Here is a 56,983-nt window from a genome sequence, read left to right on the forward strand (position 1 = left end):
AACGCTTCTGCCACAAAGCCCAGCAGACTTTATGTGGCGAACTTTAGATTCACGTGACTAGGACGCGGACTCATTAAAGGCGCAGCCATAGCCTGATTGACGCGAGTTGAACGAAGGCAAGGTAGTTGGCGGCGAGCCTGTCGTAGCGCGTCGCCACCCGGCGACATTGTTTGATCCTGTTGAAGAACCGCTCGACCCGGTTACGAGCCCGGTAGAGGTAGGGACTGAAGCAGATAGGATCGCTGCGATTGCTTTTCGGCGGGATGTTGGCCCACGCTCCCTTCTTCATGGCAAGCGCTCTGATCCAGTCGGCGTCATAGCCACGGTCGGCAAGCAGCATTGACCCGGACTTCAGACGAGACAGCAGTTTTCCCGCAAGTCGAACGTCGTGGGCTTCGCCGGGACTCAACGCCAGCCGTACCGGCAGACCATTGCTATCGACCACCGCATGAATTTTGCTCGTCAAGCCGCCGCGTGACCGCCCCATCGATTGGCGCTGGTTTCGCATGATGCAGGCTCCATGCTGATGCACGCGGACAATCGAGGTGTCGATCATTTGGACAGCGGCATCATGAGCAGCGGCAAGTGCGTCTATGATACGGCTCCAGACCCCAGCCCTACGCCAGCGAACGAAGCGGTTATAGCAAGTGGTGTACGGGCCGAACGCCTCAGGCAGATCGCGCCAGGGTGCTCCCGATCTCAAGACCCAAAAGATGCCGTTTAGGACACGACGATCGCTTACCCGAGGAACGCCACGCGGCTTGTTGGGCAACATCGGCTTGAGGGCGGCCCATTCAAAATCGGCAAGTTCATAGCGCATGATTCGAAGCTCCAGTTTGACAGCTTGAATCACAGGCATCCGACCAAACACAATGCGCCTAATTTGCCTCCCATCACTGCTGCTTTTGGAGCGGAGCGGACATCACCCAAGGGACTATCCGGCTGGATCAGTCAAAATGATCCTGAGCCTGCACCGGAAGATATGGCGCCGCCTATTTTTCGCCGATGATCATGGAGTTGCCACCTGGAAGGTGGCGAACCATCGTCTTTGTGAACCCGGCCGAACGCATCCAACCGGTGCAATCCGTTGCCGTATATCCAAACCCACCCGCCGTCCAAAGGAGCATGTTGAGAGAGGAGAGCAAGCCAGTTGTGCTCGTGCGCCGGTCGTCATCGATCAGCATATCATAGACTATGACTGCCCCACCTGTCCGGATCGATCGATACGCCTTGTCCAGCAACATCTTCTTGGCTTCAAGGTCCCAATTGTGGAGGACGCGACCCAAGACGATGACATCGGCCTGAGGCAACGGATCCTTGAAGAAATCGCCTCCCGCGAAACTCACCCTATCAGCGACGTTGCGTTCGACCGCGTACTCCTCGAATGCCGAGCACAGCATTGGGAGATCGAATCCGATCGCGCGGACGTGAGGATGTGCCAAAGCAACCTGGACCGGTAGGCAACCTTGAGCAGTGCCTACGTCGCAAAGTGTCTGATAATTCTCCCAGGGGAACTGGTGAGCGATACCTTGAGCGGCGAGCAAGCTGCCGGACGTCATCGCGGTGACGAAGGTCCGGAATCTCGCTGCGTCGTTGTACAAAGACCCAAAGTGATCCTGGCCATGCGTTTCGGCCGCCGGGTTGCCGGTCTGCAGCGACTGCGTCAGCGACCCCCATAAGACGTATTCGCGGCGGTTGTACTGATCGAAGCTGGCGCCGAGATAAGTCGGCTTTGCTCGGTCTAGATAAAAATCGCTCTCCTCGGTGTTGCGATATTGCCCTTCGTCATCTCGCGTCAGAAGACCAGTCGCGACGAGTGCATCGAAGAAGTCGCGAGCTGAGCGACCGTGGACCCGAATGCGGCTCGCGAGATCCCTCGCATCGAGCGGGCCGGCTGCGAGCTCGGAAAAAACTCCGAGTTCGACCGCGCTCAATAGAACTTTCGCCTGTCGATAGGCGCTGCCGATCTCGAAAAGCCGATCGGTACGCGGATGTTCGCGGGTCATGGGACATTTCTCCTGTCTCGGTGCTTTGCGCGTCCCTATCGCGGCGGCGCCTGGGTGTAACGGGCGAGCGCGGCGCGCTCGTCCATGACGATCTTTTGCAGTTCTGCCGGAGAGGTGACTCGTACCCGCATGCCGATCGCATTGAAGCGTCCCGCCAAGTCCGCGCCCGCGCCGATCGCGTGCAGGTCGGCGCCGATGCGTTCACGCAGCTCCGCCGACATCCCGCGGGGCGCGAAAAAGCCAAGGAACGCTTCGTACTCAAGCTCCGGGAAACCCGACTCGCGCGCCGTGGGAACGTCCGGCAAGAAGGGTGATCGTTGACTATTCGTGATCGCGATAATCTTGATCTTGCCGGTTTGCGCCGTCGGCAACTGGGTCGCGAGGGCAGCAGCATAGAATTGGAGTCGATCTTGCGAGAGGTCCTGCATCGCCATGCTCACCTCTCGGTATGGCACACGCGGGAGATCGATGCCGGCGCGCTTCAAAAACTCCGGCACCAGATAGTCAAGACTGCCGGGAGTTCCGCTCCAATTGAACTGCCCCCGCTTGAGGCGTGCCTGCGCCACAAATTCGGACAGCGAGCTTGTCGCCAGGGAAGCAGGCACTCCTATCGCTACGTAGACTTCAGCGGCAGCCGCAACCGGCAGCAGATCATCGGGATTGTACGGAAGGCTGCCCGCGTGGGCGAGCAGGTTGCTCGTGAGCGGTCCCCCGTTCGTATAGAGCAGAGTATGACCATCGTTCGAGTTGAGCACCGCGGTCGCGGCGATGATGCCGTCGGCGCCTGGACGATTTTCGACGATGACGGGCTTCCCCCACCGCTCCGCGAGCTTTTCGGCGAACGGACGCGCCGTGACGTCGCCACCGCTGCCAGGCGGAAATGGCGTGATGATCTTCACGACTTGGGTTGGCCACGACTGGGCGTTGCCCGGAAGCGCGGTAAACGACAGAGCGATTGTTGTCAGCAGTCCCACAGCCAAATGCGTGGTGCGCATACGGAACCTCCTCGTCCCGATCGCCGGCACGGCGGTTTGTCGGGCTCGATGGACACTACAGAGCGATACCCTTAAGGTCCTTGTTTCAGGGTCTGAAGAGTTCTGAACAGGCATGGCGGTCAATCCGAAACCGGATCGAGACACTGTTCGATTTGGAAAGTTCGTGCTGGATCTTGTCGAGCGGCGGCTGACCTTTTCGGGACAGCCCGTCAAGCTCCCAAGCCGGGCGCTCGATATCCTCTGCGAATTGGCTTCGGTCCCAGGCGAGGTTGTGAGCAAGGATCGCCTGATGGAAAAAATCTGGGCGGGCCGCGTGGTGGAGGAGAACGCGATCCAGGTGCACGTGTCCGCCTTGCGCAAGGCACTCGAACTCAGAAGTGACGGTCAGAGCTACGTCGTTACCGTTCCGGGACGAGGCTATCGCCTAGTGGGAGTCAAGAATGGTCCAGACATGCTGGCGTATTCGGGTTCTGCAGACATCCCGGCGCGCGGGACCACGGTCGCCGTGCTGCGGTTCGCCAATCTCAGTGGGGATTCCAGCCAGGATTACTTCGCCGATGGTATCGTAGAGGACATCATCACGGGACTATCCCGTATCACCGGTCTATCGGTGGTCGGCAGCACGTCGAGCTTGCTGTTCGAAGCCGGCACCGGCGACCTGGCAAGTATCGGGCGGAAGCTGGGGTGCCGCTATCTCGTGCAGGGGAGCGTGCGCAAGGCCGACAATCGCATAAGGATCACGGCGAGGCTGGTTGAGTCCGACACGGGTGCTGCATTGTGGGCCGAGCGGTACGATCGCCGGTTTGACGATATTTTCGAAGTTCAAGACGCCATTGCGATGAGCCTGATCGGAGCACTCGAACCGAATCTGCGCAAGGTCGAAATCAGCCGCGTCCGACGGGAGCGTCCCAACAGTCTCGATGCATATGATCTTGTCTTGCGGGCGACCTCATCGATGCGCACGACCATGCCGACGGGCGCTGGGGAAGCCATTCCGCTTTTGCAGAAGGCATTGGAGCTGGAGCCCGATTATTCGGCTGCTCAGGCACAGCTGGCGCGATGTTTTCAGATCAGATTCAGCCGCGGTGGACTGAGCGAGGCCGATCGCGTCACCGCCGTCCGCTATGCTCGCGCTGCGACGAGAAGTGATGACGCGACCGCGCTCGGTGCTGCCGGTCTGGTGATCTGGTTCGCTGACCCTGACTTCAGTGACGCGTTCGACGTGTTTCGCCGGGCCCTGTCGATCAGTCCTTCAAATGTCGTTGCCTTGGGGAACAGTGCATTCGCGCATGCGTTCATGGGCGACCGCCAAAGTGCGCTTGAACTGGCGCAACACGCCCTCGACGTAAGTCCTTTCGATACACTGATTGCTCATATGGCGATCGCGGTGACTGAGCTTTATGCCGATCGGTTTGATGAAGCTCTGAAGGCAGCGGCTCGCGCAGTCGAAGCCAATCCTTCATTCAGTGTGCCGCATGTCCTTCAAACGATCGCCCTGGTCCGGCTCGGTCGAATCGAAGAGGCTAGATCGGCCGCCGAACGTGTCTTGAACCTAGACCCGACGTTCACGATGCCAGTATGGTCAGTCACCGTACGGAAAAACCCTGCTGTTTTCGATCCAATGGCACAGGCGTGGAGCGAGCTCGCTACTTGCAGTTAATGTCTGCGCATGCCAAGTGCGACATATTGCGCCACCTCATGATCTCGGCCGCTTTCGGAGCGAAGCAGACAGGTCGAAATTAATGAGTACGCGCCCTAGCGACGGAATCCGGCCGCCGCGAACATGACGATTTCATCAATGAAGTCATCGCTGCTTGGCTCTAAGCTCTTGATGCCGCTGATGTCATCAACACGGTGCGCATCGGACAGTATGTAGAGATAGATCCCAATAAGCTGCGAAAACCTCAAGAATAGTTTCTCTCGCGACTTGTCGGAAAGGAGGCGGTGCAGACAAGCTACGTAAGCTCGGACGGGACGATCATACACCTTGCGCCTCAACGCAAATGACTCCTCATCTTGCTCTGCGTGAAGCCGCGCTTGGATCCGCAAGAACGCTCGCCCCTGAACCGAATCTCGCAATTTGAATGGTGGGATGATGTAGGATCTAATGATGTCCTCGACAGTGAACCGGTGCTGAGAGGTGATACGCTCAAGCAACTCCATTCGCTGCGCAGCAAGCCAGTAGCCCCGCCGAAGATAGACCTCCTTGAACATTTCGTGTTTGCTGCCAAAATAGTAATTGACCATGGCTTGCGTAACGTGAGCATCCAAAGCGATCTCTCGCAGGCTGGATCCGGCGTAGCCCTGTTCTGCGAAGTGGCGCTCCGCGGCGTCGAGGATCGCCTCGCGGCTTTCCGTGCGTCCCTCTGGTCGACCCGGCCCTGACTTACGCTTCTTCGCCGTGTGTTGTTTCGTTTCTGGCATCCCGCCCCTCAGTTGATTGCCTGCTCGCCTATATTCCAGGTGGAAGCTCGTCCATTTCCGTCCTGCTGCTCCCGACTCGTCGATCAACAATTATACAGCAGTTTAATTATTGCTCATCTGGACAATAGACCGTGCTCGCTCAATCGGAGCGTTGGCCGGCCCAAAAAAAAGAGGCCGCTGCTGGATATGGACCAACAGCGGCCTGCCAAGTCTGGGGAGGAAAGGCAGACAAGCCGGTCTGCCAGCGGATCAGTTTTCGGCTGGACGAGACCTGCGAGAAGCAGGGGCCCAGTTAGAGATATGAACGACCGTTGATTATGCCTGCGCTTCCATGATCTGCTTCGCGTAGGTAACCAGACCTTCCGCCCGTGCCCTGTTCGTCTCAGCATTATTTTGTATTTGGTCGACGACGTCCTTCAGACTTCTCACTCCGTTGGTGGTTTGATTCGTTGATTCTGCAATCTGTGAGACAACCTTCTCCTGCAACTCAACTGCGGAGGCGATTGCGTGCATCCTTCCGTTGATGGCGCTAATGCTCTGTCTGATCTCATCTACGGACATGGCCGCCCGTTCACCCGCCGACTGAATGCCTGTCAGTTCTCGAGAGATTTCTTCAGTGGCATTCGCAGCGTCTCGCGCGAGCATTTTTACCTCGCTGGCAACTACAGCGAAACCCTTGCCCGCATCTCCCGCTCGAGCTGCCTCGATCGTTGCGTTAAGTGCGAGTAGGTTGGTTTGGCTAGAAATGCTCCGAATGAGCTTCACGATGCTTGCGATCTTGAGCGACAAGCTGCGCAATTCCTCGCAACTTTGATGGGCCTCCTGAACGCTGACCGTGACCTTTTGGAGATCTTGCGAGGTTCCATGCGCCTCTTGTGAAATCTGCGCGATCGAAACACTGACTGATTGAGATGCCTTCGCGACGTTGTCTGCGCCCTCTTCCACCGCTTGACATGAACCTACGACGGAACGACGGGCCCCGCGCGCTCTTGCGATCCCCGCAGCTACCTCGCCTGCCTGATCTGCGATGCGCTGGATCAGGCTTTCACTGTCTTGCATTTTCAGCCCCCGCGTCAACGCGACGCCTGTACGATGCGACCGAAGTGACCAGCGGCGTTGGCATAGTGACGGCCCTCACCGATCCAATCCGCGCCAGCGCTGTATACGCGCTTTGAGTACGCCCCACACGAGCGACGATATTCCGAGCGTCTTGACCGCTTGCTCACTGACGACCTCGCCTTTCAGGGCCGCCTCGAGATGGGAGACAAAGATGGATGCAAGGCGTTGGATGACGTCTTGGACAAGTCCGCCACGGCTGAACTGGGCCAGACGACCGCTAAGCCGCCAGGAGAGATTCACTTGAATCAAACTGCCCGAGACCTCACCTGGAAGGACCCGCCATTCCAATTCACCTTCGGCTGTCGATCCGGAGCCCGTATCTCGGCCGCCGCCACTCAAGCGCCCAACCCGCTGTTCCGGATCAAGCATCACTTGGCCGTCGCCGTTAAATGCAACCTTCATTGGACCCAGGGCGACGTTCATTCGGCCCTTGATGTGATCCCCCTCGAGTTCAGTAATCTCAGCACCGGGCAAGCACGAGGAGACTTCTCGAATATCGGCAAGACGGCCCCAGACAACCTCGGGCGGAAAGCCGACCGTTAGGCGCTGCTCGATCGACGACCACCCCCTGCGGCCCCCCGTTGTTGTTGACGGAGTTATGGCTGAGGAGCGAGGCGCTTGGCTCGCAACTTGGCCAGGCGCTTCGGAACGAGGCGTTGAACTCGTTGCCCGGCTGGGCACACCTGCGGCCGTTGCAATGGCGGCTACCTCGGTCTTGGCGGCAGGCGATTTGGACGCTTGCGCGAGCTTCCCTTTGCTCACCTCTTGGATTGCTTCCACAATTCCGACATATCCTGTGCAGCGACAAAGATTGCCGGATAGCTCCTCGCGAATTCGCACTGCGCTTGTTTCGCCAAGTCGGAGAATGATGTCTCTCGCGGTGATCAGCATGCCCGGGGTGCAGAAACCGCATTGCAAGCCGTGATGACGAGAAAATGCATCACGCAGTTGATCCATCAGGGCATCATCATCGAACCCTTCGATGGTCGTAACAGAGCTACCGTCGCAGTCACCGGCATAACTGATACAAGATCGCTGGGGCTTTCCGTCAACGAAGACCGTGCAGGCACCACACACGCCTTGCTCGCACCCGACGTGGGTGCCTGTCAAATTCATCTCTTCGCGCAATAACTCGCTTAGTTGAGTACGCGCCTCTGCTGTCGTCCTCACGCGACGCCCGTTGACGGTCAGACTGATATCAATCGTCGACATCTCAGGCGGCTTCCTTAAGTGCGATCTGTTGCAGGCTGCGTTGCACGGCGACGACAAGCTGCTGTCGGTGACCAGGCCCGATATGTGTAAGCGTCTCTTCTATCTCTTCGCGCGCCTGGCTGGCGGCCTGTTCCGGCCCGCGGCTCGCTAATACCTCAGCACTGCGCGCAAGAAGAAGAGGCCGCCCGTCCGTTGAGCCGGCGAGTATCCGAAACAGCCCAAGCTGTGCATCCTGGATCGTCACACCGATCGCCTTTGCGAATTCTCCGGTCTTGCGACAGATCTTGTAGTAGCCCCAACGGACTGTTGGCGAGAGGCGCGGAAGCTCAATTGCAGAGAGGATTTCGGTCGCAATGACTTCGGAGGTGAATGCTCCGATCAAGAATTGCTGAGCGGGGACGCGACGCTCGCCGGCCGGCCCCCGAATGATGATGGCGGCGCCCATAGCAGCCATGGTCGACACCCAATCGGCGGCCGGATCAGCATGCGCGAGGCTTCCGCCAATGGTGCCGCGATTTCGAACGGCCCGATAAGCGATCCCGCGCGCGACAAAAGGCAGTAAGCCTCCGCTGAAATCCTCAATGGCGCCATCTTCGATTTCGGCATGTGTGAGAGTCGCGCCAATCGAAAAGTACTTCGAATCGGCTTGTACATCCCGCAATTCAGGCACATGGCGGATGTCGACTAACCTGCCGGGTCGCGCTAGGCGCAGATTCAGCATCGGTCCGAGGGATTGACCACCGGCAACAACCTTCGCATTGGCGTCAACCTCCGACAGCAGAGCGACTGCGTCTTCCAGGCGTTCTGGCCGCATATAATCGAATTGAGCGGGCTTCATGCTGCGCTCTCCGAATGTGATCCTGCCGCCGCGATCGCCGCCAGGATGCGTTCCGGAGACGCGGGAATTTGGCGGACTCTGGCATTTAGAGGCATAAGGGCATCGTTGATGGCGTTTACCAGTGCCGCAGACGGCGCAATCGCTCCACCTTCACCAACTCCTTTGAGTCCATGCGCTGAGTACGGTGACGGCGTCTCCATGTGCATGATCCGGAAGCGCGGTAGCTCGGTCGGTCCAGGAAGAAGGTAGTCGATGAGAGTCGATGCAAGCGGCTGCCCATTGTCATCGTATGGGCTCTCCTCAAACAGAGCTGTCCCAACGCCCTGCGCGGCTCCCCCGAAGGTCTGCCCATCGACAATCATTGGGTTGACCATTTTGCCGCAGTCTTCACAAATTGCGTAATCGAGGATCTCGACAAGACCTGTTTCGGCATCCACAGCCACATAGGCTGCGTGGCTTGCATAGGAAAACACGCCGGTATCAACCTGTGGCTTATACGCACCCGTCGCTTCCAAGCCGCCTCTATCAACACTGTCGGGAAGCTGGTCGGGTCTCATGTACCAGGCGCGACCGACGTCCTTGTACGAAACGCTGGCTTCGCCGGAAAAAATGCGGCCGTCACGGAAGGTGATATCTTCCGCGCGGACCTGGAGCAGATGCGCCGCAATCTTCTTTATTCGTTCAGCGACGATATCGGCGGCAACCGACACCGCGCCGCCGCTCATGACGATTCCGCGCGACGCATAAGCACCTGTCGAGAATGGTGTATTGGCAGTGTCTCCAAGAGTGACGCGAATGTCCTTCAAGGGAACGCGTGTTTGCTCGTGAGCGATTTGGGCAAGGGTGGTTTCCAACCCTTGGCCAATCGTGTGGATGCCGGCCCTCACTTCTAGCGCTCCGTCAGGCGTCAGCTTGACATGCGCCTGATCGAACCCTGGGACAAGTGGAAGTCCCCATTGGGCGAACACTTTTGTTCCGTGCGCAGATTGTTCGGTGTAGGTCGCAAAGCCGACGCCCAGATATCGTCCTTTTGAGTCATGACGCGGCTCGCTGCGGATCCGATCGAAATCGATCATCCGTTTAACTTCGAGAAGTGACGCGGGGTAATCGCCGCTGTCGTATAATTTCTTGGTAACGTTCGTGTACGGCATGGCGGAGGCAGTCACGAGGTTCTCAAGCCGTACTTCCCAGGGTTCTCGTCCCACAGCTTTGGCAATCGCGTCGATTGTCAGTTCGATCGCAAAGCACACGCCAGGGCGAGCCACACCCCTATAAGGCGCGAACGGTGGCTTGTTGGTCGCTACTGAGAATGTGCTGCATCGGTACGCCTGGAGATCGTAGGGACCCGGCAGATTTCCGCCGGCTTGCGATGCTTCGAGACAGGCCGAGAATGGCCATACGGAGTATGCGCCGCAATCAATGCCGATATCTGCTTCCAGACCAAGAAACTTGCCCCGTTCATCGGCATAGGCCTTGATCTTGTACTCGTGCTGGCGAGCATTTGCGCCGGCAGTGAGATGCTCTCGGCGGTCTTCAATCCAGCGAAAGGCTCCCTTTTGCGTATAGGCGAGCCAAGCGACGGCAACCTCTTCCGGCATCAGCATGCATTTGTAACCAAAGCCTCCACCGACATCCGGCGCAGCAACCCGAACAATTGCCTGCGGAATTCCGAGGCATTCCGCCAGCCCGATCCGGATCATATGGGGGACTTGGGTCGACGTCTGCACAACCAACTGCCCGGCGCGATGATCCCACCACGCAACCAATCCTTTCCCTTCCATCGGATGCATGACTTGTCGGGACGTCGAAAGCTCCAACTCAACGGATATCGGAGCTTTGGCGATGACCTCATCCATGCCCTGGTCGAAGGACGTGCGAAGAAACAGGTTGTCCGCCCAAGCCCCGTGGAGCGGCGTTACGCCTGATGCTCGACCGGCCGCGCAGTTCACGATTGGCTCTAGCTCCTCGTACTGGATGTCGACGAGGTCGCAAATATCTTCCGCAGCCGCACGATTGTCTGCCACGCACATTGCGACGATTTCGCCGACAAAGCGCACACGGTCCGTGGCGAGCGCCGGATAGTCGGAGACTTTGTAGCCGGGGATCGATGATCGCGTCGTAATCGGCAGAACGCCATGCAGGTCCTGGCTGAAGAACACGAAATCTTCGCATCCGGCTGGTTTTGTGCGCTCACGGATCATTGCATGCGCGACCGGGCTACGCACGAATGCGACCTCGCGCATACCGGGAATCCGAATATCTCCGACAAATTGGCCGCGACCGCGGAGATGGCGCGCGTCCTCCTTTCGGAGAACGCTCGCACCAATACCTTCGCCGTGCTTTTCTGTGGCCATGGTCATCAATCCCCTGGTCGCGGCCTGCCAGCTTACAGCGAGGCCTTGTACGTCTCTGGCATGGCAATGAAGCCTATCACGGCGGCGACCGCCGCGCAGACGACAGGATACCAGAGTCCGGAATAAAGATTGCCGAAGTAGATATTGAGGGCGGCAACGCCGAATGGAAGGAAGCCGCCGATCCAGCCGGCCCCTAGGTGGAACGGTAACGACATTGACGTGTAACGGTGTCTGGCCGGAAACAGTTCAGCCATGAACGCCGCAATAGGCGCGAAGACGATCGCCAGATAGAGGTCGAGAAGAAAGACCAGGAATGTAAGAGCGGGCAGGTTCGCCTGACTAACATCCGCTCGCTGAGGCCATCCAGCAGCAACGAGGGCGCTGCGTATGCTGTCCTTGTCGATCGCGGCCAGAGACCGCCCTGCAATTGTGACTTGGGCTTGCGTGCCGGGTGAAGCGGCAACTGTCGTGAATGCGACGCCGAGATCAGACAATTGGCCGGCAATGCGGTCACAGTCGCTGCTCGGACCGGCGAAGACTCTGAAATTGCAGTTTGGCGCCGTGATAACGATCGGATTGGATTCAAGAAACGCTTCCAGGCGAGGGTTGCCATAGTGCGTAATGCCCCAAAAGATCGGAAAGGTCGTCAATGCTGATAGAACATAGGCCGCCAGCATGACGGGCTTCCGGCCAATCCGGTCGGAAAGCCATCCGAACACGAGATAGAACGGGGTTGCGAGCACCATGGCGATACAGACCACGACTTGAACGGTCTGAACCGGAAGGGCCAGGGTCTTCGTCATAAAGAACATGGTCTGAAAGAGACAGGCTCCGAAAATTCCTCCCAGCCCCGCGCAGAGCACGAAAAGAAGGAGAATGCGACCACGGTTCTCGGCGCCAAGGCTCTCGCCGACCGGCCTCTTCGACAGTTTGCCGGCCTCCTTCATCTGTTTGAAGATCGGCGTTTCTTCCAACTTCGTACGGATATAGATCGAGGTCGCGAGCAGGAAGATCGACACAATGAAGGGGATACGCCAGCCCCACTCTTGGAACTGCACATCGGTCAGAAACGAGCGTAAGCTGAGCGTAACGATGATCGAGACCAGCAGGCCCCCGGCGGCCGTCGTTTGCAGGAAACTCGTCTGAAAGCCGCGCTGATCGGGCGGAGAGTTCTCCGCGAGATATGTGACAGCTCCGCCCGTTTCTCCACCGTGGGCAAAGCCTTGGATCAGGCGAAGCGCGACGAGGGTGCCGGTGGCCCAGATCCCGGCCGTAGCAAATGTAGGAAGAAACCCTACGCCGATTGTCGCCAAACCCATCACCGACATCGTGATGAGGAAGGTCACTTTCCGACCGACAAGATCTCCGAGACGGCCAAAGACCAGCGCGCCGAGCGGGCGAACGAGGAATCCTGCCCCGAAGGTCGCGAGCGTCCCCATGAAGGCGACCGTGTCGTTGCCAGGCGGAAAGAACAGAGGAGCAAGCAGCGTGGCGAGCGCTGCGTAGACGTAAAAATCGTACCATTCAAAGAAACCGCCGAGCGTCGACGCGACAATCAGTTGCCATTTGGACCCCTGAACCTCGACCTGGCGCGGCTCTATTAGTTCTACGCTTGCCATTGTTGATATTCCCCTCATCCATCGGCCAAATCGGCCTTGTCATTTCCCCGACAAATACGAGTTATACTGAGCATTTATTTTTGAGCAAGCACCACGATCGAGCTTCCAAATGTATTATAAGATGTTGTAATTACTATAAGTTATGCAACAATTCCTCCCGCCGGGCCTCAGCTACAGAGGCGGCGCAATGAAACTACAATATATACGTCCTAATTTTTTGCCGTTACATTGGCATCGGTTGATCCATGGCATTGGAGAGTTGACCCGCGCAGCGGGCCCAAGAGCCGCGGGCAAAGCACGACTGTGCTTGCGGCTGCAAACCAATCGAGCGTATGGCGGACGCGAGTATCCTCCCCTGAGCGGGGAGGCTTTGGCCTCACGGCGGATGATGGTGATCGAGAGTGACGAAACGGACGGCGAAAAGCGACGCCACAACTTCGCTTTACGAGAGCATGCCGCTTTGGGCGCGACCAGGCTTTCTGGTCCGGCGTCTTCATCAGATCAATTACGCGCTGTTCTTCGAGGAGTGCACGACGTTTAACATAACGCCGGTGCAATATGCCTTGCTGACCACGCTCAGCCTCAACCCAGACATGGATCAGAACTCGTTGGGCAAAGAGGTCGGGATCGATCGAACGAATGTCGCGGACGTGCTTCGTCGGCTTGAACGGCGGGGGCTCGTCGAACGCCGAAAGGCTGACAAGGATCGCCGAGCTGTTCTTGCGCGCCTCACGGCCGACGGAGAGCGCGTCACTAGAGACATGTTCACCGCCATGCAGCGCGCCCAGAATCGCCTGCTGGAGCCCCTCTCCGCAGAGGAGCGAACCGCCTTCATGGCGACGCTCCTGCGCTTGGTTGACGCCCATAATCATCTCGGCCGAACCGTGTTTCAACCTTCGTGAGCTCAGGCCGCCTTGCCGAAGTCGCGTGAGACCACCTGACCGTCGAGCACAACGGGCTCGTCGTCCAAGAAGAGGCTGCAATTGCGCATTGGAATGTCGAGATGGCAGGCCGTGTCATTGGGGCCACCCAGTTCGTTGTTGGGTCCCGTGGAGAACATCACGTTGCCGAGGAATGAACGCAATTCCATGCCCATTCCGCCGGGGAACTGCGTGAGACCGTGCCATTGCGCGCGATGATCAAGCCCCCAACCGACATGTGACATGCCCATGCCGCGCGGATCGTTGAATTGGCCCATGTAGGACTTGATCAATTCAGCGTCGAGCCCACCGCGGATATCTTGAATGAATCCCTTCTCGATCGTGTAGGTCACGGGCTCACGAACATACGAATTGAACGGAAGCAGGACGTCACCGGGAGCCAGCACAATCTTGCCGTCGACACCATCGTCTGCGCCGCCGGTGAATACGAATGCGGCCGGCCAATGATCCCAGCGCCCTGGCGTGTCTGTGTATGCGTACTCTTCGATCACTGGATAGACACCAATCTTGTAAGCGACATCGGTGCCAAGTTTGCTGGTGATACGCATCGTCCTTGCCTTGCGGAGGATTGCCGCAGCCGCTTCGACCCGGTCGCGGAGTTCCTTTGTCGGCATCAAACGAGCTAGCAAGGGGGCAGGCTCGACTGCGGTGAGCACGCGAGCACCCGCGGCCTGAATTGCCATCTGCTCCTTGCTGAACAGCAGAAAGATGAGGTCAACCACCATGTCGACGTTCTTAAGAGCTTCGACGGCTTCTGGATTCCCTGCAAGCCCGGTTTCACCAACCGCCCAAGCGCCGTTTGTCGGGAGAGGAGCGGGCAGCCGCAGATGATACATGCGCGCGCCGAGCCGCTGTCCGGCGGCAAGAAATGCGTCCGCGTAGTCGAGGCGCTCCGCCCCCTGCGACAGCACGATGACTTTCTCGCCCTCGTGCACGCCGCTCAATGTGAGCTGCTGGAGGCACATTTCCGTCAGCGTGTTTGAATCCATAGTTTTCTCCCTTGGTTCGCTGCGGTTAAGACACTATTGAGCCAGCGGTGGGTGAGCTGTCGGCCAGATTTTTCATTGCTTCAGACAAGCCGACGACATCGCCGTATTTCGCATCGATGTCGAAGAGGTTGGCGTCGTGCGGCCCCGGGTGACGGTCGCCAACACACTCCCGGACAACGATGGTACGGAATCCATGCTGAACCGCATCCACAGCGCTGGCGCGAACGCAGCCGCTCGTAGAGCAGCCGGCGAGCACCACTGTATCGATGCCTTGCGCATGTAGCGTTGCGGCCAGGCTCGTCCCGAAGAACGCGCTCGCATACTGTTTGGTAACGACGACCTCGTTCGCGCGGGGCTCCACCCCCTCACAGAACTCAGCAAGTGGATTCCCCGGCACGAGAGCCGTCATGACAGGCGACTTCCTTACCCAAACGCCGCCATCGATACAGCCGCTTGCCTGGTAAAGGATTCTTGTGTGGACGATCGGTACCTTCAGCTCGCGCGCGGTCTCGAGCAGCGTGCGCGAGTGCACGACGGCTTCAACAACACCTTCGGCAAACAGAGGTGCTCCAGGCGTCGTATAGGCCTTCATGAAATCGATGACGAGGAGTGCAGGCTTCGCTCCGAAGCCAATCCGGGCGCCCCATACACCCTCGTAATTCTGCTGCGCGCTCTGTGGCACGATGTTCATCTCGCTCTTGCAAGTTTGGTCCCGATAAGTACGTCGAGCGCAGCGAAGAAGCCCTCGAAATCGTCCCAGGGTATCATGTGCCCCGCCTCCGGAACGCGCGCGATGCGTATCTTTCCATTGAGTGCGGTGATCTCGTCTTCATCGCGCTGCTCGATCACCCCGCCGCGGCCGGCAACCATTAAACCCGTCGGCACCTTGATATTGGGGATGTCCGCATGGATGTCGTCCGCATGAAAACCGTCGAATGCGGTGACAATGGCGGGCTCAAAACACGTGTGAAGCCATTCTGCCCGGAGGGCCAGCTGCTCATCGGTCCATGTCGGGCAGAACGTTCGCATGGCTTGCGCATTCGTGCCGCTGAGCGCCTGCTTGATAGAGTCGATGTACCACGACAGCTTGGAAGGATATGGACGGCGGCCAGGCCCCGATACAGGTGGGTCGACGAGAATGAGTTGATCAAAGCGCCGGGCATCGTGCGCGGCGGCCCGGATCGCGATACGAGCTCCCATCGAGTGACCAAGGATCGTTACGCGATGGAGATCCAAGGCGCGAACGAAGGCGATCAAGTCCGCAGCCAGCGTATCGAGATCGTAAGACAGTTCTGGTCCAGTCGAGGACAACCCACGACCGCGCACATCAAGAACATAGACATCGAATTGTCTTGCGAGACGCTCAGCGACAAATCCCCAGGTCACGGCTGGACTGGTTATGCCAGGAACAAGGACGAGCGGAGCGCCCTCGGAGCGAAAGCGGAGATAATGCTGTCGTATGCCGTTGGCGCGAAGATTTCCGCCAAAGCCTGCGACAGCATGGGGGTTACCCGCGCCGCCCATCTCAAAACGCCCCCGAGAGCAATGCGCCGCCCCCGGGGACTTGCGTTTTCAGGTCGAGCGCCTTGAGCATTGCATAGGTGGTCGATATCGCGGCGGTAATCACCGGCTTTCGCGTGACAGCCTCGACGTAGGGCACGACCGGCAAGGAGGGCATCTGGACGCACGCCGATAGCACAATGGCGTCGGCCCCGGTGTAGTCCATTCCAGCAACGATCTCCGGCAACCGTTGAGGATCGTGTTGAGCCACCTCGAAGTTGTCTGAAATCTCTAAGGCTCGCGAATCAAGCACTTTGAAGCCTTCGTGCTCGATGTAGTCGATGACGAGTTGAGTGAGCGGCTTCATGTATGGAGCGACCACCGCGATCCGCTTGGCGCCCAAAACGCCAAGCGCGTCGACGAGCGCCCCAGCGCTCGTTACGACCGGAGCCGGGGCATCGTTTGTTAGAGTCTTCTTGTGCAAGCGATCCTGAGACACACGATGGTACGCCTTGCCCATGCTCATGATCGCGACCAGGCAAGCATAGCCAAGAACGTCAACGCGGGCGTCGCTCAGCTCAACGGCACACCGATCCGACTCCGCGTCCATCGCAGCCAGCTCTTCCTTTTGCACCTTCTTCATGCGCATGCGGCTGGAATGGAAGGTAAAGCGCGTGCCGTGCGCGACACTGTGCGCGTTGAGCATCGCAGGAATCTCCGTCTCCATGGTGGTGTTGGAACTCGGAACGATCTGTCCCACCCTGTAGACGCGGCCTTCGATCATGTGTGCCTCCATAGCGCCCGCCCTCTGAACCACCCCGGCGGGATAGAGAGACAGGCGGAGATGACAAATTAAACGTATAATTAGTTATTTTGGCCGAGCTCTACCACGGCAAGCGAATTTTGCTGTTGATCGCAGGGGCCCTTTCGATTGATACTCAGTATACATCTCTTTCTGGCTTACGCTAGCCCCTTCTTTCGAAAATGCCATCCGGACGGTTCCCCGAGGAGAGCCCCGCGGGATGCATGGGACTGAGGCGATCGGCGACGAACGGTGAGGGGTAACCGGAACGGGAGGGGCGACTGGAGGACCCAGCGCCCTACAAACCAAGCGCTCGGAGAATTTTATGACGAACCGAATTCCTAAGATTGCGTTCGAGGAGCATTTCATGGCTCCCGGGTTTGAACACTATTCAAAGGTTTTCACCCAGCATATTGACGATGTATCATCATCCAACTTGTTTGCACGATTAGCTGATTTCGACGACCTGCGGTTAGCCGCGATGGACGAAGCCGGTATCGAAATCATGGTCCTGTCTCAGACCGGGCCAGCCATACAAGCCGAGCTCGATACACCTGTTGCGATAAAGCGGGCACGCGAGAATAACGATTTTCTGGCGAAGCAAATACAACGTCGCCCTACCCGCTTCGCCGGCTTCGCAAGTTTGCCCATGCACTCGCCGAGAGAGGCTGCGGCTGAATTAGAAAGAGCGATCCTCGAGCTTGGCTTCAAGGGGGCTCTAGTTCACGGACACACCAGTGGCCGCTACTATGACGATGCCGCCTACGATGTCCTGTGGGAGCGCCTGGAGGCCTTAGATGCGCCCCTATATTTGCATCCGACCGATTTTCCTGAACTTCCCAAATCTTTTCAAGGCCATCCGGAGTTGACGGCAGCGGCCTGGGGCTGGGGCGTAGAGACGGGCACCCACGCTCTCCGGCTTTTGTTCGGCGGCGTGTTCGATCGATATCCAAGCGTGAAGATTGTGCTCGGCCATATGGGTGAAGGTCTGCCGTTCCTGAGATGGCGATTCGACAGTCGATTCGCCGTCTATTCACATGGCATCAATCTCAAGCGGCGGCCGTCCGAATACATTGGCAGCAATATTCTGATTACCACAACTGGAGTCTGTTCCCCGGGAGCCCTTCTGGGAGCCATAGAGGAGGTCGGCGCTGACTCTGTGATGTTTTCGGTCGACTACCCTTACGAGTCGGCAACAGTCGCAGCGGATTTCATCGAGCAGGCCCCCTTGAACGACGAAATTCGAGAAAAGATCTGCTATCGTAATGCAGCTCGCCTTCTCAAATTGAAACCGGCTTGACCAGCCTGCGATGCTCGACGGCGGAGCCCCGCCTCTAAGACTCTCCTTCCATCGTATCCCGGCGTGGAATTGGATGCACTACGTTCGTGCGATCAATGGCGACGATTGAGACCGTGAGTCCGTCCAATAGTCGACAACTGTGACAATGCCCCGATCTCACGGTGAGCCACCTGGGTTATCGTGCCATCCATGACGGGCACGGTCCAAGTTGCCGCACCCAACATTGCAGTTGATCAACGACGGCCAAACCTTGAAAGGTGCATTGAGAAATCCGAGAAGCACTGGTGATACACCTGTATCAGTAACAGGGTGCTTCCGCGAAACACGCCGGCACTCACGACGCACAGAGATAGGACGCGCTCCCAAATCATCGCGTTGCTGGCGATGTCATTGGAATTTGGCATCGGTTTGCACCCGCGTTTCTTCCTGCGGCGAAATCTTCAATAGGGTAAGTCGCGGGGTTGTCGCATCAGATGTCCTCCCGCCGAGTCAAACGACTACGTTTGAACACATTGTTGTCTCGGTAAGATTTGGGTGACGTGCCGGTCACCCGCTTGAACGCATTGCTAAAAGCGCTCTCGGACGTATAGCCGATGGAGCGCGCGACCAACGCCACCGGCTTTGCCGCCTCGTGCCGCAGTGCCTGCTCAGCCAGTCGCATGCGCCACTGTGTGAGGTAGGCCAAGGGCGCGACGCCGGCGACCGTGTGGAACCGCTCGGCGAACGTTGTCCGCGACATGGCGCAGGCGGCTGCCAGATCTTCAAGGTGCCATGCCCGCGCCGGGTCCTTGTGCATCAAACGTAGGGCCGGCGCGATACGCGGGTCGCCCAGCGCCCTCAGCCAGCCGCTGCCTTCGCCATGTGATCCGGCCACGTGAGCCCGCAGGATCTGGATGAAGAGCAGTTGCGCCAGTTGAGCGGATGCGAGTTCAGCGCCGGGTAGATCGGATATACGCTCCTCTACGAGCCGGTCGAGCAGCCACCGGAACGTCGCAGCCGCGGGCAAATGCGCCTGCACGTGGATCCAGGGCGGCAGGACGTCCGCCAACAGGCGGCCACTCACGGGATCAAGCAACACGTGTCCGCCGATATGCGCGAAGTCGTCACCGTCGCCGAGTTGAGCGGTCGTTCGCCCGGCTCCAGAGAACAATGTCATCGCGTCGACAGGCGAGACATCCGGATCACTCGCGAGCACGAACGCGCGCGGCGCCGAGAGCAGCCCCACATCCCCCGTCTCGAACCGGATCGGCGCTTCGCCGTCGAGGGTCACCCAGCAGCCGCCTTTCACGACGGCGAAGAACTTGATCGTCTTCGGCACTGGGAAGCGGATCGCCCAGGGGCCTCCAGCGGTGAAGCCGCCCGTAACCAGCGTTTCCGCTCGCGCCAACCCGAGGATATCTGAGAAGGGATCTGTGGTCATTCTCGTACTCTCGCGCAAGTATGGCGCATTCTCAAGCATTCAACGTCCGGCCTACCCCATTTATGTTCATGCCGAGCGAACGCAAGAAGGATGAACCCTTGGCATTGAACAGAAGGCAACTTGGACGTCAGGGCCTCACGGTCGGCGCCATCGGACTTGGCTGCATGGGAATGAGCCAGTCATACGGACCGGCCAACGAGGCGGAGTCAATCGACACGCTTCATCGCGCCATCGAGCTCGGCTGCGACTTCTTCGATACAGCGGAAGGCTACGGCCCGTACACCAACGAGGAGCTTCTCGGCCGCGCTTTCCGTGGCCATCGGGAAAAAGTGATCCTCGCGACCAAATTCGGATTCCGGTTCGAGAATGGCCGCCAACTTGGCGCCGAGACCGACAGCAGCCCCGCCGCGATCCGTCAGGCGGTCGAGGGCTCGCTGCGCCGGCTGCAAACCGACCATATCGACCTGCTCTACCAGCATCGCATTGACCGTAAGGTGCCGATCGAAGATGTGGCCGGAACGGTCGGCGAACTGGTGAAGGAAGGCAAGGTCCGCTTCTTCGGCCTGTCCGAGGTCGGCGCCGCCACGCTGCGCCGCGCGCATGCGACCCATCCGGTCTCGGCGCTGCAGAGCGAATATTCGCTGTGGGAACGTAATCTCGAAGCCGACGTGATGCCGGTCTTGCGCGAGCTCGGCATCGGTCTTGTGCCGTTCTGTCCGCTCGGGCGCGGCTTCCTGGCCGGCGGGGTGAAGCGCGCGGAAGACTATCCTGAAGGCGATACCCGGCGCATCGACGAACGGTATCAGAGCGGGAATTACGACGCCAACGTAAGGGCCACGCAAGTAGTGTTCGACCTCGCCGAAGCCAAGGATGCAAAGCCTGCGCAGATCGCCCTCGCCTGGCTGCTGCAGAAGGGCAATTTCATCGTGCCGATCCCCGGCACCAAGCATCGCTCCCACCACGAGGAAAATATCGCGGCGGACGCTGTCTGGCTGACGCCTGCTGAGACGCAGTCGCTCGACGCGGCGCTGGCGACCGGCACCGTTTCCGGCAATCGCTATCCCGCCTGGGTAATGGCAGGAATCGACCGCTGATGCGAGACGAACAACTCTGGAGATCATGATGAGTGACGAACTGGTACTCGTGACAGGCGGAAGCGGGTTCATCGCGCAGCATTGCATCCTGGCTCTGTTGGAGGCCGGCTATCGCGTGCGGACCACGCTCAGGTCGCTGTCGCGCAGGGAGGAGGTCCTGACCAACCTTAAAACGGGCGGCGCCGAGCCGGGCCATCGGTTGTCGTTCGTCGCCGCCGACCTCACCGCCGACGACGGCTGGGCAGACGCAGCCGCCGGCTGCACCTACGTGATCCATGGCGCCTCGCCGACGCCGTCCGGCGCTCAGGTGCGCGAGGAGGATTGGGTCAGGCCCGCGGTCGACGGAAACTTGCGGGTGCTGCGCGCGGCGCGCGGCGCGGGCGTGCGGCGTGTGGTTCTTACTTCGGCCTTCGGCGCCATCGGCGTCGGGCACAAGCCGCGCAACCGCCCGTTCGACGAAACGGACTGGAGCGACCTGACCGGTGATGTCGCCGCCTACCAAAGGTCGAAGACGCTGGCCGAGCGCGCATCGTGGAACTTCGTCGCGGGTGAAGGTCGCGGGCTTGAACTGGCCGCAGTCAATCCAACGACCGTGCTCGGGCCGGCACTCGGGCCTGACTATTCGCATTCGATCCGTCTCATCAAGAACGTGCTGGACGGTCAGCCGGGTTGTCCTAAAATCAATACCTGCGTCGTCGACGTGCGCGACGTCGCCGACCTGCATCTGCGTGCGATGACCGATCCCGCCGCAAGGGGCGAGCGCTTCCTTGCCGCGACGGGCGAGAGCCTGTGGATGGTCGAGATCGCCAGGCTGCTGAAGCAACGTCTGGAGAAAGGCGCGAGCAAGGTGTCCACGCGCGTTCTGCCCAACTGGTTCATCCGCGTCGTCGCGCTCTTCAATCCGGCGATGAAAGGGATCGTGCCGCATCTCGGCGTCAACATGAACGCCAGCGGCGAGAAGGCCCGACGCCTGCTCGGTTGGGCGCCGCGCTCGCGCGAGGAGGCCATTATCGCCACGGCCGAGAGCCTCATCCGCCTCGGCCTAGTCAACGCGACGGAATAGAAACTGGAGACAGGCATTAAAAACTGGATACAGCCATGAAAATTCTGGAACAATGCTTCCGCGTTTACGCTACAGCAGACGCGATCGACACGACGATCGCCTTCTATGAACAGCTTCAGAGCGTGACCTGCGCGCGCCGCGTGACGATCACGGAAACGAATGTGGTCGCCGCCCGCGTCGGCAGCTTCCTGATCCTGGCCGGCGATGGCGAGGCCATGACAGCCGCTCGGCAGGTGCACGGCATTTTCTACGTTGATGATCTCGATACCTACGCCGATTGGGTTAGCAAACAGGGCTGCGAACTGCTGCATGATCCGCGCACGGTCACCAGCGGCCGTAACTTCACCGCCCGACACCCCGATGGGTTAGTTATCGAGTATTTCGAGGCGCGCCGATGAAGACATGGCGGTTCGACGGCCTCGGCGGCGCCTTCCGCTCGGAGACGTAATACGCAAAGCCATCATGTACGCGGATGCAAGCGTCGGAATCGGACGACTTGCCGGGCCGGGAGCGCTACCAACCGACATTCATGCATTGACCTTCGACGCGCTATCTCGGTCCAATATGGAACGAGGCTCTACCGGTGCCGCCGCCGCGCGTATTTCCGGCCCGGCAGGGTGTCGGTATCGACCTTCTTGCGGGACTTTCCGCCGAGCTTATCCCACATCTTCTTGCGCATCCTGACGGCCAAAAGGGAGAGCCGCATCAGGTGCGCAACAGCCATCTCCGACCTGCCAAGATCAAACAGGCGGTAGCAAATCTCGACACCCCGTTTGGTGAGGCGCTTGTCTTCGAAGTGATTGCGCAGGTGATACGGGTCGTACTCGCCCTCAAGGCCGGTGCCCTTGAGCGACATTTCTGCGTTCACTTTTTTGATCGCGACATTCCGCTCCTTGAGCTGCCGGATAAACGCCCTGTTGGGGGAAAAAGCTTTCCCAAACCAAGTCAAAGGGGTGTGGGGAAAGGTGGTAGCGGGAGAGCGACTCGAACCCCCGACAAGCGAGCTATTCACTATCGAAGCAAAACCAGGGCAGGCGGCAGCCATCGTCTCCCCCAGGGCATACTGATAAGGTTTGACGGTTTTCCTTATCAGTCCCCGAACTGACTCCGTTTTGTTAGAAACCTTATCAGTTGAAGAACTGACTCCATTTGCGGCCGGATCTTATTGTCGCCCGAAGTCTCGTAAGCCCTCACGCCGTCTGAAACCAGGACTGCGAGGACCGCTTCTGCGACGCCCCTTAGTGCATGGTAGCGGATGAAGGGGCTCCCTTTGGTTCTACGCCGCACCATCGGAGCCGGTTGGGAGAAATCAAGGCCCGCAGCTCTAGCGGGCGGGCATAGCGAGGCTCTGCGCGAGGCCTCCCTCTGGATGCGCGCGGATTGCCCTTGCCTGCACGCGCTGCGGGCCTATTCACCCGACCCTACCGGCCGGGTGGTGCGGAGATGCAACGAGAACGCTAGGATGAGCTCTTAGCAAAGCCTTCCATGGATCGCGCATGCAGTCACTCGGACCGGAACAGCAATTTGTGCTGACAGAGCTCTGGACACTCGCTTGGGCAGCATCGGTGCAGCGCGCCAATTTGTATGCGCCAGGTTCAAAACAGACGGGGCAACTGCGCGACAAGCTCCAGGAATTGATAACAACCCAGCTGCTTCCGCACTACGTGAGACCCTGTACGGAGCGACAGCACTATCTCAATCTTGCGCAGTTGGTAGAATTTGGCACGGCAGCTCTCCCAAGCTCCTTGCGAGACGGTCGGTACAGATACGGCGTCGCTCAGAAGCTGCTGAATCTCGTGCTCAAGTACCATTGGTGCCAAGGGGTTGAGCCGCTCGAGATCAGCCTGTGGCTTGGCCATCTTCGACCGCCCGACTCGGTTGAAACGACGCTCGTCTACAGCCCGTTTTGTCCCGATTATCTGATCAACGCCAAGGCGGCCGTCGAGGCGTTCGTGCGCGAGATCGCTTCACACTGCCGCCGACACGACATCCTGAACCCTCCCTGGCTCGATTGAGGTAAATGCAATGACCACCCGTAACGAGAAGACCGAGAAAGCATACAGCACCCGCGCAAAGCAGGTCGCCGTGGCAGCCAGCAAGAAGGCGGGACGCCGCCTGTCTCCGACCGAGCTCGCTCAAAGCCTAGTTGCCCGCCGCCCCGAGCTCGCCGCGTCGAGCTTCCGGCAGAACCGCGCCGCCATCACTTTCATGCTCAATGAGGTCGCGCTGAACCAGCCCGCTCTAGCCCCGGAAACCCTCGCGGCGATCGCGATCCTCAGGGACGCCGAATCGGTCGAGCGGTCCGACGACGGCGCGCCGCGTACCTCGGCGCAGAAGCAGAAGCGCCTCGATGATGATTTGCACCGAATCTGCCACGCCGCTCTGGCGACGACCAGCCCGAACGCCGGCACGTTGGTGGACCTCCTGACCGTAGGATCGCTCACCGGCGCGCGGCTCGCCGAGTGGCCGACCGCAAAATTCGGGCCGTCAGAAGACCCCGATTTCACGTGGCAGTTGACGTTGACAAACGGCAAGCAGGGAAACGGACGAGCGCATGGCGAAACGCGCACATTGCGGTGGGAGTGGCTACCCGATGAACTTGCTGCGCAGACGAAAGCCTGGATCTTCGCGGCGCGCGAAGCGGCCGCCAATGGATGCTATGAGACCCTCATTTCGACCCTCGAATCGCTGATGCGGCGAGTAACGAAGCTGCTTTTCCCGAGGCGGCTGCGCCGTCCGACCCTTTCGTCGGCTCGGCATGCCGCCACCGCGCGATGGAAAATGAATTATGTGGTTCCTGCCCGGTCAATGGAAGACAAAGAACTCGGACTTGCGATCGTGGCGGCGTTGCTGGGCCACGCCTCCGACGAAACCGCAACCCGACACTACGCGCGCCCGCGCGAGGCGGATGGCAGGTTTCCGGTCCCAACGCCCGACCCCACCGAAGTCGCGCGCGTCCGCAAGCGCTACCCGGCACCGAGCAGGGCGCGCGAGCGTCTGGAGCCCTAAGCAGTTCGTTGTGGCCGGGACGCGCCGGACGACTAGGCGCGTGGAAACGACCCCGTAAGCCGAACGCGTTCAACACGAGGACGCAGCGGCGCAAACTGCCAACTATCACGGCATTTCAGCATTGGTTTCTTCGGAATCGCTCCCGAACGGCAAGCAATGCCGCACAAGCACGCAAAGATGATCCAATGCCAACCGGGAGCTGAAGCATGTTCCAGTCAGTACACGTTCGGGCCTTTCGTGATCTTCTGGACAGCGGGGGCGTCATTGAGGACCCGGAGCGGATCGCCACCTACACAATGGATCAACGTCAGCTCTTCACTGGGACGACGTTTGCCGTGCTGAAGCCGGCGACGACACAGCAAGTCGCCGACATCGTACGGCTGGCGGCGCACCTCGGTATCGGAATTGTTCCGCAAGGCGGCAACACCAGCTACTGCGGCGGCGCGACGCCGGACGCCTCCGGACGGCAGATCATCGTGAGCCTCGAGCGGATGGACAGGATTCGCGAAGTCGATCCCGTCTCTATGAGCATCTCTGTCGATGCCGGCGTCATCCTGAAGAACGTACAGAACGCCGCGGCGGCTGCCGGACTTCTGTTGCCGCTCAGCCTCGGCGCGGAAGGCAGTTGCCGGATCGGCGGCAACATCGGCACGAACGCCGGCGGGCTGTCGGTCGTCAGGTACGGGATGACGCGCGATCTGCTGCTCGGGATCGAGGCGGTGCTGGCGGACGGCACGGTGGTCTCCGACATGCGCAAGCTACGGAAGAACAATACCGGCTACGACGTCAAACAGTGCTTCGTCGGAAGCGAGGGGACTCTCGGCATCGTCACCGGCGCAGTGTTGCGTCTCGCGCCTTTGCCGACCCGTCGTGCGACTGCCTGGCTGAAGCTCGCGAACGGCGCGCCGCTCGCCGAGCTTCTCGCCTTGGTCCGTCGCGAATCCGCAGACCTGCTGACCACGTTCGAATTCATGGCAGCCCGATCCATCGCGCTCGCGACCGACGCAATGACCGACCCACCCTCCCTTGGAGCGGGCTCAGCAGGCGCCGTCCTCGTCGAGTTCGCCTCTTCCTCACGCCATCTCGATCTCGACGAACTGATGGAAGCCGTTCTGGCCGAGGTGATCGAGGCCGGATGGATCGAGGACGCGTTGCTGGCGCAGAGCGGATCGCAGCGGGCCGCTATGTGGCGGCTCCGCGAGACCATCCCCGAGGGTGAGAAGCGCCGGAACGGATCGGTCAAGCACGACATCTCGGTACCGCTTTCCTCCATTCAGCGCTTTTTGGATTTGGCCGGCTCGCAGGTGCGATCGTATGACGCCGACCTTGAACTGTCCGTCTACGGCCATGTCGGCGACGGCAATCTGCACTACAACGTGCTCGTTCCTCCCGACGTCGACCGGCTGGATTTCACCAAGCGGATAGACGGCAGCCTGTCGCTGCAACTCTACGACACCGCCGCGGCGCTCGGCGGCACGTTCAGCGCGGAGCACGGCGTTGGTCGTTTCAAGAAGCACCTTCTGGAGCGGTACGGCGATGTCGGCCGCATTGCTGCGATGCGTCGGATCAAGACCGCCTTTGATCCGGCGGACATCATGAACGCCGGCGCGGTCGTTCGTCCGTTGGGAGAGAAGTCTGCCTGTTGAACCATCGGCCGGCGAGTTGGCGATGCTTTAGTCCAGGCCCAAACGGTGCGCTTTCGGCTGACGCACCTCGATCACACAAATCGTCTTGTCCCATAAAGAAAGAGCCACTCCGAAGGAGTGGCTCAAGTTGGGGAGGAAAGGCCCCTTAGGGACTGCTGAAATCGCTATCAGGCCGCGACCCGTTCGATCGGTGAGCATGGCAGGCCGAGGCTCTCGGCCACGGGACTTGAAGTTAGCCGTCCGCGATGGACATTAAGTCCCGCACGCAGATGGGGATCTTCGAGCACAGCTCCGAATCCTTTGTTCGCTAGGGCCAGACCAAATGGCAGCGTAGCGTTATTCAGTGCCTGGCTCGAAGTTAGCGGCACAGCACCCGGCATGTTGGCCACGCAATAGTGGATGACGCCATCCACCTCGTAAGTCGGATCGGCATGCGTGGTAGGACGCGATGTCTCGAAGCATCCGCCCTGGTCGATAGCGACGTCCACGATCACGGATCCTTTGCGCATCGCGCTCAGCATGTTGCGGCCGACGAGTTTCGGCGCGCTCGCACCCGGAATGAGCACTGCTCCAATAACGGCGTCTGCGGCAAACACCTCGTTCTCGAGGACGTCTATGGTCGAGAATCTGGTACGAACACGTCCTTTAAACAACTCATCCAGTTCACGAAGCCGTGGTATCGAGCGATCGAGAATGGTGACCTCGGCGCCCAAGCCCACCGCCATCCGGGCAGCGTGCGTGCCGACGACCCCGCCTCCGAGCACCACGACGCGCGCCGGTTGAACGCCCGGAACGCCGCCCATCAAGAGCCCTCGCCCACCCGCATGTCGCCTGAGCGCCGCAGCGGCAGCTTCGATCGCCAACCGACCCGCGACCTCGCTCATGGGCGCGAGCAACGGAAGTCCGCCTTGCGCGTCAGTCACGGTTTCGTAGGCGACCGCCGTGCATCCGGACTTCAGCAGACCTTTGGCCTGTTCCGGATCGGGTGCCAGATGGAGATAGGTGAACAGGATCTGGTTCTCTCGGAGCAGCGTCCATTCTGAAGGCTGCGGCTCCTTCACCTTGACGATCATGCCGCTCGATGCAAACACCTCGCGCGCGGAGCCTGCAATCGTTGCGCCCGCGCCGCGATAGTCCTCATCCGTCACGCCGATGCCAGCGCCCGCATTGGCCTCGACCAAGACGTCATGGCCTGCGGCCACATATTCTCGAACGGCTCCAGGTGTGAGGCCTACGCGGTATTCATGCGTCTTGATTTCCTTGGGCACACCGATCTTCACTCGCAATCTCCCCTGATAGACGACGTCTTCGCGGACGAATGGCGACATCAGCCTGGCGAACTCGATACCGACCGCAGCGTAGTCTGGATGCGACGGCATTGCGTAACTAGAATGGGGCAAAGTCCGGCATGGTATTGCATTGAAGATGCCGTGGATGAGATGATGTGCTGTCAGCGCTGACGATCACGCCCGATTTCCGGACGAGTTCGCTCCAACGTTGCAGGCTAAGCATCGCCAGTGTCAGTTCGTGAAGATCGCGGTGCTGCTTGCGGACCTACCCTACCCCAATTGCGGCTCGACTGTTCGCCCGCGACCACACCCTTCTCGATGAGAGCGACAGACCGGCCGTTTCTCGCGAGCTCATAGGCCGTGCAAGTACCGATGGTGCCGCCGCCGATGACAAACAGCGTCGACACGCGTCCGATCGCCGGTCGGCAGTCTAGCCTGGGACCTCGTAAGCCGTGCCGGTATCGACGGTCGTGCCAGGTTCGAGCAGCACGACCTCGCAGATATCGTACAGCGCGACGGGGCGATGCTCGACGCCATGCGGAACCACGATGAACTCGCCTTCCTCGATGATCTCGTCCCGATCGCGAAACTTCATCAAGAGGCGCCCCTTGTGCACCAGGAAGAGTTCGTCCTTGCTGCTATGAAAGTGCCAGGCGAATTCACCAGCGAACTTGGCGAGCTTGATGCACATCGTTGATCTGACCGGCGATCTTCGGAGACCAGGTGTCCTTGCGTCCGAACGAGTTGGTCAGGTTCTTCTTGTGGAACGGTGAGAGGTGCCGATTGAGCGCGGCCACGTCACGAATGATGGCCCAGAGCTGGCCGGCGACGTCCTTCTCCCCAGCCGGATACTTGCCTTCCAACGCGGCAGTGCCGATCGTGAAGCCGGCGGCGCCCGCTTCCTTCAGGATCGCGATCCGCTCGGCCGTAACAATCGAGCCGGCCACGTAGACAGGCTTGGAGACTGCAGCGCAGACCGCTTTGATCAGGGCCGGGACGTCTTGCTTGGACCGATAGGCGAGCAGGTCGAGACCATGCACGCCCTCACGCGCGGTCAGCGCCTTGGCGCTCTCCGCTCATGCGCCGGCGGACTTGACGGCGCGGGAACGGGGGGGCCAGCTCACCTCGACTGCCGACACCTTGACTTCGCTTGGTGCGCGTCAGGCCTGACTTCCGGCCTGATCTTCAGATGGCGGCAATGTCCAGCTTCGAGCCGTCGACCAGACGCGACAGCCGGAAGGGTGTGGGATCGACGCAAGGCGTGTCGTTTACGACGAGCTCTGCGGCCAGATAGCCGAGCCCCGGGCCCAAACCGAAGCCGTGACCCGAACAGCCCGCCGCGAGGACGAGGCCTTCCACCCCGTCCACCTGCGACACCACGGGCACTGCGTCCGGCGTGCAATCGACGAAGCCGCCCCAGGCGCTATCAATCTCTATTTCGCCGAGTTGGGGGAAGGTTTTCCGGACACTCTCCACCACTTGGCTCACCAGCCATTTCAAGGGCGGGGGATCCAGGACGCGATTCTGTTCGAAGATCCGATCGTCGTTGGTCAGCAGCGCGGGCATTGAATCCGGCCCCGAAACGAACGATCGGCCGACGCCGAGCCTGACGTTCTTCAGGCGACGCAAGAACTGCGGCATGAATTCCCGGCTATACCGGATAGCCTGGGGCGTGATTTCAAGGTTCGCCTTGCCGCTGATCGCAAGCGTATAGCTGCCGTCCAGTCGGCGCGTGATCGTGCAGTAGGGTGTGGAGACCGCCTCGCCTATGTTGATTGTCGGGGTGGAACGCAGCGCTGTCTGCCGGATGCTCGCTTGGGGGAAACTGATCCCGAGCGGCCGAAGGAAGCGCGAGGACCAGGCGCCGGCGGCGCACAGCACCGCGCTGGTTCTGATGTAGCCCTTCTCCGTGTGCACGCCCGCAATCTTGCCATTGGCCAAATCGAGCGCCCGCGCGGCGCATCCCTGGTGGATCGTGGCGCCCAGAACTCTGGCCCCATCGGCGATAGCCGGCGCGGCGAGCGCAGGTTCGGCCTTGCCGTCCCGGTCCGAATAGGTCCCGCCGACCCATTTGTCGCGCGCTTCGGGGACGCGCTCGGCCACCTCCGCCCGGCTCAGCACGCGGGTGTCGACGTCATACTCCCTGGCGACCTCGCGCCACTTTTCCCAGCCCGCGAGCACAACCTCGTCGTGGGTCGCATAGACGAGACCGCAGCGTCGAAATCCGAGGTCCCGATTGATATCGCGCGTGAGCTCGTCCCACAGCCGCATGGACAGCACCGAGAGCGGCAGTTCGCGCCGGTCGCGGTTCTGCTGGCGGCACCAACCCCAGTTTCGGCTCGATTGTTCACAGGCGACGTGGCCCTTCTCGAGGAGCGCCACGGAGAGGCCGCGCTTCGCGAGATAATAGGCGGCCGTAGAGCCGAGGATGCCGCCGCCGACGATAACAACGTCGGCCTCGGCCGGGAGACGCTCATCGCTGTGAATGCGCTCGACGTGGGGCGACATGTTCGCGAACCTCGGCTGCCAAGAATGCGGAAGCAAAGTTCCGATCAGCCCTTCATCGCATCGTGCGCTCGAAAGAATGTGCCGAAATCATCCAGGACTGCGCAAGATGTTCGGGTTTTTGGCCGCTTGATCGACACGAGCTGCTCAAGCCCGAGCGAGTCCAGTCGGTGGAGGGCGGCGCGACCTGGTCGTCCGTTGGATCGCACTTGTGGCCCTCGGAAATTCCCCGATCTGAATCGATCGCTCCGGTAGACCGTTGACCTTCATCGGTAAAATCCGAGGACGGCCTTGGTCTCCAGATACTCCTCCATGCCCTCGAGGCCGTATTCGCGACCGTTGCCGGAGCGCTTGTATCCGCCAAAGGGAGCGTTGGCGTCCCAGTCGGGATAGTTGAGATGGACTTGACCTGACTGGATCTGCCCGGCGACGGTCCGCACCCTCCCCATATCAGTACCCTGCACATGGGCTCCGAGCCCGTAGACGGTGTCATTGGCGATCGCGATCGCCTCGTCCACGGTGTCGTAGGGAACGATTGACAGCACCGGGCCGAAAATCTCCTCCTGCGCGATCTTCATGTCGCGACGGACGTTCGAGAAGATGGTCGGACGCGCATAGAAGCCAATCTGAAGGTCGTCGGGCCGCCCCGGCCCGCCGATGACGAGCTTGGCGCCTTCCTTCAGACCGACACTGATCATGGTCTGCACGCGCTCGAACTGCGGTCGGTTAGCGATTGGACCATGGGTCGTGCTTTCCGCAAGGGGATCGCCGACCACCAATTCAGAAGCGGCCGCCGCCGCCAGGATCTCGACCTCCTCCATCTGTGAGCGGGACACAAGCATGCGCGTCGGTGCGCTGCAGGATTGGCCGAGATTGCGGAAGGCTGCACCGACGCCGAGCGGGACAGCGCGACTCAGATCGGCATCCGGCAAAATAATGTTCGGCGACTTGCCGCCGAGCTCCTGGGCGACGCGCTTGACGGTGGGCGCCGCGGCCTGCGCGACGAGAACGCCGGCTCGGGTCGAGCCGGTGATCGAGATCATGTCCACCTGCGGATGCGACGCAAGACGAGCGCCCACGATCGGACCTGTTCCATTGACGAGGTTGAAGACGCCGCGCGGACAACCGGCATCGTCCATGACCTGAGCGAATAGCAAGGCGCTCAGCGGCGATAATTCGCTCGGCTTCAATACCACCGTGCAACCGGCCGCGAGCGCGGGGCCGACCTTGGCGGTGATTTGGTAGAGAGGCCAGTTCCAGGGGGTGATGAGCCCGCAGACCCCAATCGCCTCTCGCATGATCGCGGTGCTGCCGCGTGGGATGACGAACGGATAGTTCGCGAGATTGTCGCGTGCGACACGGATATGTTCGGCGGCCAGCGGCACCTGGGCTCGGCGCGCATAGGTGATGGCAGCTCCCATCTCGCACGTGAGGACCTGCGCGAACAACTCCAGGCGCTGGAGGAGCAAACCATGAACCCGGTCGAGCAGCACCGCTCTGTCAGCAGGCGGTGTCATGGACCAGCCGGCGAAGGCTCGTCTGGCAGCTGCTATCGCGCAGTCCACATCATCGTCATCGCCGAGCGTAACCTCTGCGATCGGCTGCTCCGTCGCCGGATTGACGACGGTTGCCGCTGCCACGACTGATCCGATCGGCTTCCGCCATTCTCCGTCGATGTAGAATTTTCCGAGGAAGCCGGCTTCTGTCAGGTGTCGAAGGGGCGAGGTCATTGGAAGCGATCCTTTCAACGGCCTACCAGCCGCGCATCCGGGGCCATCGTGCTTCGATCGCGTCGCTGCCGGCGGAGATGACGTTGTACAATTCGTGTTGCGACGCCGTCGCACAGGCGTGATTGGGGAGAATCCTGACCTTCGCGCCGATCGAAAGGTCGGGCAAAGCCTGCGCCGAGCCGGGCCTGATGGCGAGGATGCCGTGCTCCTGGCTCGCTTGCGAAACGATCAGGTTGGGATAGATCTTGCCGGCCACATCGCAGACCAGACCGTATCCCTGGTCGACCCGCTGCGTCGCGGTGCCGCGGTCGCGCGACAGCGCCATCCAACCTGCATCGACCAAAATCCAACTCTTCTCGGGCTTCTTGCCGATCACGGTGGCAAGCACCGAGATCGCGATGTCGTCGGTGGTGCAGACACCGACACCGTGCATCACCAGATCAAAGAACATGTAGACGCCGGCCCGCATTTCCGTGACGCCGGTCAGGTCTTCGGCAAAATGGGCGGTCGGCGTCGAGCCGACGCTGACGACAGGGCACTCATGCCCCGCCGCGCGCAACCTCGCCGCCGCAGCGACGGCCACGGCCCTTTCGTTCTCCGCAGCCGCCTCGAGGGTTTCAGGCGCGCAGAGACCGTAGGATTCGCCGGCATGGGTGAGAATGCCCGCGATCTTGACGCCGGCCTCGGCAACGGCGGCCGCGACGGCGATGAGCTTGGAATCCTCAGCGGTCAGCCCGCCACGGTGACCATCGCAGTCGATTTCGATGAAAGCAGACGGCGCCACGCCGGCGGCACGAGCGGCCGCGCCGAGGATGATCGCCTGCTCCCGCGAATCGAGCAGCACCTTGAGGTCGACGCCTGCTTTCCGCAGACGCATCGCTCTTTCAGCTGTGTGGGGCGCCAGACCCACGGCATAGGTGATGTCCCGGAATCCATGCTGCGCGAAGTACTCCGCCTCCGCCAAGGTTGAGACAGTGATTGGTCCCGCCCCCGATGGATAGATGCGTTGGGCGACGTCAATGGATTTCGCCGTCTTCATATGGGGACGCAGCACGACGCCGTGCCGGCCCATAAGAGAGGACAGGCGCGCGAGATTGCGATCCAGCCGGTCCTTGTCGAGGAGGAGCGCCGGTGTTGCCAGCGCGCCAATCGTTGCGGCGGGCTCGCCCGGACCGACATTTGGGATATCCGCCCTGTCCATCTCCACGCGCAGCATCCCGATGTCTCCTTAGCCGAATGACTGGTTGGCGAGCCCGAACATGCGGGCCGGTCCGGTCCATGGAGCCGGCGTCCCCAGCACCATGGTGGTGGCATCACTGACCTGCTGCAGGCCGATGCTTTCGAGCCATTCCCCGAGTTGCGAGGAGGCAGGAGTATCGATCCGGACGAAGACAGGCCCGAGCCGCGCGATCGCGAATTCGATCAGCGCGCGTGCATCGGTCGGGCTCTCGGCCACCACGGGGCCGATGACATACCCGCGGCCGAAGAGCCGAGAGATGGCGTAGCCGCAAAGTATGCCGTCACGCAGCAGGACATAACCGTCACCGCTATCGAACAGCCCATTTAGCAACTGCCGCCGCTCCAACCCGGTAGCAGTGCGATCGAGCCGCGCGATCGCTTCGAACTCCGATGCGGCCATTGGCCGGAGCAGGCCTGATCGCGGCATCTCGTGGCTTTCACGTGGTATTCCCTGATGCTGATGGATGACCCCGGTCGGCAGAAAGCCGCGGCGACGATACAGCGTGATGCCTTCGGCCGTCGAATTCAGTGCGATGGTCCGCCGATGGGCCGACGCCAGCAACGCGTCCATCAGCCGCGCCCCATAGCCACGGCCCTGAGCGGCCTTCGCGACGATGATCATGCCGGCGGAAGCATGAGTCTCGCCGTACGGCCACCAGGCCGCGGTCCCGAGTACCGTCCCAGCGCGCTCCAGAACAAAGCCATGACCCAGCTGCAGCGCAACATCCCAATCCTCGATGCGGTAGGGCCAGGACATCTCTTGCGAGAGCTTCAGGGCGCCTTCCAGATGCGATCTGGCGAAGGGAAGCAGGACCACATCCTCATTGTCGCGATGCCCGACTGGATAAGCTGCGGCTGTCATGATCGGTCGACGTCTCTTGCTCGGGTTGCCGGCCTAATCGCCAGCGCCTGACAGCGTGAGGCCATCTCATGAGCCCCGCGCAGTTCGCAGCGTAACTTGGGTCCGACAGCATTACGCAATCGGACTGGCGCAAAGTTCGGCATAGAATTTCATTGATGATACGGCAGCAGGATCAATCTGCTGTCCCGCGGCAGGCGCACTCTCGAAGGGCGTATTCACGCCTTCCAGTCCAGGACGATCTTGCCGCAGTTGCCAGTGCACATGATCTCAAATCCGGCCTTGAAGTCTGTCACCGGCAGGCGGTGCGTTATGATTTTCCGGATGTCGAGACCGCTTTCGAGCATCGCGAGCATCTTGTGCCAGGTCTCAAACATCTCCCGCCCGTAGATTCCCTTGACGGTGAGCATCTTGAAGACAAGCTTGGTCCAGTCGACAGTCGCGGGCCGAGCAGGGATACCAAGCATGGCGATCTTGCCGCCCATCACCAGATTTTCGACCATTTGGTCGAACGCGGCCGGCGCACCGCTCATCTCCAGCCCGACGTCGAACCCTTCCTTCATGCCGAGACGCTGCGTCACGGACCGAAGATCTTCCTTGCTCACATCGACGGGAACGACGTCAGCGACATCAGATGCCAATGCCAAACGATGCGGATTGACGTCGGTAATCACGACGTGCCGCGCACCGACATGCCTGGCAACGGCGGCGCTCATGATGCCAATTGGGCCTGCTCCGGTGATCAGCACATCTTCGCCGACGAGGTCGAACGACAACGCGGTGTGGACGGCGTTGCCGAGCGGATCGAGGATGGCCCCGATCTCGTCATCGATCGCGTCCGGGAGCGGCACGACATTGAAGGCGGGCAAACGCAGATATTCGGCAAAAGCTCCGGGAATATTGACACCGATCCCCTTGGTTTCAGGATCCAGGTGAAACCGCCCTCCCCGCGCAGCGCGGCTGCTCATGCCGACAACATGGCCCTCACCCGAAACCCGCTGACCAATCGCGAACTTCGTGACGTTCGCGCCCACCTCGGCGATCTCGCCTGCATACTCATGGCCGACGACCATCGGGACAGGGACGGTCCGCTGCGCCCACTCGTCCCAGGCGTAGATATGGATATCCGTGCCGCAGATCCCGGTCTTGTTGACCTTGATGAGAACGTCATCCGCTCCGATCTGCGGGATCCCCCGTTCGTCGAGCCAGAGCCCCGGTTCGGCGGCTGCTTTGACAAGAGCTTTCATGAGAGCACCTTTGTAATCATCAAATCACGCCAAGCGCTTTGCCGGCGTCGGTGAAAGCGTCGACGCCAAGTTCAACGTCCTTTTCCGTCAGGGCGGCGGACATCTGTGTCCTGATCCGCGCCTTTCCTTTGGGGACGACGGGATAGAAGAACGCGGCGACGTAGATGCCGCGTTCATCCAGCGCGGCTGCCATATCCTGCGCCAGGCGCGCGTCCTGCAGCATGACTGGAATGATTGGCGTCTCTCCCGCGAGCAGTTCGAATCCGGCCTTCTCCAGGCCCGACCGAAAGCGCCGCGTATGCGCAGCAAGAAGCTGCCGCCGGTCGTCGGCTGTTTCCGCGATCTGGATCGCCTTGATCGATCCCGCCGCCACTGCCGGAGCGAGGCTATTAGAGAAGAGATATGGACGCGCTCGCTGTCGAAGCAGATCGATGATGGGTTGCGACGCCGCAACAAAGCCGCCCATCGCGCCACCCAGGCTCTTGCCGAGCGTTCCCGTGACGATATCGACCTGCCGGCTTGTGCCTGTCAGCGTCGGCGTGCCGCGGCCGGCTTCGCCGAGATGACCGGTGGCATGGCAGTCATCAACCATGACGATGGCGCCGTACCTCTCGGCCAAGGCGCAGATCGCGGGGAGCTTAGCCAAATATCCGTCCATCGAGAACACGCCGTCCGTGGCGATCAATTTGAACCGGGCTCCGTCCGTGTCTGCCTCCTTGAGCCGATCCTCGAGCTCGTTTATGTCGCCGTTGGCAAAGCGGTAGCGCCTCGCCTTGCAAAGACGCACGCCGTCGATAATGGAAGCGTGATTGAGAGAATCAGAAATGATGGCGTCATCGGCCTCCAGAAGCGGCTCGAAGACCCCGCCATTGGCGTCGAAGCAGGCCGCGAACAGGATGGCGTCATCCTTGTCCAGATAGCGAGCGATCATGCGCTCGAGTTCGCGGTGCAGGCTTTGCGTACCGCAGATGAAGCGCACGGATGCCATGCCAAACCCGAACTCATCCAGTCCTCGCTTTGCGGCTGCGATGATTTCGGGATGATCGGCGAGACCCAGATAGTTGTTGGCGCAGAGATTGACGAACTCGAGCTCGGAGGACTGCGAAACGACGCGGATCCGGCCGGCCTGGGCGCTCGTGATGACCCGCTCGCACTTGTAGAGGCCCTCCGCCTGGATCTGCGAAAGAAGCTCGCGAACCCGGTGTTCTAGGGTCGGCGCCATCGTATCCCCATCCTCGCTGCCGCAAATTGAACGATCATGATAATGCGAACTCTCCCCGGAGCATGAGCAAGATGCGCTCGAAGTGGCTGGGATCATGTGGCTTGAGGAGCGCAGCCCGCCGCGGCTGATGCACATCCCAGAGGCGCGACAGCCAAAACCGGAATACCGCAGCGCGTTGCATGGCAGGAAGCAGCCTGTGTTCGGAGGAAGTCAGCGGCCGGGCGCTCTCATAAGCACCCAGGAAAGCGGCGGCTCGCTCGACATTGTGGCGGCGGGTGAGGCCATCGACGCACCAATCGTTGAGGCAAACCGCTATATCGAACAGAAACGTGTCGCATCCGGCGAAATAGAAATCAATGACGCCGGACAGGCGTTCCCTCTCGAACAACACGTTGTCGCGGAACAGATCGGCGTGGATCGGCCCCCTGGGGAGTTGCCCGTAGTCCGAGGACAAAGCGAGCTCGTTCTGAAAGGTCAATTCAGTCGAGAGCAGCAAGCGCTGTCCGGCGGATACGCAGCGGCCGAGCACCGACACGACTTCGTTCCACCATTGAAGGCCGCGCGGATTTGACTGTTGTCGTGGGTAATCGTTCCCGGCCAGGTGCAGGCGCGTCAGGAACTCTCCGACGGAACTGCAATGGGCCGCCGTAGGTTCTGCCTCACTTGCACCAGGAAGCCTGTTGACGACCACCGCGGGCCGCTCCTTCAGAGAGTGAAGGATCACGCCATGTGCGTCAGCAACCGGATCCGGCACGGGCATGCCGCGCACCGCAAGATGCTTCATGAAGTGCAGGTAAAACGGCAGCTGCTCGAATGTGAGGCGCTCGAACAAGGTGAGCACATACCTTGCGCCATCCGTATCGACGAAATAATTCGTATTCTCAATTCCGCTGGTGACGCCGCGAACGGAACGAGGCGCGCCAAGACCCAGTACTCGAAAGAACGCGGCGACCTCGTCGAATGACAATTCGGTAAAAACGGCCATGTTCGTCCGCTCAGCTGGCCTGCACAATGTGCGCGATGTAGTTCTTGACCGCCTGTGCATCCGCAGGAAGGGCCTTGACCCGTTTCGGCAAGTCTTCGATGCCGTCGAAACGCGCTGGACGATCCGGCTCGCGGCCCAACGCTTCCCTGATCGTCGCAGCGAATTTGATCGGCAGTGCAGTTTCGAGCACGATCATCGGCTCCTCCGGGGAGCCGTGCATATGCGCGACCGTCACACCATCGGCAGTGTGCGGGTCGATCATGGTGTCATAGCGCTCCCAGGTGTCACGGATCGTCGCCAGCCGATCGGCATGGGTGCTTCTGCCGCTGCGGAAGCCGAAACGTGCCGCCGCATCGGCGAAGCAGGGATCTCCGCTTAGATCGAAAGCCCCTCGTTCCCTGAGTTGATCCTCAAACAGTAATTTGGTCCGACCAGCGTCGCGACCGAGCAGGTCGCACACGAAACGCTCGAGATTGGAGGCCTTGGAAATGTCCATGGAGGGGCTCGATGTTTCAAGCGTGTGGGTCCGGCTTCGCACGCGATAGATGCCGGTGCGGAAAAACTCGTCGAGCACGTCGTTCTCGTTGGTCGCAAGGACGAGGCGGGATATCGGTAATCCCATCATCCGCGCGACGTGACCGGCGCAGATGTTCCCGAAGTTTCCTGATGGCACGGTAAAGCTTGCACCTGCCGACCGCCGCTCGGTCGCCTTTAGATACCCATAAAAGTAATAGACGACCTGCGCCAGCAGCCTCGCCCAATTGATCGAATTCACCGCACCGATCTTGTATCGCTGCTTGAATTCCAGATCGCTGGATACACGTTTGACGATGTCCTGGCAGTCATCGAACACGCCATCGATGGTGATGTTATGAATGTTGTTGTCCTGGAGGCTGAACATCTGAGCTTGCTGAAAGGCGCTCATCCGCCCGCTGGGCGACAGCATGAAGACGCGCACCCCCTTCTTGCCACACATGGCGTATTCTGCAGCGCTGCCGGTGTCGCCACTGGTCGCGCCCAGAATGTTCAACTCCTCATGCCGGCGCGCCAGTTCGTACTCGAGCAGATTGCCGAGCAACTGCATGGCCATGTCCTTGAACGCCAGCGTCGGACCGTTCGACAAGCCCTGGAGATAGAGCCCCGCCTCCAGCTTTCGAAGCGGCGCGATTTCAGGGCTCCCGAAGATCTCAGGCGTATAGGTCTTGTCACAGATTGCCCTCAGGTCGACAGACGGAATATCGCCGACGTAGAGCGACAGCACTTCAAAAGCCAGCCTGGGGTAAGACATGCCACGCCACGCATCCAGCGTCGCGTCGTCCACACGAGGGTAGGTCTCGGGCACGTACAGCCCGCCATCCGGGGCAAGGCCTTCAAGCAATGTCTCGCAGAATTGCTCTCTTCCTGAATGGCCGCGCGTGGAGACGTAGTGCATCGATATACTTCTTTCGAGAGGCGGCCGTGCCGCAGGTTGGGCGCTGTGCTGCAGGTCTTCAGCGGCTGGCGCGCCACAGCGCGATCCGGTCCCGCATCCGGTAGCCCTGAATGAAGGCGGGCATGAACCAGGGATTGCCTCGATAGAACGGGATGAAGGCCGGAGGGCGGAAGTCAAAGGCCGTGCGTGCCCGCGCCTCATGCCCCATGAGCTTGTGGGCTGCATGCATACCGACCCACGGCGCCCAGACCACGCCCGAGCCGCAAAAGCCGGTGGCGTAGACGATGCCATCCTTCTCGAAGATGCGGGGAATCATGTCGCGGTTCATCGCCACGTTGCCGAACCAGCTGTGCGAGAGGCGAACGCTCTCCAGCTCCGGAAACAGATTGACCAGGCCCTTGCGAAGAAGCAGCTTCGGAGCGGTTGGATCGCCGACGCGGGAGCTGTCGCGGCCGCCGAGCAGAATGCATTTCCCGTCGGGTGAGGGTCGGTAATAGAAGCCGACCTCCCGATTCTCGGTGATCATCATTCGTTTCGGCATCAGCCGCGTCATGACGTCTGGCGCGAGTTGCTCTGTTGCAATGATCCGGCTGCGGACCGGCACCAACCTGCGACGCAGGAAGGGCACGGCACCATCGGTGTAACTGTTCGTGCAGACCAGGACCTGACGTGCCTGCACCGGACCGGCCGAAGTGACGACGCGGAATCCTGAGCCATCCCTCTCGATCGAAATGACCGATGTTCGTCCGTGGACAGTCAATCCCGATGCAAGCGCCACGCGTAGTAGTTCAGCGTGAAACTTCGCCGGGTGCAGCCCGCCGATGTCCATCCGAATCGTGCCGCCACGATAGACATCGGTCCCGATGTACTTTCGCTGCTCGGCATAGGGAACAGCGTAAGCCTCGATCCCCAGCCGCTTCGCGAACCTCTCCGCAGTCCGCGCCATGGATTCGTATTGTTCATAGCCGAATGCGCCTTTGAACTGTCCCACCGGCTGGAAGTCGCAAGCAAGCCCTTCCGTCTTGATGAAGTCGTACAGGAATTCGCGTGCGCTCTTGCCTTCGGCCTCGATCGCCAGCACCCTCTCTTCCCCGAACCGCCGCATGAGCGTCGCGAAATCCGGCCGAATGGTCCCGCTGGTGATCCCGCCGTTGCGCGTAGAAGCTCCCTCCCCCGGATCCATGGCATCGAACGCCGCAACGGAGCGTCCTTCGCGCGCTAGCACCAGACCGGCTGAGAGTCCGGCATAGCCGGCGCCGACGATCAGCACGTCGAGCTTCTTGGGCAGTGGCTGTTGAGGCAGCGGCTTGAGCGGTGAGGCTTCCCACCAGTAGGGCGTCGCCTTCTCGTCAACTCTCGGCGCGTGCATGGCGTTTGCTTCTCGTATGTTCAGCCGCGGCTCGGCCCGACGTATCAAATGTGGTCGTCTCGAACGTCGAGGGCATCTCGCAGCCCGTCGCCGATGAAGTTGAAGCTCGTCACCGCAATTGTGATTGCGGCACCGGGAATGATGGCGAGCCATGGAGCGCTCGCCAGATATTGCTGAGCGCCGTTGAGCATGTTGCCCCAGCTCGGCAGTGGCGGCTGGATGCCGTAGCCGAGGAAGCTGATATAGGCTTCCAGAAGGATCGCGCGGGCGACCGCCAGGCTTGCGGCGACGATGATTGGACCCATTGCATTGGGCAAGATCTCGCGGAACATGATGTGCCGCCTGCTAAGTCCTACCATGCGTGCAGCCTGGACAAATTCGCGCTCGCGCAGCGAGCGGACTTCGGCCTCGACAATCCTGGCAGTCTCCATCCAGCTCGTGACGGCAATGATGACGGTGATCATGACGGGACTCGGCCGCAGCGTCGCGGCCAGCGCCAGGACGAGGAAGATCGAGGGATAGGACAGGAAGCCGTCCACGGTGCGCATCAGCGCCGCCCCGACCCAGCCGCCGCGATAGCCCGCTGTGACGCCGACCAGGGTGCCGATCAGCGTTGACAGCAACATCGCGGAGAATCCCACCAGCAGCGAGATGCGCCCGGCCATCAAGAGCCGTGCGGCCAAGTCACGTCCCAAGGGGTCGGTGCCGAAGTAGTGCTGACCGCTGAGAGGTGGAGCAAAGCGGGCGCGCAGATCAATATGGAGCGAGTCGTACGGCAAGGCATAGGGGCCTATGACGCACGCCAGCGCGAGCAGGCTGATCATCGCGATCCCAGCGAGCGCCAGATGATGGCGCATGAAGCGGTATGCCGCACGACTGTGCCACCAGCGAGTCGGAGTAGCGTGCGCGGCGATGACGGTCATTTCTGCTGCTTCCTGTTATCAGGCACGAGTCCGCGGGCTCAGCCCAGGCGAATGCGCGGGTCGACGGTGGCGATGACGATGTCTGCGATCAGATTGCCCAACACGACCAGGATGGCTGAGAATATCAGCAGCCCCATCACGACGGGATAGTCGCTGTAACCGAGACTGTCGAGAAACAGCCGACCCATTCCGGGCCAGGTAAACACCGTCTCTGTGACCAATGCGCCGGTCAGAATGCTGGGCAGCTGCATCCCTGCGAGCGTGATCATCGGCAGCAATGCATTGCCGACGACATGCTTCAGCAGGATGCGGCGTTCGCTGACACCCTTGGCGCGCGCCGTCTTGACGAAATCCTGACTCAATGCATCGAGTGTCGCCGTGCGCATGTAGCGGCTCCAGATCGCGACGTGAACAAGCGACAGCACCAAGCTCGGCAAAATCAGGTGATGCAGATAGTCCAGCACCGAACCGTCGCCGATCGTGTACATGTTACCTGCAGGAACCCACCCGAGCTTCAGGGTGAAGATGTAGATGCCGATGAGGCCGAACCAGAAAGTCGGGACCGACAGGGCGACCATGGCGCCGACGGTCGCGCAGTAATCAAACAGGGAATAGCGGTGGGTGGCGCCGCGGATTCCGATCCAGGCGCCGACCGCGATCGCAAATGCGGTGGACGTACCCATAAGCAGGAGCGTCGCCAGCAAGTGTCGACCAATCACCGCCAGTACCGAAGAGCCATCGCGGAACGAGTGTCCCCAATCGCCCTGGAGCAGCCGCCAGGCCCAATCGAGATACTGTATCCATAGCGGCCGGTTCAACCCAAGCTGCGTTGCCAGTCGCTCCACATCCTTCTGGGTCATGCCCGGATCGAGTCCGAACTGCGCGAGAGGACCGCCCGGCATGAGGTTGAGAACCGTGAAGCCGATGATCGAGACGATCACCAGCAGCACGATGGTCTGCGAGAGACGATTGAGCAGGAACCCGGACATTCGAGGCACCATGTTGGCGTTGCAGCGTCACTCTAGCGCCGACCTCGGCCACAGCGGCCTCGGCCGGCAGCACATCAGCTCGCCCAATACCAGGCCAGCGCGTTCCAGGATTCCGTGCGCGTATTGCCGTTCGGCACGAAACCGTTGATCCCCTTCTTGAGGCCCTCGACCGCATTGCTCTGGTACAATGGAAGGAAGGGTAGGTCGCGACGGACGACTTCCTGGACGCGAGAGTAGATCGCGCGCCGGGCTTCAGGATCGAAAGTGCGCGCGCCCTTGTCGAGCAGGGCATCGACTTCCGGATTTGTATACTGTGCATTGTTCGAGCCGCGACCGCCTTTCACTGCGATCGAACGCGAGTGCAGGCGATTGGTGACGTCCGGGTCGGCGCCGATCAGATACGAGCTGCCGACGATCACGGAATCGAATTGCGATTGCGTCCAGAACTCGCCCCACATCACGGCAGCGGGCAGGTTCGATATCTTCATCTCGACGCCGAGCTGCGCAAAGCTCTGCTGCAGGAACTGCTGCACCTGTTCGCGCAGGGGATCGCCGGACGTGGTCGAATTGGTAAAGGACAGGCGAACGCCGTTCTTGGCACGAATGCCGTCCGCGCCCTTTGCCCAGCCGGCCTGATCGAGGAGCTTGCCCGCGCGATTCACGTCAAATTGGTGCAGGGGCAGATTGGCGTTGAAGAAGAAGGACTGCCGCGGCATGAAAGTCTCTGTCGGCGTCGGCACTCCATAATAGAGCCCCTGAATGATCGCCTCCTTATCGATCGCGGCGTAGAGCGCCTCGCGAACGGCAAGCTCCTTGAACTGCGGCCGCTCGAGGTTCAGGTAGAAGGATTCGAATGAGGTCCTTGGGACGAGGGTCACGACGCGGTTCGGCAGCGTCTTGGCTTCCCCGTAGTGGTCAGGGGTGATGTAGGGCTGACCCACCAGATCAACGTCGCCGCTCTTGAATTGGGTGTAGAGGACGGTGAGATCGGGAATGTATTTGAAGACCAGCCTCTCGATGTGAGGACCTTCACCGAAATAGTCGGGGTTAGCCACAAGCTCGAGATGATCGCCGGCGACCCGCTGGCCCCATTTGAACGGACCGGTGCCGACCGGCGCTTGGTTGAAGGCCGCGTTGTTCGGATTGGCCTCTTTTTCGAGAATGTGCTTGGGCACGATGAAAGTTTCGGTCAGGAAGGACAAATAGGGCGCAAAGGGCTCTTCCATTCGCCATGAGATCTCCGTCGGTGAGATCACGGTGATATCGCGCACGAGAGCATGTCCGGCCGTGCGCCAACTCCGGAAATTTGGATTCGCGATCAGTTCGAGCGTGAACTTCACGTCCTCGGCGCTGAAAGGCGTGCCGTCGTGCCAGCGAACGTCGTCACGCAGGCGGATGCGCCACTTGAGGCCGTCCTCCGAAATTCCGCCATTCTTCTGGTCTGGCACTTCCACCGCAAGGTTGGGCTGAATGACGCCTTGAGGATCGATGCGGAAGAGCGCATCGAAGACCGAGAAGTGCACGCCATCATCGACTTCGATGTGGACCATCAGCGGATTGAAGACGGTCGGCTCTTGTCCGAGCCCGACGATCACGCGGCCGGTTGGTTTCGCTGGAGAGGTGCGCGCGAGGGCAGGTTGGCCCAGCAAATTTGATCCGGCGAGGCCAGCCGCCCCGGCGATCATCAACTGGAGTGCGCTACGTCGCGAATAGATCGATGCAGTCTTTGCTTCAGTCATGACCCCTCCTCATTTGTGGCTATGTCCGGCCGATGTCGATTGGCTTCCAATGGCGCGGGCGTTGCTTTGCTGCTCGCCGGGGATGGCAGCGACCAATTCCCGTGTGTAGGCGGATGTCGGGTTCAGGAAGATCTGCGATGGCGGCCCGTGCTCGACGATCTGCCCTCGATGCATGACCGCAATTTCATCGCAGATCTGGCTGGCCACGCGCAGATCGTGCGTGATGAAAATCATCGATACGCCGGTCTCTCGCTGAATCTGGTCCAACAGCTTCAAAATCTGCGCCTGGATCGATACGTCGAGCGCTGAAACGGCCTCGTCAGCGATCAGCAGCTTCGGCTTGAACATCAGCGCCCGAGCGATTCCAATGCGCTGACGTTGACCACCCGAGAACTCGTGGGGATAACGATCGAAGGTTCCCGCATCCAGGCCGACATGGGCCAGGAGCTCTCGTGCCTGCTCACATGCGTCCTTGTGTGGAAGTCCATGCGCGATCGGACCAACCGTCAGTATTTGCCCGACCGTTGATCGCGGATTGAGCGAGGCAAATGGATCCTGGAAAATCATCTGGATCTTTGGCCGAAGCGGCCGAAACTCGGCTTCGGATAGCCGGGCAACGTCGCCTCCCTCGAACAGGATAGAGCCGCTGTCGCTGTCGAGGAGCTTGATCAACAATCGCCCGAGCGAGGATTTGCCGGAGCCGCTTTCTCCAACCACGCCCAGGGTACGTCCCGGCGAAAGGTCGAACGACACGCCGTTAACCGCGGGCACGATCCGCTGCTTGCCGAACAGCGCACTGCCGCTGCGGTAGGTCTTGACCAGACATTCGACCTTCAGGATGGAAGACGAGGCCGCAGCTTGCGCCGGGACGCGGTCCTTTCCCGTCAGATGCGGCACGGCCGCGATCAGACGGCGCGTGTAGAGATGGCTCGGGGACTCCAGCACCTGCTCGGCGCTCCCCTGCTCCACGCAGTGACCCTTCTCCATCACCACAACGGAATCGGCAATCTCAGCCACAACTCCGAAGTCATGGGTAATGAACATCACGCTCATTCCCTTGCGGCGTTGAATGTCGCGGATCAGTTGCAGAATCTGCGCTTGTGTCGTCACGTCGAGTGCGGTGGTCGGCTCGTCCGCTATCAGGATCGCAGGCTCGAGAACCAGAGCCATGGCGATCATCACCCGCTGTCGCTGCCCGCCCGAGAGCCGGAACGGATACTGATGATACATCAGCGGCGGATCCGGCAGGCCCACCTCCGTCAGCAATTCTATGGCGCGGCTACGGCGAGATTTCGGCGTTCCCTCACCGTGCGCCGCCATCACTTCCTCGATCTGCGCGCCCACTGTCATCAGCGGATTGAGCGCGGACAGCGGGTCTTGGAAGATCATCGAGACGACACGGCCACGGAGGTCGCGCAGACTCTCCGGCGAGAGGCCGACGAGGTCCATGCCTTCCAGACGGATTTCTCCCGAAGACACGCGGATCGACTTGGGCAAGAGCCCCATGATCGCATTGGCCGTGACAGATTTGCCAGAACCGGATTCTCCTATGATGCAGAGAATCTGTCCGCGCTTCAGTTCAAAGGAGACGTTCTCGACCGCGTGCGCCCGCTCCATGCCCGCCGGCAAGCTCACGGTCAGGTCACGGACCGCGAGTGCCACATCTTGCGAGGCCAAAGGTTGCGGGGCAGAGGTCATCTGAACATTCTCCCCTTTCAAGCGCGTCCCATGATCCCGTTGCGGATCGGCCCTTCGGCCTCTTTTACCGCCGCTACGCTCGGACAGGTCAACAACTCGTCGCTCATTCTGCCATTCTCCGCGCGGTGGATACGACATGATTCAGAGGTGGCTGCTCTACAGCCAAAGGCGTCGCTGAGCGCGGGCGATCAGTCGAATGGAGCGCTCGAACAATGAACCGAGGTCCGAGAGGCTGCCATAGGCGCCCAGCTCGATCGCTTCGGCAAAGGTCTCCTCCCTGACAAGGCCCATCGCGCGTCACCTTTTGAATTTCTGGCCGTTGATCGACATTGATCCGGTATTCACAACTCTGACTGCTTCAATCATCCCGGAGTCGCCGAAAAGCGACGGATAGGCAGCATGAAGTTCCAAAAACGAAGCCCGATTTGGCATTTCGGTCTGCGGCCGCATGCGCGCAGGTTCGGCCGAGGTTTGCCTGCAGGTACGAAAAGGCAGCTCCAATTGCAAAGAGCACCCGTCAGTCTTCCGGTCTATGAGATGGCGTACAATCGAAATATCTTTGCAATAACTGCCTGCACCACAAGCCGTAAACCGCAGGAAATTCCGCCCAACCACGAAAGTCCGATGCGCGCCTGCCGCAACTGCTCGGATACGATACGGCAAGCATCGGAGTCCCAGACCCATGAACCCGCCGCTCATGCACATCGAATCCAGCCCTTCCCTGCCTCGAGAGGCAGACGTCGTCGTCATCGGCGGAGGGGTGGTCGGCGTGTTCACGAGCTATTACCTGGCGCGTCGAGGCCTCAAAGTCGCCTTGCTTGAAAAGGGTCGCATCGCCGCCGAGCAGTCCAGCCGCAACTGGGGATGGTGCCGCCAGCAGAACCGCGATGCACGCGAGTTGCCGCTTGCGACCAAGAGCCTGGATCTCTGGGAGAGGGTTGCCGGAGAGACCCGTGAAGATACGGGTTTTCGCCGCTGTGGCCTGTTGTATTTGTCGAACGACGAAAATGAGCTGGCTGGCTGGGCAAAGTGGCGAGACTTTGCCAGGACCGTCGGCGTCACGACGCACATGCTGAGTGCCGAAGAAGCGAACGAGCGAGGCAAGGCGACGGGCCGCAAGTGGAAAGGCGGCGTCTTCTCGCCAACTGATGGGACGGCAGATACCTCAAAGGCCGTGCCCGTCGCTGCGCGCGCGATCATGGCAGCGGGTGGCACGGTGCATCAGCTTTGCGCGGCGCGTGGCGTAGAGCTCACTGGCGGCCGGGTCAGCGGGGTGGTTACCGAAGCCGGCACGATCCGGACGAAGACGGTGGTCATGGCAGGAGGCGCGTGGGCATCCTCATTCTGCAACCAGCTTGGAATCCGCTTCCCACAGGCATCCGTGCGCTCTTCCATTCTCGCCTTGGCTCCGGGCGCAGCAGGCGTGCCTGATGCCCTGTACGCCGGGCTGATGTCGCTGACGCGGCGCGGCAACGGCGGATACACGCTCGCCATAAGCGGGCGCGCGCGTGTCGATCCCACGCCGCAGCAGTTCAGGTTTGGCCGCGAATTCCTGCCCATGTTTGCTCGCCGGTGGCGAAGTCTTAGCCCTGGCGCATTCGAGGGCTTGAGGCAGGGTCATGAATCCCTAGCCAAATGGTCACTCGACGCAGTGACCCCGATGGAGCTGAACCGGACCCTTGATCCTCGTCCCGATATGAGGCAAATCCGACTGACACATCGACGGGCTTGCAAGCTGCTGCCCGAAATTCGGTCTCTCGCCATCTCAAACGTCTGGGCCGGCTACATCGACAGCACGCCGGACGGCATTCCCGCAATCGGTGAAGTTGAAACGATTCCAGGTTTCATCCTTGCGGCGGGGTTCAGCGGCCACGGTTTTGGAATTGGCCCCGGCGCAGGGCATATGATCGCTGACATCATTACGGGCAGTCCACCGATCGTCGACCCGCGCCCCTACAGGCCGGAGCGGCTGAAAATGAGCGCCTGGGGCAAGGTCAGCGAGTTCTAAAGGCAGTTTCCGCCGTCCGGTGGGAAAAGGTGCTGGTTGATGCTATGACAACGCATATGACGCAGAAGCCTCAAAGCCTAGACGCCTTTGTCGCCCCCATCGCATGGCATCGCTATGAAGCTCGATAAGATCGACATCAGGATTTTATGCGAACTGCAGAAGAACGGGCGGATTTCCAACGTCGAGCTCGCCGAGCTGATCAACCTTTCCCCAAGCCCGTGCCTGATGCGGGTCAAGAGGCTCCAGACGGAGGGCTTCATCACCGGCTATTCCGCCCAGATCGATGTTGCCAAGCTCGGACAAACTCTAACCGTCTTCGCTGAAATCACCCTGAAGAACCACCGGCAGATCGATTTCGCCCGCTTTCTCACGACCATCGAAAAGATCGATGCTGTCGTTGAATGCCATCTCGTTTCGGGCGGATACGACTATCTCGTGAAATTCATCACCGCGGGGATCAGCGAATACCAAGCGGTCATGGAACGACTGGTCGAGATGGATATCGGCATCGACAAGTATTTCAGTTTCGTCGTGCTGAAGTCCCCGATCGTGAAATCCCATCTGCCTCTCGAAAGCATATTCAACGGCTGAAGAACTGGCGCAGCGATTATCCTCTCATCGCTGCGCGGACGTCCCTGTCTTCCAGCGTCTGGTCCAGCGTGGTCCTTGTCCGTTCGATGATGCCGTCGATGTCCGCATCCGTGCAGCAGAGCGGCGGCGCGTAGCCCAGCACGCCCTGGGCAAAGGCGCGGATGACGAGGCCGTTGTCCCATGCGCGGTCGAAAATACGGCGCGCCGGGTCGGCTTCCGCCGGCAAGGGCGTCTTGCGTTGCTTGTCGGTGACGAGCTCGATTGCCGCCAGCATACCGCGACCGCGGACATCACCGACAAGCGGATGATCGACCAGTGTGCGAAGGCCTTGCATCAGGCGGTGCCCGGCCTTCCGGCCGTTTTCCAGCAGGCCGTTTTCGTAAAGGTCCAGGCACGCGAGCCCGACCGCGGCGCTGACGGGATGCGCGGAGTAGGTGTAGCCGTGGCCGACCGCCGCCTTGCCGGCGCCATCCGCGATCGTATTGTAGACCCGGTCGGACATGAGAACGGCGCCCATCGGCACATAGCCGGAAGTCAGTCCCTTTGCCGCGGTCATGAGATCCGGCACGACGTCGTCCTCTTCACAGGCGAAGAGCGGACCGACACGGCCAAAGCCGGTGATGACCTCATCGGCAATGAACAAGACATCCTGCTCCTTGCAAACAGCGTGCATGGCCTTCAGCCAGGACGGCGGGGGGACGAGGACACCTCCCGAGCCCTGTATCGGCTCGACATAGAAGGCAGCAACGCGATCTGCGCCCAGTTCGGCGATCTTCGCCCGCAAGGCTGCGACCGAGGCAGCAATGATCGCCTGCGGGTGGGAGCCAACAGGATTACGATAGGCATAGTGGGATGGAATCTTGTGCTGCCAGCTGTAGGGCACTCCAAAGCCCGCATGAAAGGCGGGCAGCGCAGTCAGGCCAGCGCCTGCCGTCGACGATCCATGGTAGCCAGATTCGACGGAAATGAACTGGTCCTTCTGTGGCGTCCCCTTGGCATGATAGTAGTACCGGATGAACCGGATCGTGCTGTCGACGGCGTCTGAGCCACCTAACGTGAAGTAGACATGGTTCAGATCACCAGGCGCCAATTCGGCCAGCCTGGCAGCCAGCCGGATCGCCGGGTCGGAGCCCAGCCCGAAATAGCCCGTCGCATAAGGCAGCTCGCGCAACTGTCTCGTGGCCGCCTCGACGATGCTGTCCTGCCCGTAGCCGACATTGACACACCACAGACCCGCAAAACCGTCGAGCAATTGACGTCCCGTGGCGTCGGTCAGCGTCGCGCCCCTCGCTGATTTCAGCACGCGGACGCCTGTCGCCTCGTGGCTGCGATAGGATGAGACCGGGTGAATCAGATGCGCGCGATCGAGTTCAATCAGCGAGTTGCTGAACATGTCGTCCTCCAGATCAACCGCAACGTTTGTGCGGCCACCCCGATGTCTTCTGACTCAACGTACGATACCCAAGACAGCAGTTGCCCCCAGTCAGGACAGCGACGAAGGGCATTTTGACTTTCATTGCCGATCGGCGCCGCATCTTATGCCGGCATCGGCCTATGCCCGGCACTGGCGCTCAGCCCGGAGGCGCCTTTTCGCGCAACTCTCTGCCACAGCTCCGATCCGATACGATACAATCTGCTCCCGGCCGCCGCGACAGCGGTGCATTATCCGGTCGTCTGCCCGCTAGGATCTCTATCGTACCGGAACGCGGTGCGTGAGGACCGAAAAGGATCGAGCCATGGCAACGTTTAGACCCAAATACATCACCTTCGACTGTTACGGCACGCTGACCAATTTCGACATGGCCGGCGCGGCAAGGAGAGTCTATGGCTCCGAGCTCTCCTCGACGGCCATGGCAAGGCTCATCAAGGACTTTTCAGCCTATCGCCTGGATGAGGTTCTCGGCGCGTGGAAGCCGTACTTCGAGGTCGTGCATAATGCGCTGGAGCGCGCGTGCAAGCGCAACGGTATCACATTTCGGCCGGAGCATGCCCAGCGCATCAATGGAGAGATCCACACATGGGGCCCACATGCCGACGTCCCGGCGGGTCTGGCCAAAGTTGCCAGGGAGATTCCGCTGGTCATCCTGTCGAACTCCATGAAGAACCTCATAATGTCGAACGTTGAGAAGCTTGGCGCTCCCTTCCACATGGTCATCACGGCGGAGGAGACCGGCGCCTACAAGCCGCATATGAAGGGCTTCGAGTATATGCTGGACAAGCTGGGCTGCGGCCCGGAGGATATCACCCACGTCTCCTCTTCCTTCCGCTACGACCTGATGACCGCCTACGACCTCGGCATCAAGAGCAAGGTCTGGGTGAACCGCGGTCACGAGCCCGCGAACCCTTTCTATGAATACGCCGAGGTCGCTGGCATCGACGGGCTCGCCGCAGCAGTCGGCCTGGAGCCCCTGCGCAAGAGCGCGTGAATGCGTGTCCTTGCGTTGTGAAAAAGGGGGCGGTTCAACCGCCCCCTTTTTCCGTGCTTCAGCTACTCGTCCAAAGGACCGCTCACGCCAACCCGCCGACGTGAAGCGCCTTGGTCTCGAGATATTCTTCTATCCCGAGCTGAGATCCCTCGCGTCCGAGGCCTGACTGCTTTACTCCACCGAACGGCGCAACCTCGGTCGAAATCAGGCCGGTATTCAAGCCGACCATGCCGAATTCCAGCGCCTCGGCAACACGCCAGGAGCGCTTGAGGTTTTCAGTGTAGAAATAGGCGGCAAGGCCGAAAGGCGTGCCGTTTGCGATCGCAATCGCCTCATCCTCGGTCTCGAAACGGAAAAGCGGTGCGACCGGACCGAAGGTTTCTTCTGAAGCCAGGAGCATCTCGGTCGTCGCGTCGCCGAGCACGACAGGGCGGGCATATTGCCGCCCTTCCGGCACCGCCTCACTCTCCGAGATGATCTTTGCACCCTTATTCAGGGCGTCGGTGACGTGCCGCTTGATCTTCTCGATCGCCGCGCCATTGATCATGGGCCCAATCGCAACGTCGTCTTCCGTGCCGGGACCGACCTTCATTTTTGCGACCTGGCTGGCAAGCTTCTGGGCGAAGGCGTCGTAAATGCCGGATTGAACGAGAATGCGATTGCAGCAGACGCACGTCTGCCCGCCATTGCGGAATTTTGACGCAATCGCCCCCTCGACCGCTCGGTCGATATCGGCATCGTCAAAGACGATGAACGGCGCGTTGCCACCGAGCTCGAGGCTCAGCCTCTTGATGTTGTCAGCAGCACCTTTCATCAACAAAGCGCCGACGCGGGTCGATCCGGTAAAGGAGATTTTGCGCACGGTTTCATTGGCCATCAGCTCCGCGCCAATTTCCGCCGGCATGCCCGTCACGATGTTGATCACGCCCGCCGGGATTCCGGCCCGCTCAGCCAGAACAGCGATGGCGAGAGCTGAAAAAGGCGTAAACTCAGATGGCTTGATCACGACTGTGCAGCCTGCGGCGAGGGCTGGTGCCACCTTGCGCGTTATCATCGCGTTGGGGAAATTCCAGGGCGTGATGATCCCGCAGACGCCGACTGGTTCTTTCAGCACCAGAATGCGGCGATCAACGGTGGGCGCCGGGATTGTCGATCCGTTGATGCGGCGGGCCTCTTCCGCAAACCATTTGACGAAGGATGTCCCGTAACGAATCTCTCCGAGCGATTCGGCAAGCGGCTTGCCCTGTTCCAGCGTGAGCAGAAGAGCCAAATCCTGCTCATGGTGTCGCATGAGCTCATGCCAACGCTCCAGCAGCGCAGCACGCTCCGCATGAGCCTTGGTCTTCCAATGCTTGAACGCCGCGGCCGCTGCGTCGATCGCTGCCCTGGTCTCATCTCGGCCCATATCGGGGATGGTGCCAAGCACTTTCTGGCTGGCAGGATCAATGACATCAACGGTGGCGTTGGTGCTCGCATCCCGCCACGTGCCACCGATCAGCGCTTGCTGGCGAAACAGATCCTTGTCCTTCAATGCAATCATGGGCTTGCTCCTTGCCTCCGGGCCCGACCCGCCATCACTGTCTGGATTTGCGAGTGGCGAGACGAAGCCGTCTCATGCGAGCAGTACAGGACTGCAAGCCGCATTTTTCATTGAGAATGAAGTGCCTGGCCGCGTCGAATTCCTTCAGACACGGCTTCAAAAGTCGAATATTCTGAGGACCGCTTGATCGTGCTGCCCTCAGCATCGTCTCAGTCATAATGGCAGACGTAGATCTTTCGCACGGTCTCGATCGTCCGCCAGACCCCGACGAAGCCAGGTTTCATGACAAAGCTGTCGCCGGCGCGGTACCTCCGGGTCTCACCTCCCTTTTCCTCGATTTCGATGAGGCCCGAAAGAATGTGGCAGAACTCGAAGGTGCTGCCCTTGATGGAATGGGTCTCGCCGGGCGTCGCTTCCCAGACGCCGGTCAGCACTTTCTCGCCTTTCGAGGCGTCCTGTGCCCAGGTCTTGAATGATGGATTGCCGGAGATGAGCCGTTCCGGAGCAGGCAAGGCGTTCTTCGGTGCGAAGTCCGGATTGGTGTCGATGGTGACAAGAAGTGACATGGCGTTTTTCCTGTTAGTAGCCGAGTGTTCGATCGACAAGGCCGACCGGATTTCGTCCAGCGCGGTGCCGCCGGATGTTCTCTATGACCGATTGCGCTGCCGTATGCGGTTGTGTCACGGACGCGATATGCGGCGTGATGATCACCTTCGGATGGGACCAGAGTGGATGGCTTTCCGGCAGCGGCTCGGGATCGGTGACGTCAAGCATGGCGGCTGCCAGGTGCCCGCTGTCCAGCGCCTCGATGAGCGCGCCCTGGTCAAGCTGCGGGCCGCGGCCGACGTGCACGAGCCTCGCTCCTGCTGGTAAAAGCGAGAAGAGCCTTTCGTTCAGGATGCCGCTTGTTTGCTCTGTCAGCGGAAGAAGACAGACGAGGACATCCGTTCCTCGCAGGAAGTCGCCAAGCTGATCTGCGCCATGGAAGCAGGTGACACCCTCGATCACCTTCTTGCTGCGGCTCCACGCGGCAAGGGGAAATCGAAACGGTTTCAAGCGGTCGATCGCAGCTTGTGCCAGCATGCCAAGACCGAGGAAGCCAACACGTCGATCAGTCGCCTGGGACGTTGCCAGCGCTTGCCAAACGCCCCTTCTCTGCTGCTCCCGATAGGCCAGCATCTCGCGATGCAGCGTCAGCACCCCGAGGACGACGTATTCCTGCATCATGCGTATGATGCCATCCTCGACCATACGCACGAGCTTTACGTGGTCAGGTATGGTTTCCGACTTGAACTGGTCGACCCCGGCGCCAATTGAAAAGAGCACTTCCAGATTGCGAAAGCGTGAGACATCGTCTGGCACGTTCCAGGTCAGCAGGTAACGTACCTTCTCGGGAGCGATGGATTCACTGCAATGGTAGAATTCCAGATCATGGAGCTCGCGCGCAAACGCCTCCCGGAAGACCGCCCCTCTGGTGGCATCAGAATTGAAAAGAAATGCCATCGACGCTCGCCTCTGCCTCGCTCCCCAAATCGACGACGGCGGCAGAAGCGATTGGCCTCACGAGACTATCTTGAACTTTCACGGCGCCCCCCCTGCCTACGCATTTGCCGAACATGGAGAGGGTAGCTGCAAGCCGGAGCTTTCCCTGCCGAATTGCGTTGCAATACGGGCCAAAGATTCCGAAAAAGCCGCTCAAACAGAGGAAACCTGCTGGGCTTCCGTGCAATACTGCGGCGAAAATACGCCCGCTATCCTATTGTGGCGGGGCGACAAAAAGTGCGATGTGCCTGAGACCAGCATACCGCAAAAGAACGGACAAGTTGAAATGGGACGAACGGTACGCGTGAAGTCCTTTGAGCTAACCGCAAAGGACATCAACGACGTTGATGTGAAGCTGCTCCACGCGCTCTCGACTGGGGTTGGCTGGCCGCATCGCCCCAAGGATTGGGATTTCTTGCGCCGCGCGGGTCACGGCATTGTAGCCGTTGACGGCATAGGACGCGTCTTCGGCAGCGCGATGTGGTTCCCACATGGCCGCGAATTCGCGACCATCGGCCTGGTGATCACATCGCCCCGAACCCAGACTCAGGGTACTGGCCGCTGGCTCATGGAGCAGGTGTTCGAGCGGTGCGGCGAACGCAATTTGACGCTCAACTCGACCGACGCCGCGTATCATCTTTATCTCTCGCTGGGCTTCACGAAGGAAGCCACCGTGTATCAGTGGCAAGGGGAGGTCGTGTCGCCACCCCCACCGGCGCCGACGCTCGACGGCGAATTGAGCTCGCTATCTACGGAGAACATCGAAGAGATCGCAGCAGTGGATGAACGCGCGTTCGGAATCAGCCGTCGAAGGCTGCTTGCACTGCTTTCTGAAGGTGCGTCAATCTGCGTCCTGCGCCGCGGCGGGGAGACCGTCGGTTATTCCATGAAACGCGAATTCGGGCGCGGTCATGTGATCGGCCCCATCGTCGCCAGCAATGATGGTGACGCGATCAATCTCACGGCCGTGCATCTCAAGGATCTCGCGGGAAGGTTCGCCCGCGTGGATACGCGGGAGCAGACGGGTCTGTTTGCGGACTTTCTTCAGCAGAGCCGCCTCGGGATGAACGACACCGTCACGACCATGTCCAAGGGACGGCGATTCCTGAACCGAAAGGAAAACGAGCCCTGGGTCTACGGATTGGCCGGTCACGCCTTGAGCTGAAGCTGTGAAGCGAATCGTCCGTTGAAGGTTGCCGCGCACCCCAGGGCCCAGTATGGTTTTTTCTCGGCAGCGCTGCGTGGGTTGACCTTGCCGCCACTGGTCTCAACGGACACGTGATGGCGCTTGTCCGTCGAGGCGAGCACCCGCATCCCGCCCGAGATAGCGGGCCTATCCAGATCCTCGCCGGCTTCGATTGAGCCGGCCGAGCTTGCGGTATTCGCCGCGCGAAGACCAACGCCAGCCAAAGTATCCCTCCTTCAAGCGGCCGATTGCGTTGTCGGCATCCAGCTCTTGCCCTCCCGCTCCACTACTGCCGCGGCAATCTTCGATCCGGCTGCAGGTTCGGGAGCGCTACTCTGTCCCAGTTCACGGGCCAACACCTCACGGTCACAGGCGTTCTCCCACAGCGAAACGGTGATGGCCGCGATACAGTTGCTGATCATGCTGGTCAGCGCCCGCGCCTCCGACATGAAGCGGTCGATACCGACGAGCAGCGCCACGCCGGTCACGGGCAAGTCCGGCATGACAGAGAGGGTCGCGACAAGCGCGACGAAACCGCTGCCGGTGACACCGGCCGCGACTTTAGACGTCAGCAGCATTAGTCCGAGCATCGCCGCAATCTGTCCCCAGGACAGATGAATGTCGCAGGCCTGAGCGATGAAGATGGACGCCAGGGTGAGATAAATGGCGCTGCCGTCCAGATTGAAAGAGTAGCCCATCGGCAGCACGAGCCCCGACACGCCTTTCCGGCACCCCAGCTGCTCGAGCTTGCGCAGCGCGCCAGGCAGCGCCGGCTCCGACGATGACGTACCGAGCACGATCAGCAGCTCTTCCTACCCTGGGGGACGTGCCCAAGCCTGATCCTCTCGCCCTCGGCGTCCGAATACAGCAGTGCTGGTCAATTCGATCTTGCTGGGCTGTGAGGGGGAAGCGTTTTCCAACAGGAACGTGTGGCAGCTTGAATGCCTCGCCTATCCGGTAGTTTCAGCGGCTGGAAACGCAGTTCAACCGGACGAACCGGTGCCCACACCAAAAAAACTGCTTGACGTTAGTAAGACGACCGGTCATATATTAATCCATGCCTAGACCAGCCAATCCCGAAACGCGATCGCGCCTCCTGGAAAAAGGGGGAGACCTTGTGAGCACCCGCGGCTTCAACGCCACGGGCGTGCAGGAGATCACCGCTGCAGCCGGCGTGCCCAAGGGTTCGTTCTATAATTACTTCGACAGCAAGGAAGCCTTCGCCGTCGCCGTATTGACCGAATATTGGGACGCGGTTGTCGCTGAGTATGGGGCCATTTTGAATCAACGCCGGACGCCGCCCTTGTCGCGCATCGCGCGCTATTTCGCCGGGCTTGCCGAGTTTCACGAGCGCCGCCGTTACGCGGTCGGCTGCCTGATCGGGAACATGGCACTGGAGGTCACGCCGACGAGCGAGGATGTGCGGATCAAGCTTGCGGCGATCTATCGCGAGTGGTCGGCCGCGCTCGCCTCATGCTTGCGGGAAGCGCAGGAGAAAGGAGAATTGTCGGCCGGAAAGGATCCAAGGCAGCTTGCTGTCGCGCTGATTGACACGTTCGAAGGGGCGGTCATGCGGGCCAAGGTCGAACGTAGCCGGGCGCCCTTCGACAGCTTCGAGCGCTTCGTTTTGCCCTCTCTGCTGACGTAAAAATTTTGACCGATTAATAGACGACTGGTCATCTTCGTTTGACGGAATCATCGCTGGAACGCCGCGCCAGCGAGCGATGACTCTCATCCGCGGCTAACCTGAAGGAACTGAACAATGCCCACGATCACTACTACAGACGGCGTAAACATCTTCTACAAGGACTGGGGCTCAGGCCAGCCGATCGTTTTCAGCCACGGCTGGCCGCTGACAGCGGACGACTGGGACGCCCAGATGACCTTCTTCCTTCGCCACGGCTACCGGGTGATCGCCCACGACCGGCGCGGCCACGGCCGGTCCGACCAGCCCAGCACCGGCAACGACATGGACCACTGGGTTGCCGACCTCGCGGCCCTGACTGAACACCTCAACCTGCGCGACGCGATCCACATCGGTCACTCCACAGGTGGCGGTGAGGTGGCTCGCTATGTCGCTCGCCACCAGGAGCGCGTCGCGAAGGCGGCGCTGGTCGCTTCACTGACGCCGAA

Annotated in this window: 54 protein-coding genes (1 of these 54 cut by a window edge); 15 read left to right on the forward strand and 39 right to left on the reverse strand. The window is 60.5% G+C overall.

The features are described 5' to 3' along the window. Nucleotides 1-73 precede the first annotated feature (73 nt). The 3 genes from XI08_RS24195 to XI08_RS24205 form a co-directional block, all read right to left on the reverse strand. On the reverse strand, nt 74-820 hold the full coding sequence (locus XI08_RS24195) for an IS5 family transposase (protein ID WP_271576255.1): 747 nt from the start codon (nt 818-820) through the stop codon (nt 74-76). 172 nt (nt 821-992) lie between these two features. Beyond that, nucleotides 993-2,006 carry a methyltransferase gene (locus XI08_RS24200; RefSeq protein WP_271576256.1) on the reverse strand — a complete coding sequence of 338 codons (1,014 nt, stop codon included), beginning with the start codon at nt 2,004-2,006 and terminating at the stop codon, nt 993-995. A gap of 35 nt (nt 2,007-2,041) precedes the next feature. Next, entirely contained in the window at nt 2,042-3,001 is a 960-nt protein-coding gene (locus tag XI08_RS24205; protein WP_271576257.1) for a Bug family tripartite tricarboxylate transporter substrate binding protein, read from the reverse strand. Between the two features lie 112 nt (nt 3,002-3,113). Between XI08_RS24205 and XI08_RS24210 the strand changes: the two genes are divergently transcribed. Further along, nucleotides 3,114-4,661 (forward strand): winged helix-turn-helix domain-containing protein, encoded by a 1,548-nt coding sequence (locus tag XI08_RS24210; RefSeq protein ID WP_271576258.1) that lies wholly within the window; start codon nt 3,114-3,116, stop codon nt 4,659-4,661. Between the two features lie 95 nt (nt 4,662-4,756). Here the strand turns inward: XI08_RS24210 and XI08_RS24215 are convergent, their stop codons facing one another. The 6 genes from XI08_RS24215 to XI08_RS24240 form a co-directional block, all read right to left on the reverse strand. Then, nucleotides 4,757-5,425 carry a TetR/AcrR family transcriptional regulator gene (locus XI08_RS24215; protein ID WP_271576259.1) on the reverse strand — a complete coding sequence of 223 codons (669 nt, stop codon included), beginning with the start codon at nt 5,423-5,425 and terminating at the stop codon, nt 4,757-4,759. Nucleotides 5,426-5,740: 315 nt separating this feature from the next. After that, nucleotides 5,741-6,484 (reverse strand): methyl-accepting chemotaxis protein, encoded by a 744-nt coding sequence (locus tag XI08_RS24220; RefSeq protein ID WP_271576260.1) that lies wholly within the window; start codon nt 6,482-6,484, stop codon nt 5,741-5,743. 75 nt (nt 6,485-6,559) lie between these two features. Then, nucleotides 6,560-7,756 carry a xanthine dehydrogenase family Fe-S subunit gene (locus XI08_RS24225; protein ID WP_271576261.1) on the reverse strand — a complete coding sequence of 399 codons (1,197 nt, stop codon included), beginning with the start codon at nt 7,754-7,756 and terminating at the stop codon, nt 6,560-6,562. 1 nt (nt 7,757) lies between these two features. Then, nucleotides 7,758-8,594 carry an FAD binding domain-containing protein gene (locus tag XI08_RS24230; RefSeq protein ID WP_271576262.1) on the reverse strand — a complete coding sequence of 279 codons (837 nt, stop codon included), beginning with the start codon at nt 8,592-8,594 and terminating at the stop codon, nt 7,758-7,760. Continuing rightward, on the reverse strand, nt 8,591-10,948 hold the full coding sequence (locus XI08_RS24235; protein WP_271576263.1) for a xanthine dehydrogenase family protein molybdopterin-binding subunit: 2,358 nt from the start codon (nt 10,946-10,948) through the stop codon (nt 8,591-8,593). Before XI08_RS24235 ends, XI08_RS24230 begins: the two co-directional genes overlap by 4 nt. Before the next feature lie 32 nt (nt 10,949-10,980). Further along, nucleotides 10,981-12,567 carry an MFS transporter gene (locus XI08_RS24240; protein WP_271576264.1) on the reverse strand — a complete coding sequence of 529 codons (1,587 nt, stop codon included), beginning with the start codon at nt 12,565-12,567 and terminating at the stop codon, nt 10,981-10,983. 401 nt (nt 12,568-12,968) lie between these two features. Here XI08_RS24240 and XI08_RS24245 point away from each other — a divergent pair, with 401 nt between their 5' ends. Then, complete coding sequence (locus tag XI08_RS24245) at nt 12,969-13,469, forward strand: MarR family winged helix-turn-helix transcriptional regulator (protein WP_271576265.1); 501 nt, start codon at nt 12,969-12,971, stop codon at nt 13,467-13,469. 2 nt (nt 13,470-13,471) lie between these two features. Here XI08_RS24245 and XI08_RS24250 read toward each other — a convergent pair whose 3' ends face one another. The 4 genes from XI08_RS24250 to XI08_RS24265 are packed head-to-tail and all read right to left on the reverse strand — an operon-like array spanning nt 13,472 to nt 16,781. Beyond that, nucleotides 13,472-14,497 carry a leucyl aminopeptidase gene (locus XI08_RS24250; RefSeq protein WP_271576266.1) on the reverse strand — a complete coding sequence of 342 codons (1,026 nt, stop codon included), beginning with the start codon at nt 14,495-14,497 and terminating at the stop codon, nt 13,472-13,474. Nucleotides 14,498-14,522: 25 nt separating this feature from the next. After that, on the reverse strand, nt 14,523-15,188 hold the full coding sequence (locus XI08_RS24255) for an N-carbamoylsarcosine amidohydrolase (RefSeq protein ID WP_271576267.1): 666 nt from the start codon (nt 15,186-15,188) through the stop codon (nt 14,523-14,525). After that, the gene (locus tag XI08_RS24260; protein ID WP_271576268.1) at nt 15,185-16,021 is read right to left on the reverse strand and encodes an alpha/beta fold hydrolase; all 837 of its coding nucleotides are present in this window, start codon (nt 16,019-16,021) and stop codon (nt 15,185-15,187) included. Before XI08_RS24260 ends, XI08_RS24255 begins: the two co-directional genes overlap by 4 nt. 1 nt (nt 16,022) lies before the next feature. Next, entirely contained in the window at nt 16,023-16,781 is a 759-nt protein-coding gene (locus tag XI08_RS24265) for a maleate cis-trans isomerase family protein (protein ID WP_271576269.1), read from the reverse strand. 343 nt (nt 16,782-17,124) lie between these two features. Here XI08_RS24265 and XI08_RS24270 point away from each other — a divergent pair, with 343 nt between their 5' ends. Continuing rightward, the gene (locus XI08_RS24270) at nt 17,125-18,099 is read left to right on the forward strand and encodes an amidohydrolase family protein (protein ID WP_271576270.1); all 975 of its coding nucleotides are present in this window, start codon (nt 17,125-17,127) and stop codon (nt 18,097-18,099) included. A gap of 469 nt (nt 18,100-18,568) precedes the next feature. On the opposite strand, the gene XI08_RS24275 is transcribed toward XI08_RS24270, so the two are convergent. Then, nucleotides 18,569-19,519 carry an AraC family transcriptional regulator gene (locus XI08_RS24275; protein WP_271576271.1) on the reverse strand — a complete coding sequence of 317 codons (951 nt, stop codon included), beginning with the start codon at nt 19,517-19,519 and terminating at the stop codon, nt 18,569-18,571. A gap of 98 nt (nt 19,520-19,617) precedes the next feature. On the opposite strand from XI08_RS24275, the gene XI08_RS24280 reads away from it, so the two are divergent. From XI08_RS24280 to XI08_RS24290, 3 genes are read left to right on the forward strand one after another with little or no spacing between them, the layout of a single operon-like run. Beyond that, a complete protein-coding gene (locus XI08_RS24280; protein ID WP_271576272.1) occupies nt 19,618-20,613 on the forward strand; it encodes an aldo/keto reductase in 996 nt (331 codons plus the stop codon). 28 nt (nt 20,614-20,641) lie between these two features. After that, complete coding sequence (locus XI08_RS24285) at nt 20,642-21,676, forward strand: SDR family oxidoreductase (RefSeq protein ID WP_271576273.1); 1,035 nt, start codon at nt 20,642-20,644, stop codon at nt 21,674-21,676. A 35-nt stretch (nt 21,677-21,711) separates the two neighbouring features. Then, entirely contained in the window at nt 21,712-22,074 is a 363-nt protein-coding gene (locus XI08_RS24290; RefSeq protein WP_271576274.1) for a VOC family protein, read from the forward strand. 179 nt (nt 22,075-22,253) lie between these two features. Here the strand turns inward: XI08_RS24290 and XI08_RS24295 are convergent, their stop codons facing one another. Further along, the gene (locus tag XI08_RS24295; protein WP_271576275.1) at nt 22,254-22,721 is read right to left on the reverse strand and encodes a hypothetical protein; all 468 of its coding nucleotides are present in this window, start codon (nt 22,719-22,721) and stop codon (nt 22,254-22,256) included. Nucleotides 22,722-23,172: 451 nt separating this feature from the next. Here XI08_RS24295 and XI08_RS24300 point away from each other — a divergent pair, with 451 nt between their 5' ends. The 3 genes from XI08_RS24300 (at nt 23,173) to XI08_RS24310 (ending at nt 26,331) form a co-directional block, all read left to right on the forward strand. After that, the gene (locus XI08_RS24300) at nt 23,173-23,691 is read left to right on the forward strand and encodes a hypothetical protein (RefSeq protein WP_271576276.1); all 519 of its coding nucleotides are present in this window, start codon (nt 23,173-23,175) and stop codon (nt 23,689-23,691) included. A 10-nt stretch (nt 23,692-23,701) separates the two neighbouring features. Next, entirely contained in the window at nt 23,702-24,685 is a 984-nt protein-coding gene (locus tag XI08_RS24305) for a hypothetical protein (protein ID WP_271576277.1), read from the forward strand. Between the two features lie 206 nt (nt 24,686-24,891). Further along, on the forward strand, nt 24,892-26,331 hold the full coding sequence (locus XI08_RS24310) for an FAD-binding oxidoreductase (protein ID WP_271576278.1): 1,440 nt from the start codon (nt 24,892-24,894) through the stop codon (nt 26,329-26,331). Nucleotides 26,332-26,498: 167 nt separating this feature from the next. On the opposite strand, the gene ald is transcribed toward XI08_RS24310, so the two are convergent. The 18 genes from ald to XI08_RS24395 form a co-directional block, all read right to left on the reverse strand. After that, nucleotides 26,499-27,611 (reverse strand): alanine dehydrogenase, encoded by a 1,113-nt coding sequence (ald, locus tag XI08_RS24315; protein WP_271576279.1) that lies wholly within the window; start codon nt 27,609-27,611, stop codon nt 26,499-26,501. A 224-nt stretch (nt 27,612-27,835) separates the two neighbouring features. After that, nucleotides 27,836-28,027 (reverse strand): FAD-dependent oxidoreductase, encoded by a 192-nt coding sequence (locus tag XI08_RS24320; RefSeq protein ID WP_271576280.1) that lies wholly within the window; start codon nt 28,025-28,027, stop codon nt 27,836-27,838. 23 nt (nt 28,028-28,050) lie between these two features. Then, nucleotides 28,051-28,311: a cupin domain-containing protein gene (locus XI08_RS46060; RefSeq protein ID WP_333928099.1), complete on the reverse strand. Its 261-nt coding sequence runs from the start codon at nt 28,309-28,311 to the stop codon at nt 28,051-28,053. Next, nucleotides 28,280-28,660, reverse strand: coding sequence for a hypothetical protein (locus XI08_RS24325; RefSeq protein ID WP_333928101.1), 381 nt, complete (start codon nt 28,658-28,660; stop codon nt 28,280-28,282). Before XI08_RS24325 ends, XI08_RS46060 begins: the two co-directional genes overlap by 32 nt. Nucleotides 28,661-28,805: 145 nt before the next feature. Then, nucleotides 28,806-30,128: an NAD(P)/FAD-dependent oxidoreductase gene (locus XI08_RS24330; protein WP_271576281.1), complete on the reverse strand. Its 1,323-nt coding sequence runs from the start codon at nt 30,126-30,128 to the stop codon at nt 28,806-28,808. Between the two features lie 263 nt (nt 30,129-30,391). Beyond that, nucleotides 30,392-31,855: an aldehyde dehydrogenase family protein gene (locus tag XI08_RS24335; protein WP_271576282.1), complete on the reverse strand. Its 1,464-nt coding sequence runs from the start codon at nt 31,853-31,855 to the stop codon at nt 30,392-30,394. 22 nt (nt 31,856-31,877) lie between these two features. Continuing rightward, nucleotides 31,878-33,071 carry an alanine racemase gene (locus XI08_RS24340; RefSeq protein ID WP_271576283.1) on the reverse strand — a complete coding sequence of 398 codons (1,194 nt, stop codon included), beginning with the start codon at nt 33,069-33,071 and terminating at the stop codon, nt 31,878-31,880. A gap of 12 nt (nt 33,072-33,083) precedes the next feature. Then, on the reverse strand, nt 33,084-33,956 hold the full coding sequence (locus tag XI08_RS24345) for a GNAT family N-acetyltransferase (protein ID WP_271576284.1): 873 nt from the start codon (nt 33,954-33,956) through the stop codon (nt 33,084-33,086). A gap of 215 nt (nt 33,957-34,171) precedes the next feature. After that, a complete protein-coding gene (gene tdh / locus XI08_RS24350; RefSeq protein WP_271576285.1) occupies nt 34,172-35,200 on the reverse strand; it encodes an L-threonine 3-dehydrogenase in 1,029 nt (342 codons plus the stop codon). 19 nt (nt 35,201-35,219) lie between these two features. Continuing rightward, entirely contained in the window at nt 35,220-36,422 is a 1,203-nt protein-coding gene (locus XI08_RS24355; protein WP_271576286.1) for a glycine C-acetyltransferase, read from the reverse strand. Nucleotides 36,423-36,456: 34 nt separating this feature from the next. After that, nucleotides 36,457-37,407 carry a homoserine kinase gene (locus XI08_RS24360; protein WP_271576287.1) on the reverse strand — a complete coding sequence of 317 codons (951 nt, stop codon included), beginning with the start codon at nt 37,405-37,407 and terminating at the stop codon, nt 36,457-36,459. Between the two features lie 10 nt (nt 37,408-37,417). Next, entirely contained in the window at nt 37,418-38,839 is a 1,422-nt protein-coding gene (gene thrC, locus XI08_RS24365; RefSeq protein WP_271576288.1) for a threonine synthase, read from the reverse strand. Nucleotides 38,840-38,897: 58 nt separating this feature from the next. Then, a complete protein-coding gene (locus tag XI08_RS24370; RefSeq protein WP_271576348.1) occupies nt 38,898-40,208 on the reverse strand; it encodes an NAD(P)/FAD-dependent oxidoreductase in 1,311 nt (436 codons plus the stop codon). A 44-nt stretch (nt 40,209-40,252) separates the two neighbouring features. Beyond that, nucleotides 40,253-41,131, reverse strand: a complete 879-nt coding sequence (locus XI08_RS24375; protein ID WP_271576289.1) for an ABC transporter permease — start codon at nt 41,129-41,131, stop codon at nt 40,253-40,255. 38 nt (nt 41,132-41,169) lie between these two features. Further along, nucleotides 41,170-42,120, reverse strand: coding sequence for an ABC transporter permease (locus XI08_RS24380; RefSeq protein ID WP_271576290.1), 951 nt, complete (start codon nt 42,118-42,120; stop codon nt 41,170-41,172). Between the two features lie 74 nt (nt 42,121-42,194). Then, nucleotides 42,195-43,859: a peptide ABC transporter substrate-binding protein gene (locus XI08_RS24385; RefSeq protein ID WP_271576291.1), complete on the reverse strand. Its 1,665-nt coding sequence runs from the start codon at nt 43,857-43,859 to the stop codon at nt 42,195-42,197. A 9-nt stretch (nt 43,860-43,868) separates the two neighbouring features. Further along, nucleotides 43,869-45,557 (reverse strand): ABC transporter ATP-binding protein, encoded by a 1,689-nt coding sequence (locus XI08_RS24390; RefSeq protein ID WP_271576292.1) that lies wholly within the window; start codon nt 45,555-45,557, stop codon nt 43,869-43,871. A gap of 156 nt (nt 45,558-45,713) precedes the next feature. After that, complete coding sequence (locus XI08_RS24395; protein ID WP_271576293.1) at nt 45,714-45,848, reverse strand: hypothetical protein; 135 nt, start codon at nt 45,846-45,848, stop codon at nt 45,714-45,716. Nucleotides 45,849-46,239: 391 nt separating this feature from the next. Here XI08_RS24395 and XI08_RS24400 point away from each other — a divergent pair, with 391 nt between their 5' ends. Continuing rightward, the gene (locus XI08_RS24400; protein ID WP_271576294.1) at nt 46,240-47,565 is read left to right on the forward strand and encodes an NAD(P)/FAD-dependent oxidoreductase; all 1,326 of its coding nucleotides are present in this window, start codon (nt 46,240-46,242) and stop codon (nt 47,563-47,565) included. A gap of 114 nt (nt 47,566-47,679) precedes the next feature. After that, nucleotides 47,680-48,156: an Lrp/AsnC family transcriptional regulator gene (locus tag XI08_RS24405; RefSeq protein ID WP_212405374.1), complete on the forward strand. Its 477-nt coding sequence runs from the start codon at nt 47,680-47,682 to the stop codon at nt 48,154-48,156. 16 nt (nt 48,157-48,172) lie between these two features. Here the strand turns inward: XI08_RS24405 and XI08_RS24410 are convergent, their stop codons facing one another. Beyond that, complete coding sequence (locus XI08_RS24410; RefSeq protein WP_271576295.1) at nt 48,173-49,549, reverse strand: aspartate aminotransferase family protein; 1,377 nt, start codon at nt 49,547-49,549, stop codon at nt 48,173-48,175. Between the two features lie 343 nt (nt 49,550-49,892). Between XI08_RS24410 and XI08_RS24415 the strand changes: the two genes are divergently transcribed. After that, nucleotides 49,893-50,582: a haloacid dehalogenase type II gene (locus tag XI08_RS24415; RefSeq protein ID WP_271576296.1), complete on the forward strand. Its 690-nt coding sequence runs from the start codon at nt 49,893-49,895 to the stop codon at nt 50,580-50,582. 82 nt (nt 50,583-50,664) lie between these two features. Here the strand turns inward: XI08_RS24415 and XI08_RS24420 are convergent, their stop codons facing one another. The 3 genes from XI08_RS24420 to XI08_RS24430 form a co-directional block, all read right to left on the reverse strand. Next, entirely contained in the window at nt 50,665-52,122 is a 1,458-nt protein-coding gene (locus XI08_RS24420; RefSeq protein WP_271576297.1) for an NAD-dependent succinate-semialdehyde dehydrogenase, read from the reverse strand. Between the two features lie 209 nt (nt 52,123-52,331). After that, the gene (locus XI08_RS24425; RefSeq protein ID WP_109142887.1) at nt 52,332-52,688 is read right to left on the reverse strand and encodes a cupin domain-containing protein; all 357 of its coding nucleotides are present in this window, start codon (nt 52,686-52,688) and stop codon (nt 52,332-52,334) included. Nucleotides 52,689-52,701: 13 nt separating this feature from the next. After that, the gene (locus XI08_RS24430; protein ID WP_271576298.1) at nt 52,702-53,625 is read right to left on the reverse strand and encodes a 2-hydroxyacid dehydrogenase; all 924 of its coding nucleotides are present in this window, start codon (nt 53,623-53,625) and stop codon (nt 52,702-52,704) included. A 325-nt stretch (nt 53,626-53,950) separates the two neighbouring features. Here XI08_RS24430 and XI08_RS24435 point away from each other — a divergent pair, with 325 nt between their 5' ends. Beyond that, complete coding sequence (locus XI08_RS24435) at nt 53,951-54,829, forward strand: GNAT family N-acetyltransferase (RefSeq protein ID WP_271576349.1); 879 nt, start codon at nt 53,951-53,953, stop codon at nt 54,827-54,829. On the opposite strand, the gene XI08_RS24440 is transcribed toward XI08_RS24435, so the two are convergent. Both XI08_RS24440 and XI08_RS24445 read right to left on the reverse strand, forming a co-directional pair. Next, a complete protein-coding gene (locus XI08_RS24440) occupies nt 54,814-55,074 on the reverse strand; it encodes a hypothetical protein (RefSeq protein WP_271576299.1) in 261 nt (86 codons plus the stop codon). The two genes, XI08_RS24435 and XI08_RS24440, sit on opposite strands and share 16 nt — an antisense overlap. Before the next feature lie 12 nt (nt 55,075-55,086). Beyond that, nucleotides 55,087-55,647 (reverse strand): cation:dicarboxylate symporter family transporter, encoded by a 561-nt coding sequence (locus tag XI08_RS24445; RefSeq protein ID WP_442869857.1) that lies wholly within the window; start codon nt 55,645-55,647, stop codon nt 55,087-55,089. A 320-nt stretch (nt 55,648-55,967) separates the two neighbouring features. Here XI08_RS24445 and XI08_RS24450 point away from each other — a divergent pair, with 320 nt between their 5' ends. Together XI08_RS24450 and XI08_RS24455 are read left to right on the forward strand one after the other, a co-directional pair. Next, entirely contained in the window at nt 55,968-56,498 is a 531-nt protein-coding gene (locus XI08_RS24450; protein ID WP_271576300.1) for a TetR/AcrR family transcriptional regulator, read from the forward strand. A gap of 114 nt (nt 56,499-56,612) precedes the next feature. Beyond that, nucleotides 56,613-56,983: the 5' end (the start) of an alpha/beta fold hydrolase gene (locus XI08_RS24455; RefSeq protein WP_271576301.1), read on the forward strand. Its footprint extends 448 nt past the window's final position; 371 of the gene's 819 nt are visible here — the first part of the coding sequence; it begins with the start codon at nt 56,613-56,615; the stop codon falls past the right edge of the window.

The organism is Bradyrhizobium sp. CCBAU 11361 (assembly GCF_028128935.1).
Classification (GTDB): Bacteria; Pseudomonadota; Alphaproteobacteria; order Rhizobiales; family Xanthobacteraceae; genus Bradyrhizobium; species Bradyrhizobium niftali.

Coding starts and splice junctions, on each gene's coding strand:
- XI08_RS24195 (WP_271576255.1), bottom strand. CDS start 820: ATGCGCTATGAACTTGCCGATTTTGAATGGGCCGCCCTCAAGCCGATG.
- XI08_RS24200 (WP_271576256.1), bottom strand. CDS start 2,006: ATGACCCGCGAACATCCGCGTACCGATCGGCTTTTCGAGATCGGCAGC.
- XI08_RS24205 (WP_271576257.1), bottom strand. CDS start 3,001: ATGCGCACCACGCATTTGGCTGTGGGACTGCTGACAACAATCGCTCTG.
- XI08_RS24210 (WP_271576258.1), top strand. CDS start 3,114: ATGGCGGTCAATCCGAAACCGGATCGAGACACTGTTCGATTTGGAAAG.
- XI08_RS24215 (WP_271576259.1), bottom strand. CDS start 5,425: ATGCCAGAAACGAAACAACACACGGCGAAGAAGCGTAAGTCAGGGCCG.
- XI08_RS24220 (WP_271576260.1), bottom strand. CDS start 6,484: ATGCAAGACAGTGAAAGCCTGATCCAGCGCATCGCAGATCAGGCAGGC.
- XI08_RS24225 (WP_271576261.1), bottom strand. CDS start 7,756: ATGTCGACGATTGATATCAGTCTGACCGTCAACGGGCGTCGCGTGAGG.
- XI08_RS24230 (WP_271576262.1), bottom strand. CDS start 8,594: ATGAAGCCCGCTCAATTCGATTATATGCGGCCAGAACGCCTGGAAGAC.
- XI08_RS24235 (WP_271576263.1), bottom strand. CDS start 10,948: ATGGCCACAGAAAAGCACGGCGAAGGTATTGGTGCGAGCGTTCTCCGA.
- XI08_RS24240 (WP_271576264.1), bottom strand. CDS start 12,567: ATGGCAAGCGTAGAACTAATAGAGCCGCGCCAGGTCGAGGTTCAGGGG.
- XI08_RS24250 (WP_271576266.1), bottom strand. CDS start 14,497: ATGGATTCAAACACGCTGACGGAAATGTGCCTCCAGCAGCTCACATTG.
- XI08_RS24255 (WP_271576267.1), bottom strand. CDS start 15,188: ATGAACATCGTGCCACAGAGCGCGCAGCAGAATTACGAGGGTGTATGG.
- XI08_RS24260 (WP_271576268.1), bottom strand. CDS start 16,021: ATGGGCGGCGCGGGTAACCCCCATGCTGTCGCAGGCTTTGGCGGAAAT.
- XI08_RS24265 (WP_271576269.1), bottom strand. CDS start 16,781: ATGATCGAAGGCCGCGTCTACAGGGTGGGACAGATCGTTCCGAGTTCC.
- XI08_RS24270 (WP_271576270.1), top strand. CDS start 17,125: ATGACGAACCGAATTCCTAAGATTGCGTTCGAGGAGCATTTCATGGCT.
- XI08_RS24275 (WP_271576271.1), bottom strand. CDS start 19,519: ATGACCACAGATCCCTTCTCAGATATCCTCGGGTTGGCGCGAGCGGAA.
- XI08_RS24285 (WP_271576273.1), top strand. CDS start 20,642: ATGAGTGACGAACTGGTACTCGTGACAGGCGGAAGCGGGTTCATCGCG.
- XI08_RS24290 (WP_271576274.1), top strand. CDS start 21,712: ATGAAAATTCTGGAACAATGCTTCCGCGTTTACGCTACAGCAGACGCG.
- XI08_RS24295 (WP_271576275.1), bottom strand. CDS start 22,721: ATGGCTGCCGCCTGCCCTGGTTTTGCTTCGATAGTGAATAGCTCGCTT.
- XI08_RS24300 (WP_271576276.1), top strand. CDS start 23,173: ATGCAGTCACTCGGACCGGAACAGCAATTTGTGCTGACAGAGCTCTGG.
- XI08_RS24305 (WP_271576277.1), top strand. CDS start 23,702: ATGACCACCCGTAACGAGAAGACCGAGAAAGCATACAGCACCCGCGCA.
- XI08_RS24310 (WP_271576278.1), top strand. CDS start 24,892: ATGTTCCAGTCAGTACACGTTCGGGCCTTTCGTGATCTTCTGGACAGC.
- XI08_RS46060 (WP_333928099.1), bottom strand. CDS start 28,311: ATGTGCATCAAGCTCGCCAAGTTCGCTGGTGAATTCGCCTGGCACTTT.
- XI08_RS24330 (WP_271576281.1), bottom strand. CDS start 30,128: ATGTCGCCCCACGTCGAGCGCATTCACAGCGATGAGCGTCTCCCGGCC.
- XI08_RS24335 (WP_271576282.1), bottom strand. CDS start 31,855: ATGACCTCGCCCCTTCGACACCTGACAGAAGCCGGCTTCCTCGGAAAA.
- XI08_RS24340 (WP_271576283.1), bottom strand. CDS start 33,071: ATGCTGCGCGTGGAGATGGACAGGGCGGATATCCCAAATGTCGGTCCG.
- XI08_RS24345 (WP_271576284.1), bottom strand. CDS start 33,956: ATGACAGCCGCAGCTTATCCAGTCGGGCATCGCGACAATGAGGATGTG.
- tdh (WP_271576285.1), bottom strand. CDS start 35,200: ATGAAAGCTCTTGTCAAAGCAGCCGCCGAACCGGGGCTCTGGCTCGAC.
- XI08_RS24355 (WP_271576286.1), bottom strand. CDS start 36,422: ATGGCGCCGACCCTAGAACACCGGGTTCGCGAGCTTCTTTCGCAGATC.
- XI08_RS24360 (WP_271576287.1), bottom strand. CDS start 37,407: ATGGCCGTTTTTACCGAATTGTCATTCGACGAGGTCGCCGCGTTCTTT.
- thrC (WP_271576288.1), bottom strand. CDS start 38,839: ATGCACTACGTCTCCACGCGCGGCCATTCAGGAAGAGAGCAATTCTGC.
- XI08_RS24370 (WP_271576348.1), bottom strand. CDS start 40,208: ATGCACGCGCCGAGAGTTGACGAGAAGGCGACGCCCTACTGGTGGGAA.
- XI08_RS24375 (WP_271576289.1), bottom strand. CDS start 41,131: ATGACCGTCATCGCCGCGCACGCTACTCCGACTCGCTGGTGGCACAGT.
- XI08_RS24380 (WP_271576290.1), bottom strand. CDS start 42,120: ATGTCCGGGTTCCTGCTCAATCGTCTCTCGCAGACCATCGTGCTGCTG.
- XI08_RS24385 (WP_271576291.1), bottom strand. CDS start 43,859: ATGACTGAAGCAAAGACTGCATCGATCTATTCGCGACGTAGCGCACTC.
- XI08_RS24390 (WP_271576292.1), bottom strand. CDS start 45,557: ATGACCTCTGCCCCGCAACCTTTGGCCTCGCAAGATGTGGCACTCGCG.
- XI08_RS24395 (WP_271576293.1), bottom strand. CDS start 45,848: ATGGGCCTTGTCAGGGAGGAGACCTTTGCCGAAGCGATCGAGCTGGGC.
- XI08_RS24400 (WP_271576294.1), top strand. CDS start 46,240: ATGAACCCGCCGCTCATGCACATCGAATCCAGCCCTTCCCTGCCTCGA.
- XI08_RS24405 (WP_212405374.1), top strand. CDS start 47,680: ATGAAGCTCGATAAGATCGACATCAGGATTTTATGCGAACTGCAGAAG.
- XI08_RS24410 (WP_271576295.1), bottom strand. CDS start 49,549: ATGTTCAGCAACTCGCTGATTGAACTCGATCGCGCGCATCTGATTCAC.
- XI08_RS24415 (WP_271576296.1), top strand. CDS start 49,893: ATGGCAACGTTTAGACCCAAATACATCACCTTCGACTGTTACGGCACG.
- XI08_RS24420 (WP_271576297.1), bottom strand. CDS start 52,122: ATGATTGCATTGAAGGACAAGGATCTGTTTCGCCAGCAAGCGCTGATC.
- XI08_RS24425 (WP_109142887.1), bottom strand. CDS start 52,688: ATGTCACTTCTTGTCACCATCGACACCAATCCGGACTTCGCACCGAAG.
- XI08_RS24430 (WP_271576298.1), bottom strand. CDS start 53,625: ATGGCATTTCTTTTCAATTCTGATGCCACCAGAGGGGCGGTCTTCCGG.
- XI08_RS24435 (WP_271576349.1), top strand. CDS start 53,951: ATGGGACGAACGGTACGCGTGAAGTCCTTTGAGCTAACCGCAAAGGAC.